Origin of the sequence: Eoetvoesiella caeni, from assembly GCF_003315175.1 — a bacterium.
GTDB classification, from domain to species: Bacteria; Pseudomonadota; Gammaproteobacteria; order Burkholderiales; family Burkholderiaceae_B; genus Eoetvoesia; species Eoetvoesia caeni.
The window spans coordinates 281572-339242 of record NZ_QNRQ01000004.1 but is presented as its reverse complement, the minus strand read 5'-3'; the positions used below and the strand labels follow the sequence as shown (position 1 = coordinate 339242).

The window sequence follows — 57671 nt, the reverse complement described above, 5'->3', positions numbered from 1 at the left end:
GCCATTGGCGCAGGCCATGCAGAATGATGACCTTATCCCAGAAGGTGCGTTCGGGCTTAACGGTCGTCACGTTGGGTACGGCCATATTCAATTCGGGCAGGTCGTTGGCAACGTAGGGAGACACCACGACCGTTTCATGTGGATCCAGAGCCGATTTGGCTCCAGCCTCGATCTTCACGGCGGAACGAATGTAGTCGCCAGGTGCAGCTGTCACAGCGGGGTACCAGAACAGCAGAGTCTGCTGGTCTGGGTCGTCCGGGTCCAGTTCCAAGCGGAATTGATCGGTAGCTATGGTGTTAGCTGCGATTGCGTGGATCTGCGTCGTCATGCTATCAGCAACATAGTGCTGGCATGCGGTGCGGATGCGTTCCAGGCGGATGCGCCGTTGCTTGCCGCTCAAGGCGTCCAATTCCGCAGTTTCAGCGGGTTCGCCGATGTCTTCGCGGAATACGGTGATGTCGATGTCCTCTGAGAATCTGGAAATCAGGCCGTATGATTTGGACAATGATGTGCCGCCCTTGAATAGCAGGCGGGGGCCGTCTGGCGGCAGGCCATTGAACAGCGCGTCCAGAGTCCAGCATACCCAGAAGTCCTTTTCAACATTCTGGACAGCTGTGCCCAGGCGAGCAGCAGTCGTCAGGAACAGCCCGCGCCGTTCATCGTCAGCGGCCTGAATGATGGTATGGAAATTTGGATTCATGCAAAAGTGTCAATGTGCATCCGATGGTCGGTGGTACCGGGGAGCGATGTAGAGGCTTCGGCGTCCGGTACAGCGCAGCCCGGCAGTTCGCGCACGATGGCCTGCATCCATGCTGGCAACGTGTTGAAGCCCGTCAACAAGTCCCGGCGTATCGCTTCTCCTTGTTCGGGGTCATCCAGCAGTTCGGACAGCCGCTTGACGATGCGGGGCTGGTCTGCGGGCAGGGTGTCCTTCAGCCAGTACAGTGCTTGGACCACACGCATAGCGGGCCGTCCAGCCCAATATAGGCGACTGGGCGCTGTGAGCTTAAACGTGATCGTCAGGTTGCCGAGTTGAATGGTGCGCCGGCGTGCATCGGTGTGGATGGTGACGTTGGCTGGCACGGCGTCCGTTAGGCCTAAGTCGTTGGCGGCAGTCATGCCATCGACGAGCAGGCGCAGTTGGTCGCGACGTGCGATGGCATCCACGACGGCGCGGTAGTCTGGGGCTGTTGCCTTTTTGGTCAGACTGTTTAGTTTGGGTCGGTCATACAGCCCACGGTCGATGCGGCGCAACTGGCCCGCCGTAACCAAGCGTTGAAGCGCTTTGTCCACGGCGTCTCTGCTGCCATATTGGGAAAAGTCGGCTGGCACCCACACTTGGCCAGGCAGCGCTTCATCGATGTGAGCCATGATCCGAGTCTTGAGATCGTTCATAGGGGCACCTTTGTCCGATATTTGTAGCTTTTTTTCGGACAAAATGCAAATTTGTCCGAAGTTTGTGATTCTTTTTCGGACTAAATTAGTGAGGCTGAGCCACTAATGGCGTGCTCGCCTAACTGGCAAGTGCCTTGTTTCGCTCAATAAGAGCATGTAGGCTGGCTGCGGTGATGCCACTGGAGCGTTTGCCAATCTTAATAAGTACCAGCTCGCCTTCATTGACCAGTCGGTAGATGGTTGATCGTGACACTCCAAGTTTCGCCTCAGCTATGTGAATCCGATACAGAAGTGCTTGATCAGGTTGCTGCAGGGTCTGGTGTCTAGTTGATGAGTAGCCAAAGATGTTTGGCAGGGACTGTTCCTTCATTACTTCCTCCATAAAACCTTGGAAAGCACCCTGGGTGGCATCACCCAGGATGCTTTCCAAAGCAGGCGCGGTCAGCGCCTTCATGACTGATCCGCCAAGATACCGCGATAGGGTCAGTTGCTTGGATCATTTTCGGTAGAGCCCGCCGCTGGCCCACTATTGTGGTTCGTCGGGATGCTGAAAACTGCGGTCTTTGCCGCTGTCATCAATGGATTACGCGCCATCCATCGAGCTTGGCCTGCCTTTGGCAGTACCGGCGTCCGTTGTCACGGAACGTCATCTACTTCCCTCGGTATCTGCCAGTCGCTACCGGCCCAAGAGAGCAATGATTTTTCACCTGCTTTACTCCTACCCAGGTGCTTGTCGCCCCGCTTAATGCTGGCGTAACGGGTAGCCGCGCACTCACACCGCCCGTTGCCGGACAGGGCGCGGTATTTATCGGTGTTGTGTTGTTAAAGAGCGGGATTGCTGTAATCATTACGTATCCACTTGAAAGAGTCAATATCCAAGTAATAATAAATAGTCATCTGGGAGATTAAAATCTGCGGAAAACTGCAAAATACGCTTTGGAATGACACAAAAAGAATCGCCCTGGTTCGCTGTGGAACACAGGGCGCTTCGGGTATTTTTTTGTTTGTTTTTGTATCTTGAGCGATTGTTGACGGCTGAATCCAACAGGTTGTTGATGCTTAATCGTGGTTTTTGCTGTGTTTGGTTTGTTGGCCGATTTTCATCTTTATGTAGTCACCGATATCTTCCAGTACGGGAGCAGGCAGTTCCTCCAGCGTATACCTAGAGGTTTCCGGCCATGGCCATTCCATCTCAAACATTTCACCCTTTCCAGTAACAAGCCATTCAGCACGAACATGAAGCGCTGCTGCAATCCAAACGATGTGACGAGAAGTCTCGTTGCGACCGTTTTCAATATGGGCGATGGCGCTTTGGCTTATAGGGGGATTGAGGAGTTTGGCCAATGCTTCTTGCGATAGGCCGCGCTTCTTACGTGCGGCAAGTAAGCGTGCGCCAATGCTGTTTATAGGACTCGGGTTCATGGAGTTCTTCAATTGGTGGGTACGTAACAAGTAAGTATTTTGTAAGTATATATATACTTATAGAGCATTGCTTATCTATTGGCAATTATGGAGATCACTAATGGATAAGTAATTGTAGTGGGCCATTGTGGCATTTAATGAGACGGTGTGAGAAACAAATATTGTCAAGAATATGACTTTTCGATCATTAGATGCCAGGTGCTGACCTTTTGTTTGTAATCATAGTGGTGTGCGTAACAGTACGTCAGCGCGCTATTTGACTGCCCGGCCTTCCGCTTATTGTCTTGAGCAGAAAATTCACATATAGTTGTTAGTACCAATTATATGTGAGAGCACCATGTCGAATCAGGATTTACTAACACGCGATGCGGAGAGCTTATATGAGGCACTCAATGATCTCGTGCGTGTTTATCAATTTCGAGATCGCGGCCATATTTGCTGCTACGACGTCTCGGTGACCCAATGCTATGCGTTGGAAATGCTCGTCAAGCAAGGTTCATTGCGGCTTCAATCACTGGCTGAAGGGATGTATCTGGATAAGAGCACAGCAAGCCGAGTCGTTAACGCCTTAGAGCGTAAGGGGTATGTCATTCGCATCGAGGATGAGGACGACCGCAGGGCGATCCGGATCCAGGCGACTGTAGCAGGGCAAGAGTTATATAAAACGATCCGCTCAGACTTGATCGCAGAGGAGCGAGCGATGATTGAAAGCCTGTCTCCAGAAGTGCGTCAGGCCTCGCTTGCGCTGTTAAGGCGGCTTACGCGGGCAGCCGAGGCGCGATATGGCGAGCGAACCCATAGTGCGCTTGAAACAGCCACGGAACTAGCATGACGAACTGCCGTCTTTTTTGACGCACGCAATCAAGTTTTTTTGTCTTATATGTTGTTACTACCAACTTAAATGTGAAGCCAGCATATTGATAGAAGGGCTTTGCTATCAACGTAAGGAGTGTTCATGGATAAGATCAAACATCCTATCGCCATTATTGGTGCAGGTCCTGTTGGACTTGCTGCTGCAGCGCATTTGCTAAGCAGAGGCCTTACCGCATTGATCTTGGAAGCAGGTAAGCAGGCCGGAGCCAGTATCAATGAGTGGGGGCACGTCAAGATGTTCTCTCCCTGGCGCTTTAATATCGACAAGGAGGCAGAGCGCTTATTGATAACCAGTGGTTGGACGACACCGCAACCGGATGTCTACCCAACTGGCCAAGAATTACTGGGTCAGTATATTCAGCCGTTGTCTAAGCTACCGGAAATCGAACCACACTTACACTTGAACAGTCGTGTCTTGGCAGTAAGCCGGGTAGAGCGCGACGTCATGAAAACCCAAGGCCGTAACTCGACTCCCTTTTTATTGCGCGTTGCCGGCCCCGATGGCGAGCGTGACGTGTTGGCCAGCGCGGTGATCGACGCCTCCGGGACCTACGCAACACCTAACTGGATGGGAGCACATGGTATTCCAGCATTAGGCGAGAAAGAAAATAGTGCACACATTGCCTACGGCATTCCCGATGTTTTGGGTAGTGCACGTCATCGCTATAGCGATAGGCACGTCTTGGTGGTGGGCGCTGGGCACTCTGCGTTTAACGCCCTTCAGGATTTGGTTGCGCTTGCGCGTATTGCGCCAGGCACCCGCGTGTTGTGGGCCATCCGCGGTACTTCATTAGAACGTATCTTGGGCGGAGGCAAGAACGATCAACTGGAACAGCGCGGCAAGCTCGGCTTGAAAATACGCCAGCTTTTGGACGAGGGTGCTATTGAGCTTCATCAAGGCATCAGGATCCATAAGATTACGTCCTCACCAAAGGGGATCATCGTACACAGTATGGAGCAGGCTTTGCCTCCAGTGGATGAAATTGTCGTGGCCACGGGCTTTCGACCAAACCTTGAGCTAATGGCCGAGTTACGTCTGGCGCTCGATCCGGCGACAGGCAGCCCCGTTAAGCTAGCGCCTTTGATCGATCCTAATGAACATAGTTGCGGCACTGTGCGCCCTCATGGCGTTCAAGAGTTGGCACATCCTGATGAGGGAGTGTTCATTACCGGCATGAAAAGCTATGGCAGGGCACCGACGTTTCTGATGCTGACCGGCTACGAGCAGATGCGTTCGATAGCGGCGGCTTTGGCAGGCGATTGGGATTCTGCACGAAGATCCGAACTGGTTCTGCCCGAAACAGGCGTGTGCAGTACCCAATTTCTCGATGTGATCGAACAGCCCACGGGCTGCCGATCAACCACTGCTTGCAGCTCTGCGAGTGCACAAGAGGCATAAGGTAAAACAGTTATGGCAGAACAAGGACAGCATTTGTGCTCGAAAAGCATATCAGCCGGTACAAGCGGGCAAACATTCGATGTCGTGATTGTTGGCGGCGGCCAGTCTGCCCTGGCTATCGCGTATTTTCTAAGGCGCACTTCTTTAAGCTTTGTAATACTGGATAATGGGCACGTACCGGGTGGCGCATGGGTCCACGGCTGGGAATCCTTGCATCTGTTTTCTCCTGCGCAGTGGAGTTCCTTGCCCGGTTGGAGTATGCCGGCTGTGTCTGGCTATCCAGAGCGCGATGACGTCGTGAAGTATTTAGCGCAGTATGAAAAACGGTACGATTTCTCGATAGAGAGGCCGGTATCGGTGACGGACGTTCTACGAGGCGAAGATGGCTTTGTAGTGCATACAGATCGCGGCGTATGGCATGCCCGCGCAGTCATCAGCGCGACGGGAACCTGGAGCCATCCCTTTATCCCGGCCTATCCCAATCATCTCTCTTATACCGGGCTGCAAATACATTCAGCACGCTATCGCAACGCGGCGCCATTTGCCGACAAGACGGTGCTCGTAGTAGGAGGCGGAAATTCCGGTGCTCAGATTCTGGCCGAGGTATCGCGTGTGGCCAAGACAACATGGGTAACACAAACGGAACCAATTTTCCTGCCGGACGATGTGGATGGCCGTGTCCTGTTCGAACGGGCAACCGCCAAATGGAAGGCGCAGCAAGAAGGGCGCATATTACAAGATCCGCCTGGTGGCTTAGGCGACGTGGTCATGGTGGAGTCAGTCAAAGCTGCGCGCGACCGTGGTGCTTTGCATTCAGTACGTCCATTTCGTGAGTTCACGGACAGGGGCGTGATCTGGCAAGATGGGTCGCACACGGTAGCCGATGCAGTCATTTGGTGCACCGGGTTTCGGCCGGCATTGGAACACCTGAAATCGCTGGGCGCTGTTGGCGTTGATGGAAAAATAGCCCTGTCCGGAACTCAGTCTGTAGACGTGCCTGGTTTATGGTTGGTAGGTTATGGCGAATGGACTGGTTTCGCTTCGGCAACACTGGTCGGCGTAATGCGTTATGCCAAAGCCACGGCTCTTGAAGTGGCCCAGGTGCTGGAAACCCAAGCGTTTATACAATCCTAGAACAAACGCGATCATGTCCAATACTGATGTAGAGATGCAGGATTTGTCCAGGCCGTCAGGCTCAACGCAGAGTCCGTACGCACTGATCACGGCGCTGGGGATCGGACAAATCTGCGCATGGGGGTCGTTGTACTACAGCTTCCCCTTGATTGCTGAGGCCATGATGGCCGAGCTGGGCTGGTCCAAGACAGACGTGTATGGTGCCGCAACGATAGGACTGGTGATCGCCGGATTTCTCGCCTACCCAGTCGGTGTTGCCGTCGATAAAGGCCACGGCAGGATGCTGATGGGCGGTGCATCGCTCATGGCGGCGGTGCTGTTGGCCCTTTGGTCGCAGGTCGATAGTCTGATCGGGTTTTATTTGCTTATTGCCGGTATCGGTGGCTTGCAGGCAGCGGCGTTATACGAACCCGCTTTTGCCGTAATTGCCCGACGCGTCGGAGCGGGCAGGGCTCGAGCAGGCATTACGGCCATAACATTGTGGGGTGGTTTTGCCAGCACTGTATTTATACCCCTAGTGCAGTTCTTGTTGGACCATTGGGGCTGGCGTGAGGCCCTGCTGGTGTTAGCCCTTATCAATGGGCTGGTTTGCGCGGTGGCACATTTTGGATTTATTCGGTCCGAAAAAGATGCTGTGCACTTTAATCAATCCCACCATGAGAGCCCGCTTGCCACCGATAAGCAAGCAGTCAGGGCAGCGTTTCATACGCCGGTTTTTTGGCTGTTGATGCTGGCACTTACCGCTTACGCCGGCGCGTTCACAGCGTTCACCTTTCACATGTATCCGCTGCTGCTTGAAGGGGGGCTGTCGACCAGCAATGTGGTCTGGGCCATTGCCACCATAGGGCCGGCCCAAGTGGCGGGCCGGGTCCTGATCAGCATCTTTGGCTCCGGAACATCCATGCGGCGTATCGGAACCTTTGTCGTTGCGGTATTCCCCTTGGTGTTTATCGTTTTAGCGATTGGGCCTTCAAGCATGTGGGTTATTACCGCGGCATGCGTTGTATACGGCGCCAGCAACGGTATTTTTACCATTGTGCGGGGCTTGGTAGTGCCTGAAATGCTCAGCCGCAGGGCCTATGGCGCAATTAATGGCCTATTGACCTTTCCCAGCACGCTGGCCAGAGCCGTAGCGCCCCTAGTGGCCGCATGGCTTTGGTCGAGGACAATGTCCTATGACGTCGTAGTGTGGTCTATTGCCGCCTGCGCCGCACTCCTTACCTTGAGTTTTTGGCTGGCGGCATGGGCCAGTCGTGTCAAATTGCCGCATTCCCCATAACTCAATAAAGCCACGCGTATCTGCTCCGGCCGCAATCTCGGTTATGTAGTCATTAGTCACACGCCTGAAACAAACCATTCATATAGTGTCGGCATTGCAAACGGAGATAACCATGAATGCCGCCCTTAAATTGAAGCCCGCCGCTTCACATACAAGTTCCTTTGTGCCACACAAGTTGTTTACCGCTATCGCCCTGGCGGCTGCGGCATTGCTAGGCAGTGCCGCGCATGCGATGGACGCTCGCTACCAGGACAAAGATGGCGATCTGGTCGCTGATGCACCTACCGATTCCAAAGAGTGGGTGGATCCCAGCACATTAGTGTTTGCTTACACCCCCGTGGAAGATCCGGCGGTTTATGCCAAGGTGTGGGACGGTTTTATCCAGCATATGTCCAAGGTCACCGGCAAGAAAGTTCAGTTTTTCCCGGTTCAGAGCAACGCGGCTCAACTGGAAGCCATGCGCGCCGGCCGTCTGCATGTAGCCGGCTTCAATACAGGCTCCAACCCGCTGGCGGTGAATTGTGCAGGTTTCGTTCCTTTTACGATGATGGTGTCCAAGGATGATAAGTTCGGCTACGAAATGGAAATCATCACCCATCCCGGCAGCGGCATCGAGAAGGTCGAAGATATCCGGGGAAAGCGCATGGCTTTCACATCGGAAACATCCAACTCCGGCTACAAGGCGCCTTCGGCCCTGCTGCGCGACCAATTCAAAATGGAAGCGGACAAAGACTACACGCCGATGTTCTCGGGCAAGCATGACAACTCCATCCTAGGTGTTGCCAACAAGGATTATCCGGCCGCCGCAGTGGCCAATTCGGTCAAGCAACGCATGGAAGCGCGCGGTACCGTCAAGCCTGAACAGTTCAATATTATCTACAAGTCGCAAACCTTCCCAACAACCGGATATGGTTATGCACACAACCTGAAGCCGGAACTGGCGGAAAAAGTCAAAGAAGCCTTTTTTACATTTGAATGGGAAGGGTCGGACCTGGCCAAGGAGTTCAACACTGCCCAGCCGCCACAAGAAAAATTCATGCCTATCACCTACAAAGAATACTGGCAGGTGGTGCGCGATATCGATCGTGCGATGGGCGTGGCCTATACCTGCAAGTAAAGCGCCGATACCGTGCTGGAAATCAAAGAACTACACAAGCGCTATCCAACCGGCGACCCCGCTTTGCGTGGGGTCAGCCTGTCGGTTCCCGCAGGGCAAGTGCTGGGCTTGATCGGCCCTTCAGGGGCGGGTAAATCTACACTAATACGCTGTATAAACAGATTGGTTGAGCCGACACAAGGCCAGGTGTTATTGGATGGCCAGGATCTGGCTCATGCCGGACGGCAGGGTCTGCGAATGGCCCGGCGTCAAATCGGCATGATCTTTCAGGAATATGCGCTGGTAGAACGCTTGACGGTCATGGAAAACCTGCTGTCGGGGCGATTGGGGTACACCCGATTCTGGCCAAGTTGGTTCAGGCGATTTCCCTCGAAAGATATCCAGCTGGCTTATTCTCTGCTTGAACGTGTAGGTCTTGCCGGCATGGAAAACAAGCGTGCCGACGCGCTCTCTGGCGGGCAGCGCCAGCGCGTCGGCATTGCCAGGGCTTTGATGCAGCGGCCCGCCTTCTTGTTGATCGACGAGCCCACGGCCAGCCTGGATCCGAAAACATCCCGGCAGATTATGCGGTTGATCTTGACATTGTGCGCCGAGCATAAGCTTGCTGCCATTATCAACATACACGATGTCGTGCTGGCCACGGAGTTCCTGCCCAGAATAGTTGGCTTGCGGCAGGGCATGATGGTCTATGACGGTCCTGCCACGCAGGTGGATCACAAGGTGTTGACCGACATCTACGGGGACGAAGACTGGTCCAGCATCACGGATCGTCTGGCTGGCAACACCAGCACCATCGCCAACGATTTTGACGATCAAATGGCGTCGCTGGCCGCTGTCGGCTAGACGTTTACATTATGTCTACCTTGAGCTCATCAACATTGCCGGACACCTGGCGCAAGCCGCCATTCATCGCCCGCGCCTGGCTGCGCCATAGCTTACTGCTGGGCGTCATGTTTTATTTGACCCTGGCCATACTTTCATTGGACGTCAATTGGGCGCGGGTTTCGGAAGGGTTGGTGCGTGGCGGGAAATTTATCGCCGCCTTTGTACAGCCCGACTTTGTGTCGCGATACTCGGACATTCTGCTGGGCTTTCGGGAAAGCCTGACCATGGCGATCACTGCAACGGCGCTGGGGATTGTACTGTCCATACCGTTTGCCCTAGGCGCTGCCCGCAATGTGGCGCCCGCCGGGATATACCTGTTCTGCAGAGGATTCATTGCGGTTTCCCGGACGCTGAACGAGATCATTGTGGCCATACTGCTGGTCGCCATGTTCGGTTTCGGCCCTTTCGCGGGCTTTCTGACACTCACGTTCGCCACCATCGGTTTTCTCGCCAAGTTGCTGGCCGAAGACATCGAGGAAGTGCAGGGGGCTCAGTTGGAGGCTCTGCGCGCAACCGGTGCGTCAACCGCGCAAGTGCTGGATTTTGCCGTGCTGTCGCAGATTATGCCGCGCTTGGTGGGCTTGTCGCTTTATCGCCTGGATATCAACTTTCGCGAGTCGTCAGTCATTGGCATTGTTGGGGCCGGAGGTATAGGCGCCACGCTCAATACCGCCATGGATCGCTACGAGTTCGATACCGCCGCCGCTATTCTTATCGTCATTATCGCCATTGTCATGCTCGCTGAGTACGGATCGGGATGGATACGCAAAAAAATACTCTAACGTGGCGCGTGCGCAGCCCGAGGCAAGATCTGCTCGTGTTTGCCGCCTGGGTCCTGGGACTGGCCTTGGTATCGTGGGCCTTTCAAGTCATGACCCAAGACACCATCTGGTCCTTTGTGGCTGACGCGCCCAAGCAGGCCGCCGATATTGGCGCCAGGATGCTCCCTCCGGATTGGCGCTACACCCGGGAACTGCTGTGGCCGCTGTGGGAAACATTAAATATTGCCACGTTAGGCACCTTGCTGGGTACGCTCATCGCCGTACCTATTGCCTTTCTAGCGGCGCGAAATACCACACCCAGCACGGCCTGGATCAGGCCCTTTGCCTTGCTGGCTATTGTTGCGTCGCGCTCGATCAACTCCTTGATCTGGGCCTTGCTATTGGTGGCTATTCTGGGGCCGGGCGTATTGGCCGGGGTGGTCGCCATTGCCCTGCGTTCCATCGGCTTCATCGGTAAACTGCTTTACGAGGCGATAGAAGAGATCGATACCCAGCAAGTGGAAGCCATTACCGCCACAGGAGCAGGTTCTGCACAGGTCATGGCCTGGGGTGTCTTTCCGCAAATTGCGCCAACCCTGGCAGGGGTGACCGTATTTCGTTGGGATATCAACATACGGGAATCCACCGTGCTGGGGCTGGTCGGCGCCGGCGGCATAGGAGTCAAGCTGGAATCGGCTCTAGGCACATTGGCCTGGCCGAAAGTATTCATGTTGCTGATCGTGATCTTCGCCACCGTTGTGGTCAGCGAATGGGTCACCGCAAAAGTACGCCAGCGGCTTATTTGAGCACCAGGCTAGCTGTTCACTGCAGGCGCCTGGCTCCGATGGGCTATCCGGAACCTTATAGAACCACGCTTAGCAACCAGCCCGCGACACCACTGCCGATCACAAGCAACCATGGGGGCAGCTTCCAGAACATGAGTGCGACCAGCGCCACAAGGGCCAAGCCAAAGTCTTGCGGCGCATGAATCGCGCTCGTCCATACAGGCTGATAAAGGGCAGCCAGCAGTAGACCAACCACGGCAGCATTAACGCCTAAAAGCGCAGCCTGCGTGCGGACGTTACGGCGAATGTGCTCCCAGAACGGCAATGCCCCCACCACGAGCAGAAAGGATGGTGCGAAGATCGCCAACAGGCAAATCAGACCGCCCAACCAGCCGGAAGGCGTGCTGCTCATCGAGGCGCCGAGAAAAGCCGCGAATGTGAACAAAGGGCCGGGGACTGCCTGCGCGGCGCCGTAGCCCGCCAAAAAAGATTCATTGCCAACCCAGCCGACGGGCACGACTTCGGCTTGCAATAGCGGCAATACAACATGCCCGCCGCCAAATACCAGTGACCCCGCGCGGTAGAAAGCATCCACCATCGACAGCGCCTGGCTCGATGATACGGCCGACAGCAACGGCAATCCTATCAACAGCGCAAAAAACAATGCCAGCCATAGCAGCCCAGTTCGGCGCTTGATTAAAATCGGCAGAGGGTCGTGCTCTGAACCTTGCTGAGGTTTGAAAAACAGAAGGCCGATGATCGCAGCAATGATGATGACGCCCACTTGAGCCCATGCGGACGGCACCAGAAGAACAAGGCAGGCCGCGAGCGCCATGATGGTAACGCGCGATGCATCAGGACAAAGCTTGCGGGCCATCCCCCATACCGCTTGAGCCACCACAGCCACAGCCACCACCTTAAGCCCGTGCAGCACACCGGGCGGCATGGCGTCCCCGTAACTGGCCATGCCCAGCGCAAACAGGATCAGGGCAATCGCTGAAGGTAAAGTGAAGCCCGCCCACGCGGCCAACGCTCCGGCATAGCCGGAGCGGGACAGCCCCACTGCGATCCCGACCTGGCTGCTGGCCGGCCCCGGCAGAAATTGGCAGAGCGCCACTAAATCCGCATAGCTGCGCTCGCTCAACCACTGCCGTCGCGTCACGAACTCATCGTGGAAGTAACCCAAATGTGCAACCGGGCCACCGAAAGAGGTAAGACCCAGTCGAAGAAAGATCAGAAAGACAGCCCAAGGGCTACGGTTAGTTCCTGCGGTATCGGGCATGATCGCTCTTAATATGCAGACATCAGTCAAGGAGCGACTTTATAACGCACCCAGGCGTACAGCAAGTGCTGCCAGGGTAACGAACAACACCGGCAAGGTCAGCACAATACCCACTTTGAAGTAATAAGCCCAGGTGATCACCATGCCCTTGCGTGCCAGGACGTGCAGCCACAGGAGTGTGGCCAGGCTGCCTATGGGGGTGATTTTGGGGCCAAGATCGCTGCCAATGACATTGGCATAGATCATGGCTTCTTTGACTACGCCTGTGGCCTGGCTGGCGTCGATAGATAGCGCGCCGACCAAAACGGTTGGCATGTTATTCATAATGGACGATAGCAGGGCGGTCAGCACGCCCGTGCCCAGCGTAGCCGCCCACAAGCCATGACTGGCGAAATAATCCAGTAAGCTGGCGATCATGTCCGTCAGCCCGGCATTGCGCAAACCATAAACGACCAAGTACATGCCCAGCGAGAAAATCACGATAGGCCAAGGCGCCTCACGCACGACTTTGAGGGTGCTGATTTTATGCCCGCGTCCGGCAACGATAAGCAGTGCCAGCGCTCCCAGGGCCGCAATGGCGCTGACAGGCACACCGAAGCCTTCAAGGGTGAAAAAGCTGACCAGCAACAACCCTAGCACCACCCAACCGGCGCGAAAGGTCGCCAGATCGCGAATCACCTCTTTCGGTTCCTTGAGCTGACTATCGTCGTAGCGAACCGGAATGCTGCGGTGAAAATACAGCAACAAAACCAGCAGGGTGGCGACAACGGAAACAACATTGACCGGAGCCATGACTGCGGCGTATCGCGCAAAGCTGATATTGAAGAAATCCGCCGAAACGATATTGACCAGGTTGGACACGATGAGCGGCAGGCTGGCCGTATCGGCAATAAAGCCTGCCGCCATGACGAAAGCCAGCGTTGCGGCGGGCGTGAAACCTAAAGCCAACAGCATGGCCATGACGATGGGCGTCAGGATCAAGGCTGCACCGTCATTGGCAAAGAACGCGGATACCGCAGCCCCCAGCAAGACGATCAGCGCGAACAAGAGACGGCCACGCCCGCCCCCCCATCTGGCGACGTGCAATGCAGTCCATTCAAAAAAGCCGGCTTCATCCAGCAGAAGGCTGATGATAATGATGGCCACAAATGTGCCGGTCGCGTTCCATACGATCTGCCAGACGACGGGAATATCGCTCAAGCTGACCACGCCGAAAACCAGCGCGAGCAAGGCGCCGATTGAAGCGCTCCAGCCTATGTTCAAGCCGCGTGGCTGCCAGATGACCAGGACGATGGTGACAATAAAAATCAATAGCGCAGCAAGCACGTGGAGTCTCTCTTTACGGCAAAAGGGAAGGCGCCCCGGGGAGGGACATTGAGAATCAAAGCGTCAATTCGCAAACGCTCGCGGCGATGCATTAAGATTAAGGAAGAAGCTCGCCGATGCGATCCAATTCGGTTTTCAAGCGTACCGGGTCACTTTTCAAATCTGTAAGTGGCAAAGCCAGGAATGCTTCAATACGGCAGCGCAAAATGCGATACGCCGTATTGAACGCCGCGTCGATTTCTGCGTCGGTACCGGTGGCGTAGGCAGGGTCTTCGACGCCCCAATGAGTACGTATGACCGGTCCCAGATACGCAGGGCAGGTTTCGCCTGCTGCACTGGCACAGACGGTGACGACCACGTCGGGCGTCAGCGGCAGATTATCCCAAGACTTGCTGAAATAGCCGTCTGTTGAAATACCTTCGCGCGCAAGCAACGCCAAAGACCTAGGGTGTACTTGGCCTGTGGGCTGGCTACCAGCACTCATGGCCTTCCAGCCAGCGGGGGCAAGATGATTGAAAGTGGCTTCGGCCAGGATAGAGCGGCACGAATTACCCGTGCATAGGAAAAGGACGTTCATATGTGCAGTACAAAAGAGGTGGGGAAGGTGTTTCTGACAAGAGACTCAGGCCCGCCGCTAAAGGGCGGTCACGTTGAAGGGCCCTTTTCACGCGCATAGAGTCATTAAGGAGCGATGGTGCTTGTTTGCGTTACCCGATCGCCCAGTGCGTCGAGCTCGCGCTTAATCGCCACACGATCCAGCTTTGTCAATGGCAAGCTATTGAAAATCTTGATGCGATTTGCAATTTGACGAAAGATTTTGTCGAAGAATTCACGCTTTTCTTGGGCTGTTCCTTCAAAAGCCGATGGGTCTTCAAACCCCCAATGCGCGGTAATCGGTTGGCCCGGCCACACAGGGCATACTTCTCCGGCTGCACTATCACAAAGGGTGATAACAAAGTCCAATTGAGGCGCCCCTGGTCGAGCAAACTCGTCCCAACTTTTACTGCATAAGCCTTCTACTTGCAGACGAGTCGACTGAAGGACTTCAAGAGTAAGGGGATTCACCTGGGCGCCGGGGTGGCTGCCAGCGCTGTACGCCCTAAAACGATCCCGGCCTAGATGATTAAGCAACACTTCTGCCATGATGCTGCGCGCTGAGTTGCCTGTGCAAAGGAAGAGGGTGTTATAGATTTTGTCCGACATAATAATACTTCCACGACTAGATTAACTGGACCGTTGACTTTGTGGAACCAGCGGTGATGTTTATTGCGTTGCGTCTTGGGTATTGGCGCACATGTCGTTTCGGACGGACGTACACGGGTTGCCACCACAGCAGTTTTCGGTTAGGTACGCCAACAGACTTGTCATCGAGTTGTACTTAACTGAATAAAAAACGAATCGTCCCTCTTGGCGCGAGGTTAAAAGATCGGCATTAACGAGTTCTTTCAGGTGAAAGGACAACGAAGAGGGTGCAATCCCCATCATCTCAGCCAATTGACCAGCCGGCAGTCCCTCTGGGCCGGCCTGCATGAGGGTGCGGTAGGCGGCCAAGCGGGATTCGTGCGCGATGGCGGCAAGCGCTTTAACAGCGAATTTAGTTTCCATGAAACTATATTAATTGAATTGTCGAAATAACACCAGCCAAGCAACCCGAGAGCGAGAGGAGGCAAACCCAAGTATGCATTAGGGATCCGTTGGAGCGTGGTGCTTCACATGCTCCGGTAAAGCACCTGTCAATGCCAAATATCGGGTTTGAGCGATGTGAGAAATATGATCACCGATTCGGTCCATGTTCTTAAGGCAAAAAAGTAGGTGCGTCAAGTCGCCCGTTCGATCGGGATGATTTGCCAGCCCAATGATAATGATGTCCAATATTTGTGCGTACGCGTCATCGACTAGCCTGTCCACCTGACATAGCTCTTTCAGCTCTGGAATGTCCTTTGATGCATAGGCAAGGGACACTCTTGAGAGGAAATCCGATAGCATCATGGACAAGGTTTCAAGGCCTTGATGAAGATTGTCGGCAGGAGTGGGGCTGTGCAATTGGGTTGAACGCTCTGCAATATTTCGCGCTAAATCGCCGATGTGCGAAAACTCGTTTGCACTGCGCATGGCCGCCAATATTTCCTGCAAATCTTGACTCATCGGCTGGCGCTTTGTCATGAGCAACAAAATATCCTTATCCGCCTGAGCGCATAGCTCATCTATTTGGCCGTCGATTTGGATCGCCTCTTGCGCAGCAAGTACATCTTTGTGCAATAACGCTTTGGAAGCCGCCGTGAATGCATCGACGACGAAATGGCCGACTTGCATCAAGATTTCGCTTAGTGCAGCGAGCTCTTGATCATAGGCACGTACCGTATGCGGATTACTCACTGTGTGAACTCCTTATATACAAGCTGAATTACCCAAAGCGACCCGTAATGTACTGTTCCGTTCGCAGATGGGATGGATTAACAAAGAAATCGTCTGTCGCCTGGAATTCGACCATTCGACCCAAGTGCATAAACGCCGTATAGTCGGAGATACGTGCTGCTTGTTGCATATTGTGGGTCACGATGACAATTGTGTAGTCGGAGCGTAGGTCGTGAAACAGATCCTCAATCTTGGCGGTAGCAATGGGGTCTAACGCTGAGGTGGGTTCGTCAAACAAAATGATTTCAGGATTAGGAGCAAGTGTTCTTGCAATGCAAAGCCGTTGTTGTTGTCCACCCGATAATCCTAGTGCAGATTGGTGAAGCCGATCTTTTACTTCGTCCCATAATGCCGCCTGGCGTAACGAGGACTCCACTCGTTCATCCAGCGCAGCCCGTTGAGTAATCCCCCGCACTCGTAATCCTGACGCTACATTTTCATAGATCGACTTTGGAAACGGATTTGGCTTTTGGAACACCATGCCGATACGTAGCCGAACCATAATCGGGTCTATTTTTACACTCACAATATTCTTTTCTTCGGGTAGCAGCATGATGTCGCCATCGTACCGAGTGCCCGGGTATAGATCATGCATGCGGTTGAAACAGCGCAACAAGGTGCTTTTGCCGCATCCCGAAGCTCCGATGAGTGCGGTCACCCCATTATTTACCACGGGAAGATTGACGGCATGTAGGGCTTGAAAATCTCCGTACCAAAACGATAGCTTGCGGACATCAGCCCGCAACTCACGTTTAGGGTGCACCAGCACAGGAGGGGCCGTTAGTCCTTGTTCCTTTTCATCCTCATCAATGTTTGAGGCAGGTGCTCGAGACAACGAAGGGCGGTGCTTTTCAATAGGAGGTGTGGGGAGTGCGAGTTCGCTCATGGGATACCTTAGAGAGATGTCAACGTGCGTTCTATGCGACGTTTTGTCGGCGTAGCCGATAACGGATAACGATGGCAATGAGATTCATCAAAAGCGTCATGATGATCAACACAAGGCCCGTTGCCGCGGCATTAATATGAAAATCGGTCTGTGGGCGCGATAACCAATTGAACATTTGTATCGGCATGACGGTAAACGCCGAGTTAAGCCAGTCAAAATTAAGGAATGGAAATTCTGACTGAAGAGGCGAATTAGGCAAAAATGCGATGTAGGTTAGGGCCCCAATGGTGATGACCGGAGCCGTTTCACCTACCGCTCGTGATAACCCTACGATCGCGCCCGTCAGTATGCCTGGACGCGCTGCCGGTAGGATGTAATGAGCAACGGTTTGCCATTTGTCCGCGCCAATACCGTAGGCGCCTTCTTTCGTAATTTGTGGAATGCTTCTTACCGCTTCACGAGTGGATACGATTACGACTGGGAGTATGAGCAGCGCCAAAACCATGCCCGCCACCAATACCGTTGAACCCATGTCAAACATATAGACGAACAGGCCTAGCGCCAATAAGCCATAAATGATGGAGGGTACGCCCGCGAGATTACTGATGTTGATGTCAATAAGTGTCGTAACCCAGTTTTTTGGAGCGTATTCCTCAAGGTATATTCCTGCCATTACCCCGAGCGGTACTGAAAGAATTGCAGTGACAATCATGACCAGCGTGGTTCCCACCCAAGCGGAAAGGATGCCTGCATCTTCGGCACGGCGAGAGGGGAAACTGGTTAGAAATTCAAAATCGATTCGACTGGCACCACTGAAACCAAGATCAAACAAGAGGGCTAGCAACAGGCCCATTGAAAGAAAGAGAACAATGAGCCCTCCGGCCGCAAAAAACCAGTCGGATCGTCGTGATTTGCGCGCAATGATACGATCGCGTTCCTGTTCATTCTCAGGCGCTGCTGCTTGCATCGGCGTTAGTTCAGTTTGAATTTGCGTCGTCATTTAGTACACCTCGCGATAGCGTTTACGCAAGTAATAGCCAATTACGTTGAAGAGCAACGTGATCAAGAACAGCACCAAGCCAACGGCAAAAATACTTTGATACGCCAATGATCCATGGGGCAAATCGCCCAAGCTCATTTGAACAATATAAGCAGTGATCGTCGCGGCGCCTTCGCGCGGGTCTAACGTGAGATTCGGTCCTTGGCCGGCAGCAACTGCGAGTACCATGGTTTCCCCAACAGCCCTGGACATTCCCAAGACGTACGCGGCGGTAATGCCAGAGAATGCACCGGGAACAATAACCCGGAGTCCTGTCTGCAAGCGTGACATGCCTAGTGCGTAGGCGCCTTCGCGTAAGGAGCCTGGAACGGCGCGCATTGCATCTTCACTTACTGAAACGACATACGGCAAAATCATAATGCCCAAGACAATTCCCGGCACCAAGAGGTTGAAGCCACCAAGTCCCGGGATGAACTTCTGAAAAAAGGGCGTAAGGACCAAGAGTGCGAAATACCCATATACAATCGTGGGCACGGCTTCGAGCATCTCCAAGCACGGTTTTACCGTCTCCCTGACCGAGGGGCGCGCGAACTCACTGAGGTAAATGGCTAATACGGTACCGAGGGGGATGGCAATCAGTAAAGCAATGCCGGCAGCCCACAGCGTGGCCGTTAATAAAGGCCAAATACCGAATCGGGGATTGGCAAAGACAGGCGTCCATTGCGTATCGGTAAGAAAGTCCAGCAGCGGCACTGTGGTGAAAAAGCCCCAAGACTCTGATACCAGAACGTAGACGATGCCAGTGGTGATCAATACCGAAAGCGCCGCCGCACAAAACATGGCAATGCGGCTGATCCGATCCATGGCAAGGCGGCGCGCGCGATACGCCGGCGTTGGCATAAAACGGTGGATGGGGGGACGAGCAATGGCGTCATCCATGCGGATACTCCACGTTGCATAAAATTAAGATGGCCGACCTTGGAGGCGTAGTGCTGAGCCCCAAGGACGGCCAAGGTTTCAGGCTTGCTTGATTATTTAACCAAGTCTTCCATTTTTACGCCGACCTTGGAGCCACCACCGAAATGGGTGCCGGTGGTACGCATATCAAACTTCTTGGTTGCGGCCACTGCGATGTTTTCAGGCAATGAAACATAGCCTACTTCATTGACAAGCGCTTGCTGGTTTTTGGGATTGAAAGCGAAGTGGATATAGTCAGCAACATGCTTTTGGTCGGCTTTCGATTTATCGACATAGTAGAAAATCGGGCGAGTTAGAGGCTGATAGGTGCCGTCAACTGCCGTTTCGACCGAAGGCAACACGCATGAGCCGTCAGCTTGACGAATCGCGACGCGCTTGATCTTGTCTTTATTGTGGTCGTAATACGCCAGGCCCAGGAAGCCCAGAGCATTCTGGTCACGCGAAACGCCTTGTACGGTGACGTTATCGTCTTCGGTAGCGGTGAAATCGCCGCGGCTGGAGTGTTCTTTGCCGACGATGGCGAACGTGTAGTAATCATACGTTCCGGAGTCCGTGCCTGCCCCGAACAAAACCAATGGCGCATCGGGAAACTTCGGGTTAATCTGGTTCCAGTTTGTGATTTTGCCTTGAGCTTCGGGCGCCCACATGGTCTTTAACTCATCAACTGACAGGCATTCGGCAAACTTGTTGTCAGGGTGAATAATGGTGGCCAAGGCGTCGATGGCGATCGGCATTTCAATATACTCGACGTTGTTCTGCGCGCACAGTTCCATTTCGCTTTTCTTGATGGGGCGCGAAGCTCCAGTGATGTCAAGCTCTCCACGGCAAAACTTCTTGAATCCGCCACCCGTTCCTGAAACGCCGACTGTTACGCGGGTTTTTCCTTTTTGGTCTTTCTGGAATTCTTCGGCAACTGCTTCGGAGATGGGAAACACAGTGCTGGAGCCGTCGATTAGAACTGTGGGAACATTCTGAGCGTAAGCAACCGATGTGGTACCGGTAAGAGCAAGAGCGGCTGCACCGACGAATACGTTAAATTTCATTAAAAACTCCTGGCTTTGATAAAGAATCCAACGCCGACACATATGTCGCCACTGGCTTGCATGGATATCTATCCATCGACAAATTATGAAACATCAAAATGACATGATTATGACAATCCGTCACATTTAGTCATGGCGCCGTGCGCCTGGGGCAAACTGCCAGTGCGTCTTAATACCCAGGACGTAGCACAACAAGTCCTCCACTGCTTGGGGGTTCGAGCGGTAGACAACATCATGTTCTTGGCGCTGACCGACGATTAGTCCAGCGCGCGAGAGAACAGCCAAGTGCAGTGAAATGTTGCTTAAAGGACCTGAAAATCGGCTTGCAATAACGTCCGCACACTCTCCATCGGCAGAGCTGTGCACCATGCGAAAGATCTCCATTCTTGTGGGTTGAGTCAAGGCTTTAAGGGCCATAAAAGGATGGCATCTATCGTTTTTATCGGGCGGAGGGCAATCTTTTTGCCGAAAGTTTGGTGCCTCTTGGTCGCATTGCATCGTCATAGTCATCCAACCGTTCGAGAATTGATGAAATAATGAACCGTATATATGACAATAGTGTGACAACTGCGTTTTGGTGCTCAGATCGATTTAATTGTTTCCATATTTCAACTATTCAATGATTATTGTATAATTGCGGGTATGATCAATATGCACGCTGCCATCGCCGTCTTTGAATGCCTGTCTTCTGGCGTGCGCTTGGATGTATATAAACTGTTGGTTCGCAACGCGCCGCACGGATGTGTGGCCGGCGAGATTGCCACACAGCTTCGTATCACCGCAACAAGTCTGTCATTCCACTTAAAAGCGATGACACAAGCCAATTTGTTGATGGCAACTCATGAGGGTAGGTACATACGTTATCAGGCCAATCTGCCGCTGATGTTGAAGGTCATCAATTTTCTTACCTTGGAGTGTTGTGCCGGTACGGTTGATAACAAAGCTGACAGTGCGTCGAATACGACCGCCATTGAACAAGATGGTGGGGCGAAATCACGGCGATAGCACTTACATGCATAGTGACTGAAGCGCTCAATGTGATAAAGCAAGCGTTTCAGCTGTTAAAAAAGGACTCCCATGAACACCATCACGATTTATCACAATCCCGACTGCGGAACCTCACGCAACACGCTGGGCTTGATCCGTAATGCCGGTATAGAGCCCACCGTCATCGAATACCTGAAAACGCCGCCATCCCGCGAAACGCTTGTTGATCTAATTCAACGGGCCGGGTTAACGGTGCGTCAGGTGCTACGTGAGAAGGGAACACCCTACGCAGAGTTGAGCCTGGATAATATGGCACTCACGGATTCGCAATTGCTCGATGCGATACAAGCGCACCCTATCCTGATGAACCGTCCTTTTGTTGTTACGCCATTGGGGGTACGGTTGTGCCGGCCTTCGGAGATGGTGTTGGATATTCTTCTAGAAGCCCAACAAGGGCCCTTCACCAAAGAGGACGGGGAAGTTGTCATCGATGAGCGCGGCCAACGCGTGCGTTAACGATACTGCTCCTCCCAACGTTACTCAGCATGTTCTTTCTTCTGTTAGTTTGAGAGTATTGATGACCAGCTATTCTTCACCCGCCGATTTGACCTTGCCAATAGTCGACGAGACCCTATTGGATACGCCCACTCATGACAAGCTTTCCCTGTCGAGTGGGGCAACGCATTCGCCCCGCATTCTTTTACTCTACGGTTCGTTGCGCGAACGCTCGTATAGCCGACTGCTTACTGAAGAAGCCGCACGCATCCTGACCTGCTTTGGCGCCGAAACAAGAATTTTTGATCCACAGGGTCTGCCGCTGCCCGACAGCGTTCCTGCCGATCATCCTAAAGTCCTTGAGCTGCGGGAACTGTCGAATTGGTCGGAAGGGCAGGTGTGGTGCAGCCCCGAACGTCATGGCACCTTAACAGGCGTGTTCAAGAGCCAAATCGATTGGCTGCCTTTGGAGGTGGGAAGCGTGCGTCCGACGCAAGGCCGCACCCTGGCTGTGATGCAGGTCAGCGGCGGCTCCCAGTCCTTTAACGCGGTCAATGCGCTGCGCGTGCTTGGCCGTTGGATGCGCATGGTGACGATTCCGAACCAGTCATCGGTGGCGAAGGCCTACCAGGAGTTCGACGAGGACGGACGGATGAAACCTTCGCCGTACTACGACCGCGTCGTGGATGTCATGGAAGAGCTGATGAAATTTACCTTGCTGGTTCGAGACCGCAGCGATTATTTGACTGATCGGTATAGCGAACGCAAGGGCGTGGCTGCCGAGGTCGCCCGCTTGGCGCAGCGCGCCATGGAGCAAGAAACGCAAACCATGAGCAGCTAAAGGACAACGGTGCTCGGCTGTGGCGGACCGCGCTTTGGATGTTGACGTCTGGGGCGAGTAGGCCATGTTTGGATGGTTGTCCCCGACCGGATTCAGAGTAACGCTATTATGGCGTTACGTATTGACGTTCCGTCATCCAAGTAATATGCACGTAATTTGGTATGGCGGAGCGAAACAGGGATATGCACATCAAGAGAGAGTTACTCGAAAAGCACCAAGTCGGCATCTATTTTGGCTCAGTTGCCTTAGCTGTGTTGGTCGTGTTGTTAGTGCCTGGTACCACAGCACTTGAGTCTGGCATCAATCCCGCGCTCGCTGTTATGTTGTTTGTAACATTCCTGCAAGTGCCTTTAGCCGACCTTCGCCGAGCAATCACTCGCGGTCGGTTTCTGGCTGCATTACTCACCACGAATTTTGTGGCCGTTCCGCTTTTGGTTGCTGTAGTGGTGCAATTCCTGCCACCCGATCCCTTGGTGCGACTAGGGGTTTTATTGGTGTTGCTGACGCCGTGCATCGACTACGTAGTAACGTTCTCGCACTTGGGGCGAGCCGATGCTCGCCTGCTATTGGCGGCAACTCCCACGCTCTTAATTGTGCAGATGCTGCTGCTACCAGTCTATCTGGGACTGTTCCTCGGGCACGATGCCGTAGCCCTCGTTCAGCCCGGTCCCTTCGTCCATGCCTTTGTCTGGTTAATTGCGGCTCCGCTCGCCATGGCGGGTGCCATGCAGCTATGGGCGGCTCGAAGCCTCCGTGGTAAAAATGCATCCGAGGCACTTGGGTGTTTGCCCGTACCAGCGACCGCCGTCGTCTTGTTCATTGTCGTGTTGGCTGTCCTGCCGCAGATCGGGCCAGCCACCGATGCAGCCTTGGGCGTGATCCCGTTTTATATCCTCTTTGCCATGACTGCTCCACCCATCGGATGGAGTGTTGGCCGATTATTCCACCTTGATCCCGCCGCCGGACGAGCCGTTGCTTTCAGTGCCGGAACGCGTAATTCTCTGGTCGTATTGCCGCTTGCTCTCGCTGTTCCGGGGGCCATCCCCGTCTTGCCGGCAATCATCGTCACACAAACCCTGGTCGAGTTAATTAGTGAACTCATCTATGTACGTTTGATTGCAAAACTGGGCGGTGCCGCTCATGCTGCGCCGCAAGCTTCCAAGTAAACACAAAAAGGCCGGAAATCATTAGACCCCATCAGGAGGCTCTAATTCACCGCTCCCTCAGCAGAGCCTAACCACGTTGTGCGCTTTGTTTTGTCGCCGTCGCCAGGCGTACGAACTCAATGTTATGCCGCTTCATTTTTTCCCATAAGTTTTTTCTCGAAATCTTAAGCGCCTTGGCTGTTTCGGTGATACGGCCCTCATAACGTAGCAACATTTCTTCAATATATAGCCGTTCGCAAGCATTTTGATAAATATTTAGGGCAGTACCCTCACCGGGGAAGGGTATCTGCTGGGGCACGGTTCGTTGCCAATCAGAGGCGAAAATATCGTTAGGAAGTAGAACTGCGTTCGGGCTGACCAAACAGGCGTGCTCGATTCTGTTGTGCAACTCGCGGATGTTGCCTGGCCACGAATATTCTTGTAGCCGCAATTGCGTGAGCGGATGCAAGGACTTGGGAGACTCGTTCAGACGCTGCGCCATAGCGCTGATAAAGCGCAGTGCCAGCCAATAAACGTCTTCAGGGCGCTCCCTAAGGGGTTTGACATGCAAAGTGACAACATTGATTCGGTAGTACAAATCTTCTCGGAATAAACGTTCCTTGACCATACTTTCCAGATCACGGTTCGTTGCACACACCAGGTCGAATTGCGTTGCAATATCTTGCTCGGCGCCAAGACGCCGGATGCGTTTTTCTTGTATGGATCTCAGTAATGTGGCTTGTAAGGGAAGGGAGAGTTCACCCACTTCATCCAGGAACAGTGTTCCACCGTTGGCCTGCTCAAGATAACCGCGCTTTTGCTTATCGGCACCCGTGAAAGCGCCACGTTCAAAGCCAAAAAACTCCGCTTCAGCCAGCGTGGGGGCTACCGCCCCACAGTTAACCGCTACAAACGGACGTTCGATGCTGGTTGAGTCGGCTTTGCGATGAATAAGCCGGGCAAGAACCTCCTTGCCAACCCCTGACTCTCCTGTAATAAGTACCGACGACGCTCGCCCGGCAATTCTAGGTACAAGCTGGGCTAATTCTTGGGCGGCAGCGGAAACCCCCAGAATATTCTCGTCCGGCATGTGTGTATTTACGTCATGGTTGACGGTTAGTTCTCGAATAGTTTGCACTAAGCGGGGCAGGTCGAAGGGCTTCGTTACGTAATCCCGCACCCCCAGCTTGAGCATGTCTACGGCGCGCTCAACAGTGGCATATGCCGTCATAAGAATGAAGGGTGGAAGGCTATGGCCGTCCTCAAGCATCTGCCGATACAGCGCGTCACCATCCAAATCAGCAAGCCGCACATCGCTGAGGACCACTGCGTAGTCATTCGCAAGTATGGCGGCTCGTGCCGCATAAGCGCCAAGATGCCAATCCACCCTGAAGCCTTCCAATTGAAAGCGTTCAACCAGAGACTCGCCCATGATGGGATCATCTTCGATCAGGCAAATATGAGGACCAGTCATGTTTGAGCTTCCAAAGACGGTGCATTTAAAGGAAGGGTAACCGTAAAGCGGGTGAACCCCGGCTCACTGCTTACTTCAATCGTACCGCGTAACTGCGTAATGATCTGATATGTCACCCACAAACCGAGGCCATGTGAATTACGGTTCAGTGTTGGCTCTACGGGATATGGCTCGAAAAGATGAGGTAGAGCAGCTTCGGGAATATGCTGTCCTGAATTGGATATCTCGATAGTGAGCGATTCGGTAGTACGCTGAACCAAGCAACTCACACTGCCTTCTGGCTCGACAGCATTTTTCGCGTTAAGAAGCAGGTTAAGCGTCAGTTGCCGTACTGAGTGGGCGGGCAAGTCAACGGCAAGATTGGGTTGAACATCCCATAGCAATCTGGCGTGCCGCGCCTTGAGCTCAGGCTCAATGAGCGTACGTAGATCCTCCCAATCGGCCGGCAACATTCGCGAGGCATCGAGTCGTGCCTCCACAAGTAATGCCCCCACCGTATGACGGATCTGGCTCAACCCGCGACGCACCAATTCAACGGTCTTGGTGGTCAGTTTGTCAGGCGTTCCGTGCGTCTGGAGCGTGTCAAGCGCATTAATCATCCCGCCAAGTGGATTATTAATTTCATGCGCAACGCCAGTGGCGACCCGGCCTACCGCCGCCAGCCGTTCGGCGGCCACCATCTCGCGCTCAAGCGCTTCTTTGGCTTCAAGCTCGTTCAGCATGCCTGAAAACTGCTGGCCCAGCACGCCTATCTCATCGGTGCCTGTCGTATCCAAGGAATGCCGAATGCGGGTCAGTGGCTCGCGGCCTACGCGTTTCATTGCTTTTGCCAGTGAAAGCAATGGCTGGGCGACTTGATTGCCCCAAACCCATCCTATTAGCAGCAACAGAAGAATCCCGGGAATACTGATCCAAAATACACGAACGAGAAGGTCTGAAACACGCTGCCGCCAAGCGCTTACATCGTATGAAACCAACACGTATCCGGCGATGCCTGCGTCGTCGGACCGAACGGCGGTTCCCGCAACCCCTGGGACTTGAGAAAAGTAACCCGAATATCGAAAATAAAACGACTGCGACGGATCGCGAAGTGCGGCGACTGCGTGCGTCAGCTCATCAGGTAGCGCAGCGAGCGATGTCGAGATCGGGTAGTGTTTAGGGTCGGATGCTGCGTATACGTTGAAATCTTGATCCAGAACGATGATCGCTTGCACGCCCGAGACGGGGCCTGTTGCATCGACCGGAATTCGAATGGCTTCATACGCACGCCAAAGATCATCGCGTCTAAGTGGTTCGCGCACTGATAAGGCCAGCATGCGAGTAAGGGCTTGTGCCCCTTGGCGCATATCCTGGCGCATTGCCGAATACGACGTCTGTACGAAGGTTGCTGTCACCACGAGCTCTGTGGCCAGAATGGCTGCGGCCAATGCTAAGGGAGCCTTGTATCGATAGCTCATGTGGCGAAATGGACGACGCCAACTGAAGGAGCTCATTTCGCACTCATCGAGTCGGCCTCCACGGCCAACGTACTCGCTCCAGCGGTCTGGTTCAGCTTTCTGATGCCATCATACAAAGAATCCGTGCCGTTCACGAATCGATCAAGAGCGAGTCGGCCAAGTATCATTCTCCCATCGTTGCGTTCATGCATTTGCAAAAGCGCGGCATTCAATGCGTCGAAGGTTGATGCAGGCATTTCTTTACGTGCCACCAGAGGTGGGAAGCCATATTCGGGAGATTGCCATACCTTGCGCGCGCCAGAGGCCCAGGCTGGAAACTGGGCAATAATCGTATCCCACACATAGCTGTCTACGGCACCACCATCTGCCAGCCCGGCAGCGACCGCTTGCACCACTTTGCGATGAGCAAAAGTAAAGAATGACTTGCGAAAGAAAGTTGACGGATCTTCATGGCGAGCCAATAGCTCCGTGCGGGGAATGAGAAACCCTGAATTAGATAAGGGATCGCTATAGGCGAAAACTTTATCCTCTAGTCGCGTAATGGCTTTCGTTTTTTGATCGCTATCCGGAACGATTAAGTAAGAACAATACAAGGGTGCTCCCTTGTATTGGGGTACAGCCACCAAGCGCAACTGATTTGAATTAAGCACGTAGGGATAACCGCAAATCCAGGCGGCATCAATGTGACCACGTAGCAAAAGCTCAACAATCTCTCGATAGCTTCGTCGCTGTACGAATTGCACTGCTTGGCCCAGCGTTGCTTGCAGATCAGCGCGCCAAATGTCCAATAGCTGGAGCTGATTGTCGAGAAAAACGGCCGTGGTGCCAATTCGTAGGGTGGCCTGATCAGCTTCCCGGCTCCATGCAGGAGCCACGCGTGCACCCACTGCGGCAACGCCAGCAGTAAGCAGACGACGACGGACGTTACCGTTCGGTAACGACAGGTTCTGATCGCCACTCAGAACGTTACCGTTTGGTCTCCGAAATCCCACCATTCTTGTCTTCTCCGAGCGTACCTGACGTGAGTTGATAGTTGGCACGCGTATTGCGTAATCAATATACAGGTTACCGACCACCGTTCATTGTTTCAATAGGAATTGCCCCCATGTCCGACTCTACGACTATCAATCGACGCGGTTTTCTTAAGCTCAGTGGAGGCAGCGGTGTCGCAGCGGCCGCTACCTTGGTGCCATTCACGAGTGCCAATGCTCAGGCATCGCCGGCCGACCCCTCCAAAACTACGTTGGATTATCCGAGCAAAGCCGTCACGGCTGCCCAAAAGCTGACGGTTGAGGCTCCGCTCTCATTCAGTTATCCCGACGAACGCTCACCATGTACCGCGATCAAACTGGGATCCCCTGTCCCAGGAGGAGTCGGCCCTGATCGCGATATTGTCGCGTATAGCACCCTGTGCACCCATATGGGCTGCCCGACAATCTATGACAACAACACTAAAACGTTCAAGTGCCCATGTCATTTCAGCGAGTTCGACGCAGAGAAGGCAGGCCAGATGATTTGCGGACAGGCAACAGAGAATCTCCCGCGCGTTCTATTGCGGTATGACGAAGCCACTGACACCGTTTCAGCCGTTGGGGTCGATGGGCTGATCTATGGACGTCAAGCCAACATAATTTAATTCGGAGATAAATGTCATGCCAGCCAAAAAAGATCGCATCACCTTGCCGCCAGTAAACGCCCAGCGTACAAATATGACCTGTCATTTCTGTATCGTCGGCTGCGGCTATCACGTGTATAAGTGGCCCGAACAGAAAGAGGGCGGTCGAGCGCCCCAAGACAACGCCTTGGGCCTAGATTTTCGTCAGCAGCTGCCGCCATATGCCACCACGCTGACCCCAGCCATGACCAACGTCATTACCGAGCACGATGGCAGTCGCCACAACATCATGATCCTGCCGGATAAGGAGTGTGTCGTGAATGGCGGGCTAAGCTCGACCCGCGGTGGCCGGATGGCAACGTATATGTACACCCCTGAAGGCGATGGCAAGGATCGGCTCAAGCAGCCGCGTCTATATGCTGCCGATCAGTGGGTGGATACCTCTTGGGATCAAGCCATGGCGCTCTACGCCGGGTTGCTCAAAAAAACGCTGGATAAGGATGGACCGGAAGGCATTGTGTTTTCCTGTTTTGATCACGGTGGGGCTGGCGGCGGGTTTGAGAATACATGGGGTACTGGCAAGCTGATGTTCTCGGCATTGCAAACCCCCATGGTTCGCATCCACAATCGCCCCGCGTATAACTCTGAGTGTCACGCCACCCGTGACATGGGCATCGGCGAGCTAAATAATGCTTACGAAGACGCGGAGTTCGCGGACGTGCTTTGGTCCATAGGCAATAATCCTTACGAGTCGCAAACCAATTACTTCCTTCAACATTGGGTGCCAAACCTCTATGGTCAAACCAGTGGCAAGAAGAAAGAACGGTTTCCCGATGAGGAGTTGCCCCCGACACGGATCATATTTGTAGACCCCCGCGAAACGCCGTCCATCGCCATTGCGCGCCAGGTTGCAGGCAAGGAGCGTGTGCTGCATTTGGCGATTGAACCGGGCACGGACACGGCTCTGTTTAATGGCCTTTTTACCTATGTGGTGGAGCAGGGCTGGATAGACAAACCATTCATTGAACAGCATACATCTGGATTCGATTCGGCCGTACAGACCAACCGCCTATCACTTGAGGAGTGCAGCAAGATTACTGGCGTGCCCCTCGAGGATCTCAAAATGGCGGCGGAATGGTCGTATAAGCCTAAGAAGACAGGCCAGATGCCGCGCAGTATGCACGCCTATGAAAAAGGCATCATTTGGGGCAATGACAATTACGTCATTCAGTCGGCACTGCTCAGCCTGGTTATAGCGACCCATAACGTTGGCCGTCGCGGTACAGGATGCGTACGCATGGGTGGTCACCAAGAAGGCTACACTCGGCCGCCCTACCCAGGCGACACAAAGATTTATATCGACCAAGAGCTGATCCAGGGCAAAGGTCGCATGATGACCTGGTGGGGCTGCAATAACTTTCAGACCAGCAATAATGCGCAAGCGTTGCGAGAAGCGGTACTAAAGCGATCAGCCATTGTCAAAGAGGCGATGCAAAAGGCGCGAGGGGCCAGCACCGAAGAGATGGTTGATATCATTTATCAGGCAACAGAGAAGGGCGGGTTATTTGTCGCAAGCATCAATCTTTACCCGACCAAGCTTGCCGAAGCCGCCCATCTATTGCTGCCGGCAGCACATCCTGGAGAGATCAACCTGACGTCGATGAATGGAGAGCGGCGTATTCGTTTATCCGAGAAGTTTATGGATGCTCCAGGTTCTGCGATGGCCGATTGCCTCATTGCGGCAAAGATCGCCAATACAGTACGCGCACTTTACGAGAAAGAAGGCAACTCGGCGATGACCGAGCGCTTCAATGGTTTTGACTGGAAGACGGAAGAAGATGCCTTCAATGATGGATTCCGTCAAGCGGGTCAGCCAGGAGCGCCGAAGATCGATAGCCAAGGCGGCGACTCTGGCCATCTGGTTACCTATGAACGTCTGCGGGCCACCGGCAATAACGGCGTACAGCTTCCCGTCAAGTCTTATACCGATGGAAAGTTTGTAGGCACAGAGATGCTCTATACCGACTCAAAGTTCGACACAGAGGACGGGAAAGCGCATTTTCTGCCCGCACCATGGAATGGTTTGCCTGAAACCGTTGCGGCTCAAAAGAAAAAATATAAGTTCTGGCTCAACAATGGGCGAAACAATGAGATATGGCAAACCGCTTATCACGATCAATACAATAGCTTCGCCCAAGAGCGCTATCCCATGGCCTACATCGAGATTAATCCCGATGATTGCCAGGAGCTCGGTGTAGCGGCCAGCGACATCGTGGAAGTCTATAACGACTTCGGTTCCACGTATGCCATGGTGTATCCAGTCGCACAGATCAAGCGCGGCCAGACGTTCATGCTGTTCGGTTACGTAAACGGCATTCAAGGCGACGTAACCACGGATTGGACTGATCGAAACATAATCCCTTATTACAAGGGCACATGGGGCAACATTCGTAAGGCCGGCACCGTCGAAGAGTTCAAACGAACGGTCAGCTTTAAAGACCGTCGATTTGCGATGCCCAAGCCGGCATAAAAAGGAGTACTTCGATTAGTCGTATGCCGCCCTGCTTTATGAAAACTTAAAGCGGGGTTTTTTGAAAAAACGATAAAGCCAAGCATGAACGAACACTTATTGCATGACCATCGCCCAATACGTATACCGGCAGTAGTCAAAGGCGATGTGGCCCCAAGCGAGCCTATCTTACTGGACCAACATGCGAGGCCATTACGAGACCTGCGTATCTCCGTCACCGATCGATGTAATTTTCGATGTACCTACTGTATGCCACGGTCGGTGTTCGGGAAAGATTTTCAGTTTCTTCCGCGCAGTGAGCTATTGACTCACGAAGAGATCGAGCGGGCTGCCAAAGTATTCGTGAGTTTAGGAGTAGAAAAAATCCGTATCACAGGTGGCGAACCACTACTGCGCAAAGACGTGGACATGTTGGCCTCAAGGCTTGTGGCGCTCACAACAACCGAGGGGCGCCCTGTTGATATTTCATTGACCACAAATGGGGCCTTGCTAGCGCGTAAGGCACAAAGCCTTGCGCAAGCAGGTGTCAAGCGCTTGAATGTAAGTCTGGATGCGATAGATAACGCGGTATTCCAGAGAATGACGGACGCTGACTGGACCGTCGATGACGTGCTGCAGGGTATTGAGGTTGCAAGATCTGCAGGTATTGCTCCCATAAAAATCAATATGGTGGTCAAGCGCGGCGTCAACGATGACCAAGTTCTCCCCATGGCCAAGTATTTTCGTGGCACCGGCCACATCTTGCGCTTCATCGAATTTATGGACGTGGGAAATACCAATCAATGGAACAGAAGTGCGGTATATCCGTCGTCAGAGCTCATAGCTCTGTTGCATCGGTACTTTCCGTTGGAGCCCGTGTCACCTTCTGCTAAGGGAGAGGTGGCTAAGCGTTGGCGATACGTAGATGGCCAGGGGGAAATCGGAGTGATTTCTAGTGTGACCCAGCCATTCTGTGGGGATTGCACTCGAGCCCGGTTAGCATCGAACGGCAGGCTTTATCTCTGCCTATTCGGCCAGCAGAGTGTGGACTTGCGAGCCTTGTTACGTGAGTCGGACGACGATGATGCCTTACGTGAAAAAGTCGCATCCGTATGGATCCAAAGGACAGATAGGTATTCAGAAGCGCGGGGATTTAGTCCTGTTACATATTCGCCACGAGTCGAAATGAGCCATATTGGTGGATAGGTATACCCGTTTTCGGTGTCCTGGACACCGTTGCGTTCGAGCATGCGAACGACACTTTGCATGCTCGAACTAGGGGTGCGTTTCCTGAGTTTCCGGCCAGTGGTGAAAAGCGGCTATCCCTTCGAAGGCTGCCGCGCTGATGTAGCTGATGTTGAGCATACGTCGTAGCCGAACTCTGACGTATGCTCAACATTTCGTTGCTGGTGACAATATCTCGAATGTTGTCGCCTCAGCAGTCGAGCGTGCACTAATCTTTCCCCCATGTGCTTCCACAATCGATTTAACAATCGCTAAGCCAAGGCCTGCGCCTTCACCAGTACGCTGTCGCGATGCGTCAGGTCTATAAAAACGCTCAAAAATGTGTGTGATGTGTTCGGGAGGTATGACGGGACCGGGGTTCTGAACACAAAGCCTGATATTCGTAGATTCGACTTCGAAGATTGCTGTAACGGTGCCTCCTGCAGGCGTGTATCGAATCGCGTTCGATAACAGGTTGCTCAATGCCCGGCGTATCATCAGCCGATCTCCGATGATGCAACCCCGTGGCCCCACAAGCTTTAAGCCCACCTCGCGCTCTTCGGCCCAGGCGCCAAAGTAGTCGAAAAGGATCCGCATCTCGGCCTGAAGGTCGATTTCAACGAGTTCGGGTTTGAGTAGATTGTTATCCGCTTGCGCCAAAAACAGCATATCACCAAGCATTTTCGCCATGCGCTCGTACTCTTCTAAGTTCGAATACAGGATCTCCCGGTACTGTTCGACGCTGCGGGACTGAGAAAGCGCGACCTCAGTTTGGGTTTTGAGGTTCGTGATGGGGGTTCGAAGCTCGTGCGCGATGTCACCTGAAAAATCGGAGAGACGGCGGAAGACGTCCTCAAGCCGCTCAAGCATTCCGTTGAAAGACATTGCAAGCCCGACCAGTTCAGTAGGAACGGCGTGTGGTTCGAGTCGTATATGCAGCTGATCCGACCTGATTTTTCCGATTTCGCGGCTGATGCGCCGTATCGGTGCATGGCCTTGGTGCACGGCGAGCCATGTGGCCAAAATCGCAATGAGACAGGCCGCCACCGTGATGATTCGGAGGTAGTCCCGAAAGCTGTCCAGATAGTGCAGATGGAAATTGATGCCCGTGGCCACGGCGATGGTTAAGGTGCTCCGCGCAGGGAAACTGTCTGTTCCGGTCCGTAGTACAGCTCCTCGAAACGTCTCGCCGTGATCTTGCCATATGCCAACCGTGTCAATAGTGATTTTCTCTACAGGCTGGGCGATTTGAGCAAACCTGTCCAAATTGGATCCCGGCGTAGCATAGATCAGCGCACCGGAGTCCGAGGAGATACGATATTGAGCGTTATGGTGGCCGGACACGGCATTGGCAAGCCGCTGATTCAACTCGGCACGTGCTATATCAGTCGGTAGCGTGGCTAGCGTGTGCTTTAAGGCCTGAACGACCGCATTCAGTTCATCAACATCTTGCTGAATAAAATGGTTGTTGATTGACCGCTCTACGATCCAGCCGAATGTGAGTAGTACGACTGTTATGACCGCCCCAATAGAAACGGTAAGCCGTACAGCTAGGGATGCCGGCCGTCTTTTCATCAACTATTCGGGGAGCGTCACGTCGAGCATGTAACCCATGCCACGTACCGTGTGGATAAGCTTAGGATCAAAATCGTCATCGATTTTGGCGCGTAGGCGTCGGATCGCGACATCAATGACATTGGTGTCGCTGTCAAAGTTCATGTCCCACACCTGGGAAGCAATCAACGAGCGAGGCAGTACTTCGCCTTGCCGGCGCACCAAGAGTTCCAACAAGGCAAACTCTTTGTTCGTAAGATTAATACGCACGCTTTTGCGCTGAGCCCGGCGTCGAGGAATATCGAGAACGAGATCAGCGATCTGTAACTGATCCTGGAAGGCAGGAGCGGCGCCCCGCCTTAATAACGTACGTACACGCGCTAGAAGCTCTGAAAAAGCGAACGGTTTTACCAAGTAATCGTCTGCGCCCAGCTCCAGCCCTTTGACGCGATCTTCCACACTATCCCGGGCAGTCAGGAACAATACCGGCGTCGACGATTTCGCATCACGTAGAGCCTGGACGATACGCCAACCGTCCACATCGGGCAGCATAACGTCCAAGATAATCAAGTCATAAGAGCCAGTCAGGGCCAAATGATGCCCATCCAAGCCAGTGCGCACAAGGTCCACAACGAAGCCAGACTCTACTAATCCTTGGCGTACGTAATTACCGGTTTTGGTCTCGTCTTCGACCAGCAGCAACTTCATGGGTTCGATCCTGTAGGTCCATCGGTTATCGCGAAAGGAAGAGCGTTCTGCCGTCCATTGTCAGACTTTAGTGCGATGGCGCTGACGGCAACATGACGCCGACATTACAAAATTGTAATGCTACGGTAGAAGCCGTCATGGGCACGGCTGAGTTTGAACGAAAATGCTAGCATTTATAAGCAAATTGCTGCCGGTAAGGCATCCAAGTTGCTGCATGAGGGAAGTGGCCCGCATGACGGTGCCACATGATGATCAAACCTCAACCTTGTTGGAGATCGATATGCCTCATGAAAAGTTTCAATCCTGCATAGACGCTTGTTATGCCTGCGCGACTGAGTGCGACCACTGCGCAGCCTCATGCCTGGGGGAACAAGATGTCAAAGCCATGGCGCGGTGCATAAAGCTCGATATGGATTGCGCACAAATTTGCCGCCTGGCCGCCAGCTATATGGCCAGGGGCAGTGAATTCGCCCAAGCACTTTGCCGTCTGTGCGCGGATGTCTGCCAAGCTTGCGGTGATGAATGCGCAAAACACCAAATGGATCACTGCCAGCGCTGCGCTGAGGCTTGCCGCAGATGTGCTGAAGAGTGCAGGCGGATGGCGCAGATGGCCTGAGGGGCCTAGCAAGCAGGATCGCTGCCCTCACCAGCGGTGCGGGCCAACGAAAAAAATTGAGGCCGGGGCGCATCATTGCACCTTGGCCTTTTAAGCTTTACGCGACGGGCTGTACCCTGCCTCGCGAATGGCTTGTTCTACTACGTCCGCGTCGGGAACCCCCTCCACGCGTACGGCGCGCTCGGCCAGGTCAACCGAAATGACAGCCTCGGGTGCAACGTCTTTGACAGCGGCCGTAACGGCGCCCACGCAGTGCCCACAGGTCATGTCGTTCACTTCAAACTGAATCATTTTTTCCCTCTATTGGTAATTCATCCAACCGAATAAACTACAGGATAAACATTCCCATAGTGGCAATGTCAACGGTTATGGTGTTTTTTGCCGCCTCTTGCAAATAGAACGGACTTTGCCTCGGACAGGGTGAAGTGATGTGGTGATTTATACATATCGCAACAAATCCATTGCCTCCGTCGCGTTCTTTTTATAGATGACAAAGATGTAATGCCCGCGCAACCTTTCTGACAGCGCCGGACCGTTACAGTAGGCTCGTTCCTAGACTGAATTCCAGTGGCGCAAGTAAAAGGAGAGCCGACAATGAAATGCGATGTGAAGACGATGTTGAAAGGCGGTCTTGGGCTGGCCGCGCTGATTGCGGTGGCGTATGCGGCCCTGCCTGTCGCGCGGGAGTGGATCGCTACGGTGAGCCCATTCTTATTCTTTCTGATTTGTCCGTTGATGATGCTTTTCATGATGAAAGGCATGCAGTCGTGCCACAGCGACAACGCTTCAAAGAACGGCGGACCCACTCAAGCACAAATACCGGAAGGGACTAATGCTGGCGGGCACTCACGTCCGCCAGCTCCAGCGAACCGCTTTGATGCTTGAGCAGACCATGAGAACCAGACTCACGCGAATAGTCATCCTAGTACTAGCGGCAATTGGGTTGGTCGCTATTTTGGCTTTCGTTTTCATGGGCATCATGATGTTCTGGATGATGAGTGGTTGAAGTGAATTTTATTCGTTTGTTGACAGCCCTGCTCGTACTGGCACTGGCGTGGCTACCTGGAATTAGTACGGCGAAAGTCTCGGCAGTAGCTGCCAGCCCCACGAGTATTACCGCCTCAAGCTCCGCCTCCCCGACTCAGGGGATCTTCGATTCTTTTCGCGGTTGGTTTGGTGACGAGGGTGCTGACCAAGAGCTGCTGCCGCCAGACGAAGCGTTCAAAGTATCGGTAAGGGCCAGCAAGGCCGATACGCTAGTCGCTACGCTCACTGCAGCAGACGGCTATTATCTTTACCGGGACAGGATCGCGTTTGATCTTCAGGAGTCGTCCGCCGCAGCGATCAAGAACGTCGTGCTACCTGAAGGTAAGGTCAAGGATGATCCCACCTTCGGTCAGGTCCAGGTGTACTACGGGTCCGTCCAGATCCCGATTACGTTGAATCGCCCAGCCGGCTCCATTTTCGAGGCGCTGATTCTGCAAGCGTCCTATCAAGGCTGTAACGATCCCACCGGCGTCTGCTATCCACCGATAGAGAAGACGCTGTCTGTACCACTCGTATCGCGCTAAACAGAGTCCGCAAATGAAATCCGCCGCGAATTGTAGATTACAGAAAAGTAATGGAGCCGTCATTCGTGTGACAGCCGTACTTGATTAAAGTTAGGAATAGCAATTTGTCGGTTCGCCCAGAATGCGGCAGACGAAGCTCCGATCAACGATTCATTACAGGATTTCCCCGCGTGAAACGCTCAACTACGCTAGCGGTTCCCCTCCCGGCCATACCTCGTCGCCGTTTTGTGCAAGGCCTTGTGGCCGGCGGCGTGTTGCTGGGCTTGTCGCCATTTGCCCGTGCCGCTGGAATGCAATCGGGCCGAACTAGTACGGGTTCTGCGGCGATACTGACTGGGACCGAATTTAATCTGGAGATCGATGAATCACCTGTGAATTTCACTGGTACGCCGCGTATGGCGACGACGGTCAATGGCTCGCTCCCGGCGCCCACGTTGCGTTGGCGCGAAGGCGATACCGTCACTATTCGCGTCAAGAACCGCCTGAACGAAACCACCTCAATCCATTGGCACGGCATCATCCTGCCGTTTCAGATGGACGGAGTGCCCGGGATTAGTTTCGCGGGAATTCCGCCGGGCGAAACGTTCACGTATCAATTCAAAGTACAGCAAAGCGGCACGTATTGGTATCACTCGCACTCGGGCATGCAGGAGGCCACCGGGGTCTATGGGGCGATCATTATCGACCCGGCACAGATTAACTCCATACGGGCTGATCGAGAGTATGTCGTCCAACTCTCTGACTGGACCGACGAGGATCCGATGCGGGTTCTGGCCAAGCTCAAGATGCAGGGCGACTACTACAACTACAACCAGCCCACGGCGGTCGATTTCTTTCAAGACGCCTCCCAGATGGGTTTGAAAGCGGCTATCGACAAGCGCAAGATGTGGAACGAGATGCGCATGAGCCCCACGGATTTGGCCGATCTGTCCGCGAACGTGCTGACCTACCTGATGAATGGTACGACGCCGGCGGGCAACTGGACGGGGCTATTCCGGCCTGGAGAGCGGGTGCGGCTGCGCTTTATCAATGGCGCGGCTAATACTTTCTACGATGTACGCATCCCAGGCCTTCAGTTGACTGTCGTTCAAACCGACGGGGTCAATGTGGAGCCCGTTACGGTAGACGAGTTCCGATTCGGGCCCGGGGAAACCTACGATGTAGTGGTACAACCGAAGGACGACGCTTACACCGTTTATGCGCAAGCAATGGACCGGACAGGGTACGCGCGCGGTACGCTAGCCACGCATGCTGGTCTCGAAGCGCCAGTGCCGGCGCTTGACCCCGTGGAATGGTTGACCATGGCGGACATGATGGGCGCTATGGGCGGGGGCATGGCAGGAATGAGCCATGGCGCGGCTAGCCAATCGTCCGGTGGCATGAGCCATGGAGGCATGACCGGAATGGGCCACGGCAATATGGCTGGGATGAATCACGGCAGCATGCAAAGTATGAATCACGCAGGTATGTCAGGCATGGACCATGGCGCTATGTCTGCTGCCGGCGCCAGCACCCAAGTACGCCACGCCAGGACCGAGTATGGGCCCAGCATTGATATGCGGGTCGATATGCCGCGCACCAACCTGGACGATCCCGGCATTGGGCTGCGTAATAACGGCCGACGCGTGCTAACGCTGTCCGATTTGCACACCGTGGGTGGCCCAATGGATCCGCGCGGCGCAGAACGTGAAATCGAGCTGCACCTAACCGGAAATATGGAGCGCTACACCTGGTCGTTCGATGGCGTGGAGTTCGGAAAATCAACCCCGGTTCATTTCCGTTACGGCGAACGCGTCAGGGTCATCTTGCATAACGACACCATGATGACGCACCCCATGCATTTGCACGGCATGTGGAGTGAACTGGAAACGCCGGACGGCCAATTTCAGGCCCGGCGCCACACCATCCCGGTGCAGCCTGCGCAGCGTATCAGCTTTCTAGTGACCGCCGATGCGCTCGGACGCTGGGCATGGCACTGCCATCTGATGCTGCACATGGATGCAGGGATGTTTCGCGAAGTGGTGGTGGCATGAAGACAATGAACGACACGTTAGGCATCCTGGTCATGAACAATCAATTGAAGAAGAAGTTTCTTGCGGCGACCATCGCTACAGTGGGAGTAATGCCCGTGCTTGCCTATGCGCAGACGCACGCCGGTCATGCCGGCCATACCGCGGCACCGCCCGCGACAAGCTCGCCGGCGACGGCTTCGGGCATGAATCATGGCTCTATGAACATGTCCGATAAGGATCATGGCTCCACGGGTATGCCGAGTATGGATCACGGTTCGATGGACATGCCCGGTATGGACCATGGCGCGGGGAAAGCGCCAGCTCAGGATCATGACGACATGAAAATGCCCATGAAGCAGGCTGACCCGCTCAAGAACACTTCCGCCATGCCGGGAATGTCGCACGGTCAGTCCGACTCTAATGCGCCAATCCCTGCACACAATATGGGTGCCATGGACCGTGGCGGTGGCGAAATGGATCATGGCGATATGCAGATGCAGGGCGGCTCGCCGCCGCCGGACGCTCGCGATCCGGACGCCTACTCCGATGGCTACGTCCGCAATGCCGGCAAGTATGCGTTGCCGCCGTCAGATGCGCTAATCATGTCCGACATGCACAACTTCGGCTCCGTCAATTTTGACCGGTTGGAGTACGTCAGGGCACGCGGCGAGGAATGGGCGGCCTATGAGGGCGAGGCCTGGTACGGCAGTACCTACAACCGCGCCGTGATCAAGGCCGAAGGCGAAGTGGCGAGCGGTAAGCTGCAAGAATCTGAGACGCAGCTTTTGTGGCGCCATGCAGTTTCTACGTTTTGGGATACGGAGCTGGGCTTTCGTTTCGATCATGGCCAAGGCGTGCCGAACCGGGAATGGTTGGCATTTGGCTTCAAAGGGTTAGCGCCTTACTGGTTTGAAGTCGATGCCACCGCCTATGTTGGCTCGAGCGGCCGCACCGCTTTGGAGCTGAAGGCCGAGTACGACATCCTGCTGACTCAGAAGCTGTATCTGCAACCCAGCGTCGAAGTGAATTTCTATGGCAAGGACGATGAACGCTGGGGCATTGGCAGCGGCTTGACAGACGGCACGGCGGGCTTGCGCCTCAAGTATGAAGTCACGCGTCAGTTCGTCCCGTACGTGGGCGTCGAATGGTCCAGCAAGTTTGGAAAAACGGCGGATTACGCACGGGCAGCGGGCGACTCCAAGCAGGAAACTCGCTTTGTGGCCGGTTTGAGCTTTCGCTTCTGAAGTCGCCTTTCACCTTTTCACATGGGCGGCTTGAAAAGGCCGCCTGCTAAAACAAATCTCAAGAGAGTATTGATATGAAGAAGACCCTTTCTATTCTGGCTTTGAGCGTACTGCCGACCCTCGCATTGGCTGCCGGCAACCATGGCGGGGGGCATGGCGCACCGGCGCATGGCATGCCCGGTCACGATATGTCTACCATGTCGAATGCACCTTCGCCAACTGGTCAGCCGGGCGATCCGGCTAAAGTTACGCGCACGATTGAACTGACGATGGACGACACCATGCGGTTTACGCCTGGTGACATCCAGGTCCGCACTGGCGAGACAGTTCGTTTCTTTATCAAGAATACGGGGAAAATCCCTCATGAAATGGTGATCGGGTCCATTGCCGATTTGAAGGCCCATGCGGCCGAGATGCAGAAGATGCCGGGGATGCAGCATTCGGAACCGAATATGATTACATTGGATCCGGGTAAGATTGGCGGCTTGGTGTGGCAGTTCGACCAGGCGGGCACTGTCGATTTCGCTTGCCTGATTCCGGGCCACATGGAGGCTGGAATGGTCGGCAAGGTAAAAGTCAGCTGATCTAGCGCATTCAAATGACACGGAGAAAATTCGTCTTTGGAGTGGTTGGCGTCGTCATAATCGGCGCCGCCGCCGTCCTTTACAGCACGATTCGGCCATCTGGCCCGGCATTCATCGACCCTGCGGACCAATCCCTTGTGATGCAGGGCAAGGCGATCTATGTGAACAATTGCGCAGCCTGCCATGGCGAGGCCCTGCAAGGCCAGCCGAACTGGCGTGAACGCATGTCCAATGGCAGGCTGCCTGCACCGCCGCATGACAAGAGCGGCCATACCTGGCACCATCCCGATGCGATGTTGGTCGATATGGTGAAAAACGGCCTGGTCCCTGGGAAGACAGCACCTCCAGGCTATGTAAGTGACATGCCCGCGTATCGCGACATCCTCAGCGACCAAGAGATCATTGCGGTACTGACTTATATCAAGAGCACTTGGCCTCCTAAAGTTCTAGAGGCGCAGAAGGAAGTTACTTTGCAACGGCAGAACTAAGCTGCTTGGTTGTGGTCTTTATCTATACTATGAATCATTCAAGATCTACATTTTTGCTGGAGCAGGTTTCATGAAACTATGGCTAACAGCGGCTGCCTTATCTGTCGCGACATCCTTTGCACAGGCTGCCGGCACGGCCATTACCGTATATCAGGATCCCAATTGCGGCTGCTGCACCGGATGGGTCGAGCATATGCGGGATGCTGGCTTTGATGTTACGGCGATCAAAACAGCCGACATGGCTTCAGTCAAGCAAAAACTCGGTGTGCCACCAAAGCTTGGATCGTGCCATACAGGCGTGGTAAACGCCACCGGCCAGATCATAGAAGGGCATGTGCCCGCCAATGCAGTCAACAAGTTGCTCGCTGACTCGTCGGTGAAGGGCGTGTCGGCGCCTGGCATGCCGTTGAATGCGCCGGGCATGGGGGAGCTGGACGGCAATTTAGTTACTGTCGACTTTAACGGTAAACCATTTTCTAAGGACTAAAATCTACAGACGAGCAACGATATAGCCGGGTACGTCACGATTGGTACGCATTTGCTGCTCTGACGCTGGAAGACACTACACCTCCACACCTACATCTCTCTTGCGCCACAAGTTCAAGCCGGTTCGTGAAAAGTCAATTTTCTGAATTTAGGAGATCAAAATGAATATGAAAGCACTATTTATTGCGCCCGTTACGGCGCTCTTGTTGGGCGTAAGCGGTGCAGGAGTAGCAGCGACTCCCAGCGGCGATGGCACATCCACGGGCATGAAAGCTGAACCAGGCATGATGCATAATGGTGACGCGAGCCAGATGGGCCAGATGAAGCCAGGTAGGATGAAAGATCACGGCATGATGGGCGGCGGCATGATGGGGATGATGGGCAGTTGCCCTATGATGGGTGCCGCCAGCGGCGCCAATAGCAAAGTGATGATGCAGATGCATGGCGAGATGATGCGTGCCATGGGCGACATCATGATTAAGTATGCCGATAAACTTGAAGTGCCATCCTCGCCTCAATAACGAGATCTAAGTTCGAACCAAAGAGCTGTCAAGAAAGCTATTTCGATGGCTTTGGATGCGCTGCGAGCCGTTCATGGGGCGTCGGCTACCAAATGCCGGCGCTAACCGAAGACCGCCTCCCGCATCGTCCTTGTAAACGATGGAGCGATCGCTTGAGCAAGCCATTTACCTTCGGCACCCTGCGTACTTCGCTTTGCATTGATGAGCAGTGGGTGATCACAGTCGCCAATGCGATTGCCAGAGCGCTTGAGACCAGCACGACGCTGGAGACCTGGGTCAGCGCATCGTCGGCTGATGCAGAGTTTCCGGCATTCAATCCTGTGCAGTTACCCAGGCAGTCAATGAGTATTGTTGCTTAGAACCTTTCCTGTGACTTCGTTCAGGCTCACTTGCGGCTCAGATGCGGATTTATTTCTCGAGATCCTTGATAAGCGCTTTCATTTCTTCGATTTCCCTGCGCTGTGACTCGATGATTTGACCGGCCAGTTCACGAACGCGAGGATCAGAGAGGGTCGCCCGTTCGCTGGTCAAGATCGCGATGGAGTGATGCGGAATCATCGCCTTCATCCAGGAAACATCCTCAATGGTTGACTGACTTCGCACAAGCCAGAGAGCAAGCGCAAATACTATCGCGCTGGCGACAAAAATCGCACTGTTCATGCGACGACTTCGGTGCATATGGAGCATGAAGGCCAACATGATGATTGCCATCGCGGCGCCCATCATGAATGCCATATACACGCGCGTTTCACTGAAAAAGACGTCGGCCAGCTCATACGTATTTAGATACATAAGGCCGAACATCACGATCGTTGAAGTAGCGATCATGGCGGCAAACCGAAGGTATTGGCGCATGGCTGATCTCCTGTTTTACGTAAAGATTTGCTATTTCTCCAAACACGTCAGCTTTGGCTACTTGCTAAGTTCAAGTGCCACTGACTCACGCGACGCGTTGCACTTCAGGTAGACTTTCGAAGCCTAAGGGCATTGAAAACGACCGAGGCTGAACTCAGACTCATCGCCAATGCCGCGAACATGGGTGAAAGCAACAGCCCGACAAACGGGTACAAGACCCCAGCGGCCAAGGGCACCCCAAGAGCGTTGTAAATGAATGCGAAGCCGAGATTTTGCTTCATATTGGCGATTGTTTTGTCCGAGAGGTGGCGCGCAATCGAGATGCCGCGCAAGTCTCCCTTGACCAGCGTGACCTGCGCGCTGTTCATCGCCACGTCGGTTCCGGTACCCATCGCAATCCCGACATCCGCTTTGGCTAGGGCAGGTGCGTCATTAATGCCGTCGCCGGCCATCGCAACAACTCGGCCTTCTGCTTGAAGTTTGCTGACCAAATCCAGCTTGTCGGTCGGCTTTACTTCACCGTGAACCTCGTCAATTCCTAATTGCTGTGCCACAGCTTTAGCCGTCGAAATGCCGTCGCCTGTTGCCATGATGACGCGGATCCCAGCCGCCTTGAGACCCTTCACGGCTTCCGGTGTGCTTTTCTTGACTGGATCAGAGACGGCCAGCAAGCCTATTAATTGACCGTCTGTTGACAAATACATGACGCTTGCACCCTTGGTGCGCAACGATTCGGCGGTACTGGCCATGATCGTAACGCTAACGTTTTCTTGATCCATGAGAGCGGTGTTGCCGAGGGCGAGGTGCTTACCGTCGACCTGGCCCCGCACCCCAATACCGCTACCCGATTCGAACTCGTTGACGGCACTGAGGCTTAAGCCTTGCTCACGCGCTGCGCTAACAATGGCGTCTGCTAGCGGATGTTCACTGCCCTGATCAAGGCTAGCCGCCAGACGCAGCACTTCGGCAGCCTCTGTGTCGCCTGCCGGAATGGCCTGCTCGAACACAGGGCGGCCTTCCGTCAAGGTGCCGGTCTTATCGACGATAAGGACATCGACTTTACGTAGGTTCTCGATGGCTGCTGCATCGCGAAACAGCACGCCCTGGGTGGCGCCACGGCCGGTTGCCACCATAATGGACATGGGCGTGGCCAAGCCCAGGGCACATGGGCAGGCGATGATCAGTACAGCTACGGCGTTAATCAAGCCATATACCCAGCTCGGTTGCGGCCCAAAAGTACCCCAAACAAAAAACGTGATTATGGCGATGACGACGACTGCCATCACAAAATAACCAGCCACTTGATCTGCCATGCGTTGCATCGGTGCGCGGGAGCGCTGCGCTTGTGCGACGAGCTGCACGATCTGCGAAAGCACGGTCGCTGAGCCGACCTTTTCAGCTCTAATTATTAGCGAGCCGGATGTGTTCATCGTCGCGCCGATCACTTTGTCACCAGCGCGCTTGCTCACCGGCAGAGGTTCGCCCGTGAGCATGGATTCATCCAGCGAACTCGCACCATCTTCGACGACGCCATCAACGGGGACCTTCTCCCCGGGACGCACGCGCAAGCGATCGCCTTCATGCACGTGCGTCAGGGGTACATCTTCTTCTGATCCATCCGCGTTGATCCGGCGGGCTGTTTTGGGTGCGAGTCCCAGCAGTGATTTGATGGCAGCTGACGTCTGCGAACGCGCCCGCAGCTCCAGGATCTGGCCAAACAGAGTCAAGGAAATGATGACCACTGCGGCTTCAAAGTAAACAGCCACACGCCCCATGGATATGAACGTTTCGGGGAAAACGCCCGGTGCGACTGTCGCCACGACGCTATAGACGAACGCGGCGCCTGTACCAAGACCGATGAGCGTCCACATGTTGGGACTGCGGTTGACAACGGATTGCCAGCCGCGCACGAAGAAGGGCTGCCCAGCCCATAGCACCACGGGTATTGACAACACGAGTTCGATCCACGTTTGCGCCCTCATGCTGAACCAGCCAAGTTGCGGACCAAACATGGCCAGCACGGTGACAATGACCGTAAGGGGCAGCGTCCACCAGAATCGCCGAGAGAAGTCTTTCAGCTCAGGATTATCGTCCTCCAGGCTGGGCATGAGCGGCTCAAGCGCCATGCCGCACTTTGGGCAGCTTCCCGGATGATCCTGTCGAATCTCGGGGTGCATTGGACAGGTATAAATGGTGCCTGCAGCTGCTTGCTCGAAAGCCGCTTCGGTTGCGTTTTTTGGCGCAATGAACTTCTCAGGATCGCGCTTGAACGTTTCCAAGCACTTCGCGCTGCAAAAAAAGAAAGGCTTGCCTTGACGCTCAACGTGATGTGGCGAGTCTTGTGTCACCTGCATACCGCACACAGGATCAGTGAGTTGAGAGGCGGAAGCCTGCTGCTTCATGTTGTGATCATGAGTGTATCCAGAACTGTTCTGCGCCATGGCGATAAAAACCTTCTAAAGGTCTGGGCGCAAGGTCGTTGCATACTGCATGCACGGCTAAATGCTCTTAGCGCCCCAGGGACATTTGGGCCAAATTTCATCATGCCACATATGCACACGTTTCAAGTCGTTAATTCAGGGCCTGCCACATTACATTTTTGTCATGTATCCGGACCCGTAATGTTTATGCACTGGAGTGGAGGTTTGTGTTCGTGCTAGCGGACCTAGCCAAAAGCACGTCAAATTAGATCGACCATGGGCCGATGATGGCGCTCGCCGCGCGGCCAGCATCCGCAATCAGTGCATATCGGGCCGTCAGTTCCCGTTGCCCTAAGTGCGCCGCCCAAAACGCCGACTGTACCGCCATCCGTGTCCGCTGCCCTGGCTTTCGCGGCATAAACGGCTTCCACCCCGCCAGGCGGGTCCCCTCCATATATTCCACGGTCCTGTTCATCAGCCCCGGCCAGCAGTTCAGCACGGCAAGGCGACGAACTCACGGCAACGGCGGCAACCCCGCAGGAACCGTATTACTGCGAACGCCGAAAACCTACGATCAGGCTCGGAATCTTCGGCCCCGGTCAGCAGGAAAACCAACTGGCTTTTGAAGGGATAGGACTATGGAACACGTTAACCACAATGCAGCTTTGGGCTATGACAACATGAACGCAGGGCAGACGCTTTTTGTGCGCAGCCCATCAGGCCGGTATCGTGCCGCGACTGACTCGCACGTACTGGCCGCCGCGCGGATCGCTGCGGAAAGCTTGATCGGCGATCGGGCTGATATGGGAAACCCAAACGCCGTAAAGCAGTACTTTCAGGCCAAGTTGTCGGGCATGGGGCATGAAGTTGCCGCTGTGCTGTACCTGAACAGCCAGTTTAAGGTGATCCGTTACATGGAAATGAGCCATGGCACGTTGACGCAGGCCAGCGTATACCCGCGCGAAATCGTTAAAACGGCGCTTCGTCTGGATGCGGCCGCAATCATCATGTCGCATAACCACCCCAGCGGCATACCTGAGCCCAGCGAGGCCGATCTGGCATTGACGCGGCATTTAAAACATGCTTTGGCGCTGGTTGATGTTCGTTTGCTGGATCACATCATCGTGACCGGGCAGAACACGACTTCGTTAGCGGAACGAGGTCAGGTGTAAACCTGGAGCAGGGCGGGTGTGAGCCCGCCTGTACAGGTAGACGCCGCGTGCTGCGGCGCAGATTGGACTTGTGCTGTCGCCCAAGGAGTTTTCCTCTTTCTTCCTTCTAAACAAAAGTAGCCCGTCCCGGTGTGCCGGGATGGGCGTAGCGGCTTGCTGGCGCAAGCTGGATACAGCTGCGTAACGGCCTTCAATTTAGATCACCGCCTCGGTGATGGTGGCGCTCGCCGCGCGGGCTGCTGCCAGGTGGTGCGTGGTGACACCGCAAGCCTGGTCCTGATAGTTCCATCGCCCTAAAACGCCGACTGTATCACTACGTTCCGGCGCTTCAAGGGGGTGTTCATAAAAGCAGCTACGCGATTTTTACAAACCTTCCCCCTTTCCACTAGTCATTGCGTGATTCAGCACGGCAAGGGCGATGGAACTCACAGGACTGGCGGCAAAACGCGATGGGGCCAGCACACAACCCGGCAGCAAAAACCTACAAACGGGCTCAAGAATCTTCAGGCCCGGTCAGCAATGAAATCACTACCGCGCCACCGCGCATTTTTTGAAGGAAAGCGACATGAACCACTACGAAGCAAAGCAGGCAGACCGTAAGGTCAGGCTAGAGGCCAGGGCAGTGCAGGCCGAGGCACAGGCTGCAACTACCTACGACCGGGCAAAGCAAATGGGTGAAGCGATTCCATTCGGACAGCCGATTCTAGTTGGCCACCACAGCGAAGGCCGGGACCGAAACTACCGGCAGCGGATACATGACACGTTTGGCAAGGCTTTTGATCTGCAAAAGAAGGCTGACCATTATGTGAAGAAGGCGGCTGCTGTAGGCGATGGGGGAGTATCCAGCGATGACCCGGATGCAATAGCAAAACTCATGCGCCAGGTAGAACAACTGACAGCGAATCAGGAGCGTATGAAGAAGATCAATCAGGTGATCCGTAAGCATAAGGGAGATGCAGAGGGCCAACGGCGTGCTTTTCTTGAGCTTGGGCACTCGGAAGAAAGTGCACAGCAGTTGGTCACGCCTGACTATGCCGGACGTGTTGGATTCCCGTCTTATGCCTTGACCAACAATAACGCAAACATTCGCCGTATTCAGCAACGGATCAAACAATTACAGGCCAACCAGGAGCGTGAGCCGGTCAGCATACAGGGGAAGGGGTATGCATACGCCGAGGACGTGGAAGAGAATCGTGTGATGTTTATGTTCGAAGGTAAACCGGAAAGAGCCACCCGCGAGATTCTAAAACGCCATGGTTTTCGGTGGAGCCCAACCCGTGGCGCGTGGGTGCGTCAACTGAACAACGCCGCCATATGGCAGGCAAAAGCCGTCATGCAGCTTTTGAACGGCTCGACCGATAACTAAACCGAACCCCCAGGCCGCTTTATCGGTCTGGGAAATTTGTCGGCGAGATTACGCCGAACCACTACCAGGAGCAACAACATGGCATCAGTCAACAAAGTCATTATTATCGGTAACTTGGGCCGCGATTCAGAGATCCGCTATAGCGCGGATGGAGCCGGGATCTGCACCATTTCCGTTGCCACATCAACAAGCTGGAAAGACAAGGCGACAGGCGAGAAGCGAGAAGAAACCGAATGGCATCGGATTGTGTTCTACAACCGCTTGGCAGAAATCGCCGGCGAGTACCTGCGCCAGGGAAGTGCGGTCTATGTAGAAGGGCGCTTGAAGACTAGAAAATGGCAGGATAAAGAAACGGGTGCTGACCGTTACAGCACCGAGATCGTCGCAGAGCAGATGCAGATGCTCGGGGGCCGTGGTGCAGATGGCCAGGTGTCGTCAGCTAAGCCAACAGCACGTAAGGCCGCTGTTGCTCCCGTCCCTACGAATGGCGGTGCTGTCGTGGCGGATGATATACCGTTCAATCTGACAGGTGCGGGACGCAGCTGGCTGTGCATGTAAGAAGGCCTGCCCCGGCTGTAGCTGGGGCATCAATCAAGACGGGAAAACAGAATGCCATCCGAACCACGAAACGATTGGGAAAGCGCTGTATATGACGCGCTGAGTGAGCAAGGCGACATGACATGGTCAGATGCTCAGGCGATGATAGAAGCACAGGAAGTACAGGGTAATGACGTGTTGGCGTCTGCCTGGGCAGACGGACTGACATTGTCTCAGACGGTAAAGCTATTGTTAAAAATGTCAGAGTAGCTACCACAGAGCCTGTTGGGTGATGGCGTTGGCACCGCCCAGCGAAGGCACCTCGAAGGGCTTGGCATCGAAAATATCTTCCGGTGCCAAGCGCAAGAGGTTGCTAGCCTCCTCGACTGAGCTTGTCAGCCAACAATCGACATCACGAACTTCGATTGGAATGACTGAGCGCTTGTCTTGGGCAGTGGCTGGCTTCTTCGGGTCACGCTTGTGCATCCGACGCATCAAGGGATGTTCATCGGCGTTGATTGTGAGCATCGTGTAGCTTTCCAGAACTTCGCCCGTTGCCGAATCGGTCCAGGTATTCCACAGACCGGCCAGGCCCCAAGGGGTACCGTCTGACCGCTGGAATTGCCACCACACATTGCGGCCGGTTTCCCAGCAAGGCTCGTCGAAAGACATCGCCGGGATAATACAGCGCTGGCCGCGCTGCCAGGGTTCGCGATAGCTTGCCTTGCTGGCCAACTCTTCGGAACGAGCGTTATTCGTCTGATATGTCAGCTTCGCTGACTTGGCAAAGTGTGGGATAAGCGCCCACTGGCCGACTACCAGTTCACGCTCGGTATTGTGTGCCCGGACAAATGGGCCGGCAGCGCGAGGGTGAACGGTGGCCTCCCACCATCGAGGTTGGTTCCGGTTTCCAATATGCCAAAACCTCTCAATTTCGGCCTGGCTCGGTGTCACATAGCGATTGCACATGCTTTATTGTGACAGAACCCATGTCTCGGATATCAACTGAGCAAGTTTGGTGTCCCATCTTCGATGGGTCCCTGACTGGTGACGTTGCCAGGTCTTCGATCTGGCTGGCAATTATAAATCCCCAAATTCGCTGTCGCTCATTTGTGGCCTTAAAAGTGCCACACAAGACGCACCCTTGGCAGGGTAGGAAAAACGATTGTTTTTCAAGGGGTTGGGAGCAAACCGTGGTCAGCCGCGCTGTAGGACATAAAGGGCGAAAAAACAGTGTAAGAGCTTGATTTATCGAACGGATATCCGGCTACAGTTGTAGCCTCGTTTCTGGTAGACGGCGCGGACACCTGCCGCCGGCAACGTACCGACTACACGCTGACTGCTTTCCATCTACACTTTGAATGCAGGGCGACAGCATGGGCGCTGCGTGATGATTACCTATGGGCGGCAGGGGCTTTACAGTGTTGTGGCATCAAGCATACGGGGAAATGTCAGAGGTGCTGATTCATATTTGAGCAGACGGGTATTGTCAGATCTGTAAGGCAGGAAACGACCCAAAGCAGAAGTTCGACTTTCAGGGTTTGAACCTGTGTAGTGCGCGGTCCCTAGATTTAGCCAGGACGTCGGCCACCTCGCTTTCTGAACTTCACAGTCATGTATAATTTCGCGTTACAGCACCTGCAATGGATGCTGCGTCGCTACGACAGCGACTTAAGTGGACTCGGCAGCGCCGGGTGGCTCGGCCGGGCGCCTATCCCTCGGAAACTCCAAGCGAATAATGGCTCGCTCCGAGACCAACTCTTAGCCACATCCCTCGGCACGTTCGCCACGCTTGCTAACTTCAGGTTAGTCAAAATTCATGTCTTTTCTTTCCACGTTTCGCCGCGAATGGATGTCCAATCCCCGCGCCGATATTCTCGCGGGCATCGTCGTCGCCCTTGCTCTTATCCCAGAAGCTATTGGCTTTTCCATCATTGCAGGTATTGACCCTCGCGTAGGCCTTTATGCCTCTTTTTCCATTGCGGTAATCATCGCTTTCGTCGGCGGTCGGCCGGGGATGATTTCAGCAGCAACCGCTGCTATAGCAGTATTGGTCGTACCCCTGGTCAAGGAGCATGGGGTGGAGTACCTCTTCGCTGCTACGATTCTTATGGGTGTTTTCCAAGTATTGGCAGGCTTTCTCCGGCTCGATTTACTGATGCAGTATGTCTCGCGGTCGGTGGTTACGGGCTTTGTGAATGCGCTGGCGATTCTGATCTTCCTTGCGCAGTTGCCCCAGCTCACTAACGTCACCTGGATGACGTACGTCATGGTTGGCGCCGGCTTGGCAATCATCTATCTCTTTCCCCGCCTGACGAAGGCTGTGCCGTCGCCCCTGGTTGCGATCGTGGTACTGACCATCATCTCGATCTATGGCGAATTGCCCGTCAACACCGTTGGCGACATGGGAAAGCTACCCTCGTCGTTACCGGAATTCCTGATTCCCAACGTGCCTTTCAGCCTGGAAACGCTACGCATCATCTTTCCCTATTCCCTGACCATGGCCGCCGTGGGATTGCTTGAGTCGATGATGACAGCGCAAATCGTTGATGACCTGACCGACACGCCAAGCGATAAGCGCCGGGAATGCAAAGGCCAGGGGATCGCCAACTTTGTGACGGGATTCTTTGGCGGAATGGGCGGCTGCGCCATGATTGGCCAATCCGTGATCAACGTGAAGTCAGGAGGATCCACACGCCTTTCGACTCTCGTGGCGGGCGCTTTTCTCCTCTTCTTGATTGTGGTGCTTGGTCCGCTCGTCGCACAGATTCCGATGCCTGCGCTGGTCGCCGTCATGATTATGGTGTCGATCGGCACTTTCAGCTGGAGCTCGATCCGAAACTTACGTTCACATCCTTGGCAATCATCCGTGGTGATGATTGCCACCGTTGTCGTTGTGGTCTGGACGCACGATTTGGCACAAGGGGTGTTGGCCGGTGTAATCCTTAGCGGGTTGTTCTTCGCAGGAAAAGTAAAGCGACTACTCACAGTCAAATCGGCACTATCCCAAGATGGGAGCACGCGCACGTATGCTTACTCGGGCCAAGTGTTTTTTGCTTCTACCGAGCGCTTTTCTGAAGCCATCGACTTCAAGGAGGTGGTGGACAAGGTTTTGCTCGACGTTTCAGCCGCACATTTCTGGGATATTTCCGCTGTGGGCGCCTTGGATAAGGTGGTAATTAAGCTTAGGCGGGAAGGCACTTCAGTGGAGGTCGCCGGTTTAAATGAAGCCAGCGCAACCATTATCGGACGATATGCCACGCATGATAAACCCGGTGCAGACGCTCAGTCTGTCGGCCATTAGGAGAAGAAATATGTCAAAGATCCTCGCATGTGTTGATGCGTCCCCGTATGCAATGTCCGTGTGTGACCTCACGGCTTGGTTGGCGTCGCGGTCTAAGTCCGATATAGAACTACTACATGTCGTGCAACGCAAAAGCGCCGTTGCCACCCGCCATGACTACAGCGGGGCGATTGGCCTGGGTGTAAAAAGTGAGCTTCTGGAAGAGTTGACCCGCATCGAAGAGGCCCAGGGAAAACTTGCCGTCCAAAGTGGTCGTGCGCTGCTGAATGCTGCCCAAACTAGAATCGAGCTGAATACCGGCGGGAAGATCGAACAAGTTCATTTGCATGGCGGCATCATCGAGACGATACTCGAGCGCGAAGCCGAAGCTGAACTCGTCGTCATGGGCAAACGCGGTGCATCCAGTGAGTTCGCGACCGCCCATATCGGGTCAAAAATTGAACGCGTTCTGAGAGCCAGTAAAAAGCCTCTCGTTGTCGCCCCGCAGCAATTTTTACAACCAGAAGAGGTCGTGATCGCCTATGACGGCGGCAAATCGATATTGCGTGCGTTGGAGTATGTGGCTAGTTCACCCATTCTCAACGGAATGCCCGTTCACCTAATAATGGCTGGCGAGGAGTCTGAGAGTCGTCGCGGCGATTTGGAACGTGTTGTGTTGACCATAAGCGCAAATGGAGGCAACGCAGACTGGTCACTTCTTCCCGGTGCGCCGGATAAAGTCATCGCGGACTACATGGCGGATCGACCCAGTTCAATGCTCATTATGGGCGCTCACGGCCATTCGCCCCTTCGGACTCTGATCGTGGGGAGCACTACGACGGCAGTAATTCGAGCAATCCATGCGCCCATACTGCTTATTCGCTAGCCAAGAATCTTTGGTGATGACCGCCGTGCATTTCAGTCGTCTGCTTTTGGCCGATATCTGCCGGGCATGACAACAGATCCACTTTGACGCAGCTGCAGTTGCTTGTTAGGTTAACCAGACTGTATGTGGAATAGAGAACAAGGGGCGGCTAGTTATCCTATCTCCAGCTCTGATTCCGCCCGTGGCGTGCCGACGTCCTGGCCATGCTGAACCAGGATTGGGTCTTTGGCCGCCACCGGCTGCAGGTCATGTGCCAGCCCCTTGTACGTCAGCCGATCCACCCGCTCAGGCAGTTTTTTCGCATCGTCTGTGAATACAACGACCTCGTGTCGTTCGCGCGAGATGCTGACATAGTAGGTGTCCTGGGCGGTTGTGCGGCTGAAGCTTTCGGCGTTGTAAAGAACTCGGTCGCAGGTCAGCCCTTGGGCACTATGCGCGGTGGTAGTGTAGGCATAGTCCATGTTTAGCGGTCGATCTGTAGGCAACTGCAAGTGGCGACCGTTGGTTTCGATGGTGACGCTGGTTGCATCAATTGCCGTGACCTTCGCCGGTTGGCCGTTGACCAGGTCATTATGGGCATCGTTGCGTGTGATGCGTACATGGTCACCCACAGATAGCTCTGCCCGGCTCAGGTGGTAGACCGATAGCTTGCTCATGGTTTTCGGGATGATTTCCATGGGTTGAGGATGCGACGGGCCGGATTGGATCGGTTCGACGGTGATGCGGTCATGACGTGTACTGCCGGTCACGCGGTACTGTTCGCCACGTTTCAGGCCGCATTGGTAGTCCCGTTCAGGAACGACAATGTCGCCCACGGTGTAATACCGCGCTACGCTGCGTTCTGCACGGGTGGTGTCATGGCGAGCTAGCAGTTGGCATTGATGTCCTTTGCCTTCCAAGCCGCGCAGGGCGTGGATCCGTTCATTGATGGCTACACGCGAAGCGTTGGTGCCGGTGACCACGATGGTGCCAGCTTGGTCTGTCGCTGAGAGCCGCGTATAGGTTTGGGCGATGCCCTCATATCGGGCGGAACTGTCGCGGCTTTTGTGGCCATGCTCGTCGGCATTGAACTGATCTGGGATGGTGAGCACCTGATCCAGTAGCGGCAGGGATCGGCTGGCTTGGCCTTCTGCGGCCAACAGCACCGCCTGGCGCAGCCGTTCAGAGCGTTGGCGCTGGATGTTTGCCATCAATACGGTTTTCATGCCGTTTTCCTGCAGCATGGCAAACGCGCGGCCAGCCTCGATGGCCTTGGTTTGCGCGGTGTCGCCCAGCAGGACCACTTTGGCACCTGTTGGCTGAATGAGGGCCAGCAGCTTGTCCATCTGCCGCACGGGCACGACTCCGGCTTCGTCAATCACTACGACGGTTTTCGGCCCCAGGGTGTTGAGAAAGGGGCGTTTGTCGGAAGCTGCAAGCACTGATGCAATCGTGTTGGCCGGTATCCCATCTTTACGCAGGTTGCGAACCATTCCGCCGTAAGGGGCCAGCGCCGCCATGGTGTGCCCCTGCTGTTGCAGGATGGCTTGGGCGTTTTGCAGAGCGAAAGATTTGCCGGTGCCAGCCAGACCCTGGATACCGGCGATCTGATCGGAGCCGGTTGCGGTCAACATGACGGCCTCGCGCTGACCCGGTGTTAGGCGTGTGTCCACGCTGCTTTCGGCACTGGTGTCGGAAATTGTGGATTGCCAGGCACTGCGGCCAGCTTGTTCGGCGGCCAGTACTCTGGACTCGGCCTCAAAGGCCTTCCGGGTCGCATAGCGTGGGCTCTCCATCAACAGGCGTCCTTCGGCGATGGCCTGGTCAACCAGTTGTTGGGCTGTGCCCTGAGGCAGGCCGCGCAGGCGTATGACCTCTGTGGCCCAGCTTTCGCGCGTCATGGGAAGGGCCAGCCTGTCCTGGGTGCTGCGGTAGTGCGGTGCTTCTCGGATCAGTGCGCCGGACTCCACACGGCTCTGGATCGCCGCTTGAATGGCTGTGATGTCCGTATGGCCACCGGCATGGCGCACGGAGTTTTGCAGTAAATCCGCTAGAGGCATGACGGACTCCCTTTCAGCCAGATGTTGAATCGCCCAGTTCAGTGAGGCTTGAGCCACCAGGTCTGATGGCTGTCCTAATATCTGTGTCGGTTGGATGCCTGCTTGCTCCCTTGCCTGATCAAACTGCATCCCGATGGCGGTAGCGGCGTCACGCCATTGTCGATGCAGCTCTGTGCGGCTGAGGTCCTGAGTCTTCGCCTGGCGGTGGGCCAGGGTGATGCCTTGGCGCAGGGCGTGAGGAGCTTCTTCACGACTGGTGCCGCGTGCAGATAGTTCAGCAGTAATGCCAGCGCTGCGTTTACTGAAAAATTCAATCTGCTCGCGACTGATATGGGCCAGTTCGATATGGTTCTTTTCATGGCGAACCGCATACCCCAGCGCCCGGACATTGCGTTCCAGCTCGGCCTGGTAGATCGAATCCGTCACGCGTAGCAGCTTGAAGATCTCTTCATTGGATAAGGCCACCCAACTGCCGTCGGCCCGCTGGGTCAGGTTCATCAGTAGGGCGTGGACGTGTAAGTGTGGGTCGGGGGCAGCGCCTTCGGTAGGGCGTGCTGTTTCGTGGCGGAATTTGGCAATGATGAGATTGCCCGTGTGTTCTACCCGTGACTTGCCGTTTTCTTTGTGACGGCCCATGGTCAGATGCTGCTCGACGTAATGAAGGGCAGCCGCGACCGCTTTATCATTGGCGTGAATCAGGCGTTCGTCGCCACCGATCAATGCCTGCAGGGTGATGCTTTTGGGCGCACCGAAGGTCAGATCAAGGGCGGCACGAGCCTTCGCATCCTTGCGGATTGACCGGCCTGCTGTGATGCCACGACCAAAGTCGCCTTGAAGCATGGCTTTGAAGCGTGCCGGGTCGATTTCACCGACAGCGCCGAGACGCCGTGCACCTTCGCCCTGCCAGGTGGCGGCACCGCCGTCCCGGCTGTAGTAATCATCGGCTTGGTCAGCGTAGTAATGGGTTGCGAGGGCCGCACGGGCGCGGTAGATCTGGCTGTGCGAGATCATGGGGACTCCGGGAGATGGGATGGCGAGAGATTAGCCAGCGAGCGCTTGGGCGCGTCAATGCTAGCGTTTGAAGGGATAAGTCGTGGATTTACACACGTTTATCCACAGTTTCTGTGGATGATTGCGTGGCGGATAACGGCCCAAAACGCGCATTCCAGGTGGGTTCGAAGATCTACACTCGCCCGATATATGTTACACCTTGCAAACATTCGTCGGTTCAGCAGTTACTAATGCGACCGGAACTCGATTTCACGTACAACCCTCAAGGGAGAACCATGTCTTTATCGGATAACATCGACGCTCAGTCGGCCGGAGCGATGTTCTACCGCGCTGATCTGCATATTCATTCCTACGGCGGATCGCATGACGTGAAAGATGTCACGATGACCCCAGAAAACATTGTGGCGACCGCAGTCAACGAGAGCATCTTCCTCATCTCGATAGCGGATCACAATGACATTTCCAACGTCAAGCAGGCCATCGATATCGGGCAAAGGAGCGATGTGATTGTGATTCCTGGTGTTGAGCTTTCCACGGCTCAAGGCCACCTTCTTTGCTATCTCCCCGACTACCCTAGATTGATGAAGTTTTTCGCCGGTCTCGATATCGTAGATGTGGGCTTGCCGACATCTCGATGCCAGCAGTCAATTCTTGAGTGTTTGGCCGCAGTCAACGCTCAGGGCGGCTTCGGCATCCTTGCTCACGTCGATGTGGCTTCAGGGTTCGAACATGACAATCCCGGCGGATCGCCGCACAAGGTGGATGTCATTTGCCATCCGGCCTTGGTGGGCATCGAACTCAAGCATGCCACATCGGATATTCACTACTCGCCAGCTGACAACCAGGCCGAACGCGTTCAGATGGGGCGACAGAGAATCGAGCGCCTTGGCCTTGGTTCGAGGCAGTACCTCGCTAGGGTCATGAACTCGGACTCCCACGCTCTGACCTCGCTCGGCCGTAATGCTTCCAATGACAAGCGAGTCACCCGCTACAAAATGGACAAACCCAGCTTTGCGGCACTGAAGATTGCGCTGGAAGATGCAGACGCTCGTGTACGTATCGAGGATCTCATCCCAAAAGCAGTGCCCCATGTTGTTGGCATCGCCATGGAAGGTGGCTTCCTCGACAAACAAGTGATCCAGTTCAGTCGAAACTTGAATTGCATCATCGGCGGTCGTGGGACCGGCAAGTCAACTACTTTCGAGGGTGTGCGCTGCTTGATAGGCACCGATGAGGAGTCGGGCAAAGTTGTCGATTCGGAGGTTTGGCCAGACGTTGTCCATTTCATTTGGCAGGACAAGGCCGGGCAGCGCCATCTACTGGCGCGCCATAAGGACCAGTCACTTGAGAATCTCGACGACGTAGACGGCGGCCCTTGTTCCTTCGAGATTGACTGTTTCGGACAAGGAGACGCAGCGCGCATTAGTATCGAAGCTCAAAAGAATCCGCTGGCGCTGCTCAATTATCTCGACAAGTTTGTTGATTTCGGAACCTACTTGGAAGAAGAGGAGTCGGCGCGGGACGAACTGCTGGAGTTACAGACCGCCATCGAGAAGGCTGAGCAACAAGTCGCGCTCATCCCACAGTACCAGCGACAACTGCAAACGACGCAGAGTGCTCTTGCGGCGATGCAGAAGCCCGAGGTCAAAACGCTGATTGAGCTGCAGCGGCACCTCGCGACAGAGCGTGAGCTACGGACCCAGATTGTCGCAAAACTCAAACATCTCAAAAACAGCGCCGACATTACGACTCAGGCTAGCGCGGCTGATGAGATTACCGGGCTCGCTAATCCGAGCTCGCTGACCTTGGGTCGCAAAGAGTTTGAGGTGATCGTGACCGAGGTCAATGTATTTAAGACGCTTGTGGTCGGCGCAAAGCAGAAGATTGCTACCGGCGCATCGAATTTGGAGGCGGTTGTCGCTGGCCAGACAGCCGCGTGGAAGGCAAAAGACAGCGAAGCTCAAGGCAGGATCGACATCAAAAAGAGGGAGCTTGAGGCGCTAAGGATCACGTTCGATATGTCGTACATCACAAAACTGGCCAACGACGAGGCCAGTCACAAGGCGACGCTTAAGAACCTAGAAGCATGGAGGGCCGACTTGACGGAATCACAGCGCAAGAGGCAGGCCGCGCTGGCCCGACGTCGGAGTGCCCGTGACCGCATCGCCATGCTGCGTGGTTCCTTTGGGCGCATAGCTTCAACCACTTTGAGAGAGGCCCTGTCTGATCTTCAAGTCAGTTTGAAGTACGTGGACAACGCATACTCTCCGGAGGCATCAGAACAGATCGTTGCCGCGATGGGGTGGCGCACCAATCAGCAGGTTCGGGCAAGTTACCTTGTCGAGGACCTGACGGTTCCGAGCCTGTTAGAAGCGATCCAGAACGATGACATAGGTCCATTGACCGCCTTGATGACCAAGGATGGCACACAAGCATTCGATTCCGCGGAGGCGAGGGTCGTGCTCGAGCGCCTGTCGGCTCCTACAGTACGTTTTGGGCTCGAACGCGTTGCCCTGTACGACGTCCCAAAGCTCCAAGTCAGCAAGCAAGTCGCAGATGGCGCTGGCGGCAGGCGGACCGTCCGACGGGAG

General features: G+C 54.5%; 56 protein-coding genes and 1 other annotated feature (2 of these 57 only partly in view). Of the genes, 31 read left to right on the top strand and 25 right to left on the bottom strand.

Features of this window, described 5'->3' with window-relative positions; translation table 11 throughout:
* The 4 genes from DFR37_RS10490 to DFR37_RS10475 all read right to left on the bottom strand — a co-directional run.
* On the bottom strand, positions 1-700 hold the 5' portion of the coding sequence (locus DFR37_RS10490; protein WP_113933185.1) for a nucleotidyl transferase AbiEii/AbiGii toxin family protein. The gene continues 347 nt to the left of window position 1, outside the view; 700 of the gene's 1047 nt are visible here — the first part of the coding sequence; the start codon lies at positions 698-700; its stop codon lies off the left edge, out of view.
* Entirely contained in the window at positions 697-1395 is a 699-nt protein-coding gene (locus tag DFR37_RS10485; protein ID WP_113933184.1) for a DUF6088 family protein, read from the bottom strand. Before DFR37_RS10485 ends, DFR37_RS10490 begins: the two co-directional genes overlap by 4 nt.
* 118 nt (positions 1396-1513) lie before the next feature.
* Positions 1514-1849 (bottom strand): helix-turn-helix transcriptional regulator, encoded by a 336-nt coding sequence (locus tag DFR37_RS10480; RefSeq protein ID WP_346724941.1) that lies wholly within the window; start codon positions 1847-1849, stop codon positions 1514-1516.
* 605 nt (positions 1850-2454) lie between these two features.
* On the bottom strand, positions 2455-2817 hold the full coding sequence (locus tag DFR37_RS10475; protein ID WP_113933183.1) for a helix-turn-helix domain-containing protein: 363 nt from the start codon (positions 2815-2817) through the stop codon (positions 2455-2457).
* Positions 2818-3154: 337 nt separating this feature from the next.
* On the opposite strand from DFR37_RS10475, the gene DFR37_RS10470 reads away from it, so the two are divergent.
* From DFR37_RS10470 to phnE (DFR37_RS10435), 8 genes are all read left to right on the top strand, one after another.
* The gene (locus DFR37_RS10470; protein ID WP_113933182.1) at positions 3155-3649 is read left to right on the top strand and encodes a MarR family winged helix-turn-helix transcriptional regulator; all 495 of its coding nucleotides are present in this window, start codon (positions 3155-3157) and stop codon (positions 3647-3649) included.
* 123 nt (positions 3650-3772) lie between these two features.
* A complete protein-coding gene (locus DFR37_RS10465; protein ID WP_113933181.1) occupies positions 3773-5089 on the top strand; it encodes an NAD(P)-binding domain-containing protein in 1317 nt (438 codons plus the stop codon).
* Between the two features lie 48 nt (positions 5090-5137).
* A complete protein-coding gene (locus DFR37_RS10460; protein WP_379881340.1) occupies positions 5138-6223 on the top strand; it encodes an ArsO family NAD(P)H-dependent flavin-containing monooxygenase in 1086 nt (361 codons plus the stop codon).
* A gap of 13 nt (positions 6224-6236) precedes the next feature.
* Positions 6237-7502: an MFS transporter gene (locus DFR37_RS10455; protein ID WP_242341782.1), complete on the top strand. Its 1266-nt coding sequence runs from the start codon at positions 6237-6239 to the stop codon at positions 7500-7502.
* 112 nt (positions 7503-7614) lie between these two features.
* Complete coding sequence (phnD, locus tag DFR37_RS10450) at positions 7615-8619, top strand: phosphate/phosphite/phosphonate ABC transporter substrate-binding protein (protein ID WP_113933178.1); 1005 nt, start codon at positions 7615-7617, stop codon at positions 8617-8619.
* Positions 8620-8631: 12 nt separating this feature from the next.
* Positions 8632-9462, top strand: a complete 831-nt coding sequence (gene phnC, locus DFR37_RS10445) for a phosphonate ABC transporter ATP-binding protein (RefSeq protein ID WP_113933177.1) — start codon at positions 8632-8634, stop codon at positions 9460-9462.
* An 11-nt stretch (positions 9463-9473) separates the two neighbouring features.
* A complete protein-coding gene (gene phnE, locus DFR37_RS10440) occupies positions 9474-10286 on the top strand; it encodes a phosphonate ABC transporter, permease protein PhnE (RefSeq protein ID WP_113933176.1) in 813 nt (270 codons plus the stop codon).
* A complete protein-coding gene (phnE, locus tag DFR37_RS10435) occupies positions 10262-11071 on the top strand; it encodes a phosphonate ABC transporter, permease protein PhnE (protein WP_113933175.1) in 810 nt (269 codons plus the stop codon). The genes phnE (DFR37_RS10440) and phnE (DFR37_RS10435) overlap by 25 nt, the downstream gene beginning before the upstream one ends.
* A 55-nt stretch (positions 11072-11126) precedes the next feature.
* On the opposite strand, the gene chrA is transcribed toward phnE (DFR37_RS10435), so the two are convergent.
* The 11 genes from chrA to DFR37_RS23540 all read right to left on the bottom strand — a co-directional run bounded on the left by chrA (position 11127) and on the right by DFR37_RS23540 (position 20397).
* Positions 11127-12332 carry a chromate efflux transporter gene (gene chrA / locus DFR37_RS10430; RefSeq protein WP_113933174.1) on the bottom strand — a complete coding sequence of 402 codons (1206 nt, stop codon included), beginning with the start codon at positions 12330-12332 and terminating at the stop codon, positions 11127-11129.
* Positions 12333-12371: 39 nt separating this feature from the next.
* Positions 12372-13658, bottom strand: coding sequence for an arsenic transporter (locus tag DFR37_RS10425; protein WP_113933173.1), 1287 nt, complete (start codon positions 13656-13658; stop codon positions 12372-12374).
* A gap of 97 nt (positions 13659-13755) precedes the next feature.
* Complete coding sequence (locus DFR37_RS10420) at positions 13756-14235, bottom strand: arsenate reductase ArsC (protein WP_113933172.1); 480 nt, start codon at positions 14233-14235, stop codon at positions 13756-13758.
* Positions 14236-14339: 104 nt separating this feature from the next.
* Positions 14340-14861, bottom strand: a complete 522-nt coding sequence (locus DFR37_RS10415; protein ID WP_113933171.1) for an arsenate reductase ArsC — start codon at positions 14859-14861, stop codon at positions 14340-14342.
* A gap of 60 nt (positions 14862-14921) precedes the next feature.
* Positions 14922-15263: an ArsR/SmtB family transcription factor gene (locus DFR37_RS10410; RefSeq protein WP_113933170.1), complete on the bottom strand. Its 342-nt coding sequence runs from the start codon at positions 15261-15263 to the stop codon at positions 14922-14924.
* A gap of 78 nt (positions 15264-15341) precedes the next feature.
* Complete coding sequence (locus tag DFR37_RS10405; protein ID WP_113933169.1) at positions 15342-16034, bottom strand: phosphate signaling complex PhoU family protein; 693 nt, start codon at positions 16032-16034, stop codon at positions 15342-15344.
* A 28-nt stretch (positions 16035-16062) separates the two neighbouring features.
* Complete coding sequence (gene pstB, locus DFR37_RS10400) at positions 16063-16959, bottom strand: phosphate ABC transporter ATP-binding protein PstB (RefSeq protein ID WP_113933168.1); 897 nt, start codon at positions 16957-16959, stop codon at positions 16063-16065.
* Between the two features lie 31 nt (positions 16960-16990).
* Positions 16991-17959 carry a phosphate ABC transporter permease PstA gene (pstA, locus tag DFR37_RS10395; protein WP_242341784.1) on the bottom strand — a complete coding sequence of 323 codons (969 nt, stop codon included), beginning with the start codon at positions 17957-17959 and terminating at the stop codon, positions 16991-16993.
* Positions 17960-18898 (bottom strand): phosphate ABC transporter permease subunit PstC, encoded by a 939-nt coding sequence (gene pstC, locus DFR37_RS10390; RefSeq protein ID WP_113933167.1) that lies wholly within the window; start codon positions 18896-18898, stop codon positions 17960-17962.
* Positions 18899-18990: 92 nt separating this feature from the next.
* The gene (locus DFR37_RS10385) at positions 18991-19980 is read right to left on the bottom strand and encodes a PstS family phosphate ABC transporter substrate-binding protein (protein ID WP_113933166.1); all 990 of its coding nucleotides are present in this window, start codon (positions 19978-19980) and stop codon (positions 18991-18993) included.
* Between the two features lie 126 nt (positions 19981-20106).
* Complete coding sequence (locus tag DFR37_RS23540; RefSeq protein WP_429866785.1) at positions 20107-20397, bottom strand: ArsR/SmtB family transcription factor; 291 nt, start codon at positions 20395-20397, stop codon at positions 20107-20109.
* 225 nt (positions 20398-20622) lie between these two features.
* Between DFR37_RS23540 and DFR37_RS10375 the strand changes: the two genes are divergently transcribed.
* From DFR37_RS10375 to DFR37_RS10360, 4 genes are all read left to right on the top strand, one after another.
* Positions 20623-20985, top strand: coding sequence for an ArsR/SmtB family transcription factor (locus tag DFR37_RS10375; RefSeq protein WP_244960383.1), 363 nt, complete (start codon positions 20623-20625; stop codon positions 20983-20985).
* A gap of 72 nt (positions 20986-21057) precedes the next feature.
* Complete coding sequence (gene arsC / locus DFR37_RS10370; RefSeq protein WP_113933164.1) at positions 21058-21483, top strand: arsenate reductase (glutaredoxin); 426 nt, start codon at positions 21058-21060, stop codon at positions 21481-21483.
* A 61-nt stretch (positions 21484-21544) separates the two neighbouring features.
* Positions 21545-22303 (top strand): arsenical resistance protein ArsH, encoded by a 759-nt coding sequence (gene arsH / locus DFR37_RS10365; protein ID WP_113933163.1) that lies wholly within the window; start codon positions 21545-21547, stop codon positions 22301-22303.
* 182 nt (positions 22304-22485) lie between these two features.
* Positions 22486-23469 carry an arsenic resistance protein gene (locus DFR37_RS10360; protein WP_113933162.1) on the top strand — a complete coding sequence of 328 codons (984 nt, stop codon included), beginning with the start codon at positions 22486-22488 and terminating at the stop codon, positions 23467-23469.
* A gap of 67 nt (positions 23470-23536) precedes the next feature.
* Here the strand turns inward: DFR37_RS10360 and DFR37_RS10355 are convergent, their stop codons facing one another.
* The 3 genes from DFR37_RS10355 to DFR37_RS10345 are packed head-to-tail and all read right to left on the bottom strand — an operon-like array spanning position 23537 to position 27419.
* Positions 23537-24922 carry a sigma-54-dependent transcriptional regulator gene (locus tag DFR37_RS10355; protein ID WP_113933161.1) on the bottom strand — a complete coding sequence of 462 codons (1386 nt, stop codon included), beginning with the start codon at positions 24920-24922 and terminating at the stop codon, positions 23537-23539.
* The gene (locus DFR37_RS10350; RefSeq protein WP_113933160.1) at positions 24919-26415 is read right to left on the bottom strand and encodes a sensor histidine kinase; all 1497 of its coding nucleotides are present in this window, start codon (positions 26413-26415) and stop codon (positions 24919-24921) included. The genes DFR37_RS10355 and DFR37_RS10350 overlap by 4 nt, the downstream gene beginning before the upstream one ends.
* A complete protein-coding gene (locus DFR37_RS10345; RefSeq protein ID WP_242341785.1) occupies positions 26412-27419 on the bottom strand; it encodes a substrate-binding domain-containing protein in 1008 nt (335 codons plus the stop codon). Before DFR37_RS10345 ends, DFR37_RS10350 begins: the two co-directional genes overlap by 4 nt.
* Before the next feature lie 65 nt (positions 27420-27484).
* Between DFR37_RS10345 and DFR37_RS10340 the strand changes: the two genes are divergently transcribed.
* From DFR37_RS10340 to moaA, 3 genes are all read left to right on the top strand, one after another.
* On the top strand, positions 27485-28015 hold the full coding sequence (locus tag DFR37_RS10340) for an arsenate reductase (azurin) small subunit (protein ID WP_113933158.1): 531 nt from the start codon (positions 27485-27487) through the stop codon (positions 28013-28015).
* A 16-nt stretch (positions 28016-28031) separates the two neighbouring features.
* A complete protein-coding gene (locus DFR37_RS10335; RefSeq protein WP_113933157.1) occupies positions 28032-30524 on the top strand; it encodes an arsenate reductase (azurin) large subunit in 2493 nt (830 codons plus the stop codon).
* Between the two features lie 84 nt (positions 30525-30608).
* Positions 30609-31709 carry a GTP 3',8-cyclase MoaA gene (moaA, locus tag DFR37_RS10330; protein ID WP_113933156.1) on the top strand — a complete coding sequence of 367 codons (1101 nt, stop codon included), beginning with the start codon at positions 30609-30611 and terminating at the stop codon, positions 31707-31709.
* 186 nt (positions 31710-31895) lie between these two features.
* Here moaA and DFR37_RS10325 read toward each other — a convergent pair whose 3' ends face one another.
* Both DFR37_RS10325 and DFR37_RS10320 read right to left on the bottom strand, forming a co-directional pair.
* Positions 31896-33302, bottom strand: coding sequence for a Cu(+)/Ag(+) sensor histidine kinase (locus DFR37_RS10325; RefSeq protein ID WP_113933155.1), 1407 nt, complete (start codon positions 33300-33302; stop codon positions 31896-31898).
* A gap of 3 nt (positions 33303-33305) precedes the next feature.
* Positions 33306-33989: a heavy metal response regulator transcription factor gene (locus DFR37_RS10320; RefSeq protein ID WP_113933154.1), complete on the bottom strand. Its 684-nt coding sequence runs from the start codon at positions 33987-33989 to the stop codon at positions 33306-33308.
* 280 nt (positions 33990-34269) lie between these two features.
* Between DFR37_RS10320 and DFR37_RS10315 the strand changes: the two genes are divergently transcribed.
* Positions 34270-34605, top strand: a complete 336-nt coding sequence (locus tag DFR37_RS10315) for a four-helix bundle copper-binding protein (RefSeq protein ID WP_113933216.1) — start codon at positions 34270-34272, stop codon at positions 34603-34605.
* Between the two features lie 90 nt (positions 34606-34695).
* Here the strand turns inward: DFR37_RS10315 and DFR37_RS10310 are convergent, their stop codons facing one another.
* Positions 34696-34896 (bottom strand): heavy-metal-associated domain-containing protein, encoded by a 201-nt coding sequence (locus tag DFR37_RS10310; RefSeq protein ID WP_113933153.1) that lies wholly within the window; start codon positions 34894-34896, stop codon positions 34696-34698.
* A gap of 303 nt (positions 34897-35199) precedes the next feature.
* On the opposite strand from DFR37_RS10310, the gene DFR37_RS10305 reads away from it, so the two are divergent.
* From DFR37_RS10305 to DFR37_RS10265, 9 genes are all read left to right on the top strand, one after another.
* Positions 35200-35490 carry a DUF2933 domain-containing protein gene (locus DFR37_RS10305; RefSeq protein ID WP_113933152.1) on the top strand — a complete coding sequence of 97 codons (291 nt, stop codon included), beginning with the start codon at positions 35200-35202 and terminating at the stop codon, positions 35488-35490.
* Positions 35491-35603: 113 nt separating this feature from the next.
* Positions 35604-36176, top strand: coding sequence for a protein-disulfide reductase DsbD N-terminal domain-containing protein (locus DFR37_RS10300; RefSeq protein ID WP_113933151.1), 573 nt, complete (start codon positions 35604-35606; stop codon positions 36174-36176).
* A 170-nt stretch (positions 36177-36346) separates the two neighbouring features.
* Positions 36347-38209, top strand: coding sequence for a copper resistance system multicopper oxidase (locus DFR37_RS10295; RefSeq protein ID WP_113933150.1), 1863 nt, complete (start codon positions 36347-36349; stop codon positions 38207-38209).
* 5 nt (positions 38210-38214) lie between these two features.
* Entirely contained in the window at positions 38215-39432 is a 1218-nt protein-coding gene (locus DFR37_RS10290) for a copper resistance protein B (RefSeq protein WP_113933215.1), read from the top strand.
* Positions 39433-39506: 74 nt separating this feature from the next.
* The gene (locus DFR37_RS10285; protein ID WP_113933149.1) at positions 39507-40016 is read left to right on the top strand and encodes a cupredoxin domain-containing protein; all 510 of its coding nucleotides are present in this window, start codon (positions 39507-39509) and stop codon (positions 40014-40016) included.
* Positions 40017-40030: 14 nt separating this feature from the next.
* Entirely contained in the window at positions 40031-40504 is a 474-nt protein-coding gene (locus DFR37_RS10280) for a c-type cytochrome (RefSeq protein ID WP_147251608.1), read from the top strand.
* 70 nt (positions 40505-40574) lie between these two features.
* Positions 40575-40991: a DUF411 domain-containing protein gene (locus tag DFR37_RS10275; RefSeq protein WP_113933148.1), complete on the top strand. Its 417-nt coding sequence runs from the start codon at positions 40575-40577 to the stop codon at positions 40989-40991.
* A 160-nt stretch (positions 40992-41151) separates the two neighbouring features.
* Positions 41152-41511 (top strand): hypothetical protein, encoded by a 360-nt coding sequence (locus tag DFR37_RS10270; protein ID WP_113933147.1) that lies wholly within the window; start codon positions 41152-41154, stop codon positions 41509-41511.
* A 152-nt stretch (positions 41512-41663) separates the two neighbouring features.
* Complete coding sequence (locus DFR37_RS10265) at positions 41664-41870, top strand: hypothetical protein (RefSeq protein WP_113933146.1); 207 nt, start codon at positions 41664-41666, stop codon at positions 41868-41870.
* A 49-nt stretch (positions 41871-41919) separates the two neighbouring features.
* Here the strand turns inward: DFR37_RS10265 and DFR37_RS10260 are convergent, their stop codons facing one another.
* Both DFR37_RS10260 and DFR37_RS10255 read right to left on the bottom strand, forming a co-directional pair.
* Complete coding sequence (locus DFR37_RS10260; protein WP_113933145.1) at positions 41920-42366, bottom strand: DUF305 domain-containing protein; 447 nt, start codon at positions 42364-42366, stop codon at positions 41920-41922.
* Positions 42367-42470: 104 nt separating this feature from the next.
* Positions 42471-44768, bottom strand: coding sequence for a heavy metal translocating P-type ATPase (locus DFR37_RS10255; protein WP_113933144.1), 2298 nt, complete (start codon positions 44766-44768; stop codon positions 42471-42473).
* Positions 44769-45424: 656 nt separating this feature from the next.
* On the opposite strand from DFR37_RS10255, the gene DFR37_RS10245 reads away from it, so the two are divergent.
* From DFR37_RS10245 to ssb, 3 genes are all read left to right on the top strand, one after another.
* Entirely contained in the window at positions 45425-45958 is a 534-nt protein-coding gene (locus DFR37_RS10245; protein WP_113933142.1) for a JAB domain-containing protein, read from the top strand.
* A gap of 565 nt (positions 45959-46523) precedes the next feature.
* Positions 46524-47324: a DUF3560 domain-containing protein gene (locus tag DFR37_RS10240; protein ID WP_113933141.1), complete on the top strand. Its 801-nt coding sequence runs from the start codon at positions 46524-46526 to the stop codon at positions 47322-47324.
* A gap of 78 nt (positions 47325-47402) precedes the next feature.
* Positions 47403-47882: a single-stranded DNA-binding protein gene (gene ssb, locus DFR37_RS10235; RefSeq protein ID WP_113933140.1), complete on the top strand. Its 480-nt coding sequence runs from the start codon at positions 47403-47405 to the stop codon at positions 47880-47882.
* A 249-nt stretch (positions 47883-48131) separates the two neighbouring features.
* On the opposite strand, the gene DFR37_RS10225 is transcribed toward ssb, so the two are convergent.
* Positions 48132-48830, bottom strand: coding sequence for an SOS response-associated peptidase (locus DFR37_RS10225; RefSeq protein WP_113933138.1), 699 nt, complete (start codon positions 48828-48830; stop codon positions 48132-48134).
* Between the two features lie 705 nt (positions 48831-49535).
* Positions 49536-49589 (top strand) — a sequence feature (sul1 is cis-regulatory element that is thought to sense ions involved in sulfur or methionine metabolism; They are found in Alphaproteobacteria).
* Positions 49590-49680: 91 nt separating this feature from the next.
* Between DFR37_RS10225 and DFR37_RS10220 the strand changes: the two genes are divergently transcribed.
* Positions 49681-51165 carry a SulP family inorganic anion transporter gene (locus DFR37_RS10220; protein ID WP_113933137.1) on the top strand — a complete coding sequence of 495 codons (1485 nt, stop codon included), beginning with the start codon at positions 49681-49683 and terminating at the stop codon, positions 51163-51165.
* Between the two features lie 10 nt (positions 51166-51175).
* A complete protein-coding gene (locus tag DFR37_RS10215; protein ID WP_113933136.1) occupies positions 51176-52030 on the top strand; it encodes a universal stress protein in 855 nt (284 codons plus the stop codon).
* Positions 52031-52182: 152 nt separating this feature from the next.
* Here the strand turns inward: DFR37_RS10215 and mobF are convergent, their stop codons facing one another.
* The gene (mobF, locus tag DFR37_RS10210; RefSeq protein WP_113933135.1) at positions 52183-55080 is read right to left on the bottom strand and encodes a MobF family relaxase; all 2898 of its coding nucleotides are present in this window, start codon (positions 55078-55080) and stop codon (positions 52183-52185) included.
* Positions 55081-55355: 275 nt separating this feature from the next.
* Here mobF and DFR37_RS10205 point away from each other — a divergent pair, with 275 nt between their 5' ends.
* Positions 55356-57671, top strand: partial view of a TrlF family AAA-like ATPase gene (locus tag DFR37_RS10205; protein ID WP_113933213.1) — the 5' portion only. 375 nt of this gene lie beyond the right edge of the window; the window shows 2316 of its 2691 coding nt (coding positions 1-2316); the start codon lies at positions 55356-55358; its stop codon lies beyond the right edge, outside the window.

Coding starts and splice junctions, on each gene's coding strand:
- DFR37_RS10485 (WP_113933184.1), bottom strand. CDS start 1,395: ATGAACGATCTCAAGACTCGGATCATGGCTCACATCGATGAAGCGCTG.
- DFR37_RS10480 (WP_346724941.1), bottom strand. CDS start 1,849: ATGAAGGCGCTGACCGCGCCTGCTTTGGAAAGCATCCTGGGTGATGCC.
- DFR37_RS10475 (WP_113933183.1), bottom strand. CDS start 2,817: ATGAACCCGAGTCCTATAAACAGCATTGGCGCACGCTTACTTGCCGCA.
- DFR37_RS10470 (WP_113933182.1), top strand. CDS start 3,155: ATGTCGAATCAGGATTTACTAACACGCGATGCGGAGAGCTTATATGAG.
- DFR37_RS10465 (WP_113933181.1), top strand. CDS start 3,773: ATGGATAAGATCAAACATCCTATCGCCATTATTGGTGCAGGTCCTGTT.
- DFR37_RS10455 (WP_242341782.1), top strand. CDS start 6,237: ATGTCCAATACTGATGTAGAGATGCAGGATTTGTCCAGGCCGTCAGGC.
- phnD (WP_113933178.1), top strand. CDS start 7,615: ATGAATGCCGCCCTTAAATTGAAGCCCGCCGCTTCACATACAAGTTCC.
- phnE (WP_113933176.1), top strand. CDS start 9,474: ATGTCTACCTTGAGCTCATCAACATTGCCGGACACCTGGCGCAAGCCG.
- phnE (WP_113933175.1), top strand. CDS start 10,262: ATGGATACGCAAAAAAATACTCTAACGTGGCGCGTGCGCAGCCCGAGG.
- chrA (WP_113933174.1), bottom strand. CDS start 12,332: ATGCCCGATACCGCAGGAACTAACCGTAGCCCTTGGGCTGTCTTTCTG.
- DFR37_RS10420 (WP_113933172.1), bottom strand. CDS start 14,235: ATGAACGTCCTTTTCCTATGCACGGGTAATTCGTGCCGCTCTATCCTG.
- DFR37_RS10415 (WP_113933171.1), bottom strand. CDS start 14,861: ATGTCGGACAAAATCTATAACACCCTCTTCCTTTGCACAGGCAACTCA.
- DFR37_RS10410 (WP_113933170.1), bottom strand. CDS start 15,263: ATGGAAACTAAATTCGCTGTTAAAGCGCTTGCCGCCATCGCGCACGAA.
- pstB (WP_113933168.1), bottom strand. CDS start 16,959: ATGAGCGAACTCGCACTCCCCACACCTCCTATTGAAAAGCACCGCCCT.
- pstA (WP_242341784.1), bottom strand. CDS start 17,959: ATGACGACGCAAATTCAAACTGAACTAACGCCGATGCAAGCAGCAGCG.
- pstC (WP_113933167.1), bottom strand. CDS start 18,898: ATGGATGACGCCATTGCTCGTCCCCCCATCCACCGTTTTATGCCAACG.
- DFR37_RS10385 (WP_113933166.1), bottom strand. CDS start 19,980: ATGAAATTTAACGTATTCGTCGGTGCAGCCGCTCTTGCTCTTACCGGT.
- DFR37_RS23540 (WP_429866785.1), bottom strand. CDS start 20,397: ATGGCCCTTAAAGCCTTGACTCAACCCACAAGAATGGAGATCTTTCGC.
- DFR37_RS10375 (WP_244960383.1), top strand. CDS start 20,623: ATGATCAATATGCACGCTGCCATCGCCGTCTTTGAATGCCTGTCTTCT.
- arsC (WP_113933164.1), top strand. CDS start 21,058: ATGAACACCATCACGATTTATCACAATCCCGACTGCGGAACCTCACGC.
- arsH (WP_113933163.1), top strand. CDS start 21,545: ATGACCAGCTATTCTTCACCCGCCGATTTGACCTTGCCAATAGTCGAC.
- DFR37_RS10360 (WP_113933162.1), top strand. CDS start 22,486: ATGCACATCAAGAGAGAGTTACTCGAAAAGCACCAAGTCGGCATCTAT.
- DFR37_RS10355 (WP_113933161.1), bottom strand. CDS start 24,922: ATGACTGGTCCTCATATTTGCCTGATCGAAGATGATCCCATCATGGGC.
- DFR37_RS10350 (WP_113933160.1), bottom strand. CDS start 26,415: ATGAGCTCCTTCAGTTGGCGTCGTCCATTTCGCCACATGAGCTATCGA.
- DFR37_RS10340 (WP_113933158.1), top strand. CDS start 27,485: ATGTCCGACTCTACGACTATCAATCGACGCGGTTTTCTTAAGCTCAGT.
- DFR37_RS10335 (WP_113933157.1), top strand. CDS start 28,032: ATGCCAGCCAAAAAAGATCGCATCACCTTGCCGCCAGTAAACGCCCAG.
- moaA (WP_113933156.1), top strand. CDS start 30,609: ATGAACGAACACTTATTGCATGACCATCGCCCAATACGTATACCGGCA.
- DFR37_RS10325 (WP_113933155.1), bottom strand. CDS start 33,302: ATGAAAAGACGGCCGGCATCCCTAGCTGTACGGCTTACCGTTTCTATT.
- DFR37_RS10320 (WP_113933154.1), bottom strand. CDS start 33,989: ATGAAGTTGCTGCTGGTCGAAGACGAGACCAAAACCGGTAATTACGTA.
- DFR37_RS10315 (WP_113933216.1), top strand. CDS start 34,270: ATGCCTCATGAAAAGTTTCAATCCTGCATAGACGCTTGTTATGCCTGC.
- DFR37_RS10310 (WP_113933153.1), bottom strand. CDS start 34,896: ATGATTCAGTTTGAAGTGAACGACATGACCTGTGGGCACTGCGTGGGC.
- DFR37_RS10305 (WP_113933152.1), top strand. CDS start 35,200: ATGAAATGCGATGTGAAGACGATGTTGAAAGGCGGTCTTGGGCTGGCC.
- DFR37_RS10290 (WP_113933215.1), top strand. CDS start 38,215: ATGAACGACACGTTAGGCATCCTGGTCATGAACAATCAATTGAAGAAG.
- DFR37_RS10285 (WP_113933149.1), top strand. CDS start 39,507: ATGAAGAAGACCCTTTCTATTCTGGCTTTGAGCGTACTGCCGACCCTC.
- DFR37_RS10280 (WP_147251608.1), top strand. CDS start 40,031: ATGACACGGAGAAAATTCGTCTTTGGAGTGGTTGGCGTCGTCATAATC.
- DFR37_RS10275 (WP_113933148.1), top strand. CDS start 40,575: ATGAAACTATGGCTAACAGCGGCTGCCTTATCTGTCGCGACATCCTTT.
- DFR37_RS10270 (WP_113933147.1), top strand. CDS start 41,152: ATGAATATGAAAGCACTATTTATTGCGCCCGTTACGGCGCTCTTGTTG.
- DFR37_RS10260 (WP_113933145.1), bottom strand. CDS start 42,366: ATGCGCCAATACCTTCGGTTTGCCGCCATGATCGCTACTTCAACGATC.
- DFR37_RS10255 (WP_113933144.1), bottom strand. CDS start 44,768: ATGAAGCAGCAGGCTTCCGCCTCTCAACTCACTGATCCTGTGTGCGGT.
- DFR37_RS10245 (WP_113933142.1), top strand. CDS start 45,425: ATGGAACACGTTAACCACAATGCAGCTTTGGGCTATGACAACATGAAC.
- DFR37_RS10240 (WP_113933141.1), top strand. CDS start 46,524: ATGAACCACTACGAAGCAAAGCAGGCAGACCGTAAGGTCAGGCTAGAG.
- ssb (WP_113933140.1), top strand. CDS start 47,403: ATGGCATCAGTCAACAAAGTCATTATTATCGGTAACTTGGGCCGCGAT.
- DFR37_RS10225 (WP_113933138.1), bottom strand. CDS start 48,830: ATGTGCAATCGCTATGTGACACCGAGCCAGGCCGAAATTGAGAGGTTT.
- DFR37_RS10220 (WP_113933137.1), top strand. CDS start 49,681: ATGTCTTTTCTTTCCACGTTTCGCCGCGAATGGATGTCCAATCCCCGC.
- DFR37_RS10215 (WP_113933136.1), top strand. CDS start 51,176: ATGTCAAAGATCCTCGCATGTGTTGATGCGTCCCCGTATGCAATGTCC.
- mobF (WP_113933135.1), bottom strand. CDS start 55,080: ATGATCTCGCACAGCCAGATCTACCGCGCCCGTGCGGCCCTCGCAACC.